Here is a 55431-nt window from a genome sequence, read left to right as displayed (position 1 = left end):
CGCGCTGCCGAAGCGCTGGAGAAGGCCCTGCAGCCGCAGCTGGACCGGATCAGCGAGCAACTGGCGCAGTTGGGCACGCCTGCCGAAGGTGCCACCGAGCCCCCCGAACTGGCCGCGCAACGGCGCACCATCAGCAAGCAGCACGACAGTCTGGCCGCACAGGTGGCACAGGCCAAGACCAGTGCCGTGCGCGCCCAGCAGCTGGCGACCGACATCGACCAGCAGCGCACCGCGCAACGTACCGAGGAACTGGGTCAGAAGGTCGCCTCACCGCTGTCGCCGGCGCTGTGGAGCAAGGTCGCCGAGCGCCTGCCGATCGACTTCGCGCGTGTTGCGCCGTTGGCGGAACAGGGGCGTGACGCGCTCGTCGCCGGCATCCGCGCCCATGGCTGGGGCACGCCGGTGCTGGGCCTGATCGCGGCGCTGGTGATGATGTTCCCACTGCGACTGTGGCTGCGCGCGCTGGGGCGGCGCTTCGCTGCGTCCGAACGTGCGCCGGACGGTCGCCTGCGCCGATCCGGGCTGGCCATGTGGCTGCTGCTGGTTGGCACGCTGCTGCCCGGCTACGCCGTGGTGGTGCTGATGGTGGCACTGGATGCAATCGACGCGATCGCGCCGCGGCTGCAGGTGGTGGCCGATGGGTTGGAGTCCGCTACGTTCCGTGCGGCCTTCATTGCGGCACTCAGTGCCTGCCTGCTGGTGCCCAAGCGCCCGTCATGGCGGCTGTTGAACCTGGACGACACCGCCGCGCTGAAGCTCCGCAAGTACGCCTGGGGCGCGGCGGCGCTGGCCTGGTTGAGCACCGTGCTGGTGGCCCTCGACCAGGCCACGCGTACCAGCGATGTCACCACGGTGGCGTTGGACGGCCTGATTGCCCTGACCTACCTCGGCCTGATCATGGCCATGCTGGTGACCCTGGCGCGCCTGCACCGGCGGCAGACCGCCGAGGCCGAGGCCAAGCTGGAAGCACAGGCCGATGGCCTTGGCGTGAGTACGCCAGTGCGCCGCAGCAGCTGGCTGGTACTGGCCCGGGTAGCAGGCAACATCGCCGTGGTGGCAGCCATCATTGCCACGTTGCTGGGCTACCTGAATTTCGCCAAGTTCGTGAACCAGCAACTGATCGGCGGCAGCATCGTGGTGCTGGCGGCGACCCTGCTGTACAAGTTCGTCGATGACCTGAGCACCTGGATGCTCAACGCCGACAGCAAGATCGGCCAGACCATCCTGCTCAGCACCGGCCTGAGCGTGTCGCGGCTGGAGCAGGCCGGTGTGCTGCTGTCGGCCGCGCTGCGTACCATCGTCGTGCTGATCGCGCTGCTGGCCCTGGTGGCACCGTTCGGCAACATCGGCGCGGTGGTGGAGCGCTTCACTTCGTTGTTCGCCGGGGGTATTCCGATTGGGGGGACCAAGCTGGAGCCGGTGCGGATCGCGCTGGCGGTGCTGGTGCTGCTGGCGGGCCTGGCCGTGACCCAGCTGGTGCAGCGCTGGCTGACCGACACTTACCTGCCCAAGACCGAGCTGGACCTGGGCGCGCGCAATTCAGTGAGCACTGTTGCCCGTTACCTGGGCATCATCATCGCGGTGATCTGGGCGTTGTCGGCCATGGGCCTGCCGCTGAGCAAGCTGGCATTGCTGGTCAGCGCGCTGTCAGTGGGTATCGGTTTCGGCCTGCAGGTGATCACCCAGAACTTCGTTTCTGGCCTGATCCTGCTGGCCGAGCGGCCGGTGAAGATCGGCGACTGGGTGAAACTGGGTGATCAGGAAGGTGACATCCGCCGGATCAGCCTGCGCTCCACCGAAATCCAGGTGGGCGACAAGTCGACATTGATCGTGCCCAATTCCGAACTGGTCACCAAGACCGTGCGCAACATGACAATGGGCAACAACCAGGGCCGCATCCAGATCCAGTTCGCGGTGCCGCCCAGCACCGACGTCGGCAACCTGCGCCAGGCGCTGCTGGATGCGTACACCGCGCACACCAACGTGCTGAAGCAGCCGGCACCGACGGTCTACATCGACAGCATTGCCGGCGGCCAGATCACCATCAACAGCTTCGCCTACGTGGCCAGCCCGCGGCAGGTCTACGCGACCCGCAGCGATCTGTATTTCAGCCTGCTGCAGATCCTGGCCGAGCGTGACATTCCGCTGTCGACCCCGACCGACATCCACATCACCCGAGATCCGCAGTAGATCCACGCCATGCGTGGATGAAGCCTGTCAGATATCGGCATCAATCCAGGGGCAGATCCGTTTTCCGAAGGAGAACGGATCTGACCCCGTGCGGCGAGGGTATCCACGCATGGCGTGGATCTACCCTCGCGGTCTACTGCGCGAGGGCACCAGCGCGAACGTATCCACGGCCAGCTTCTCGGCATGGTTAAGCCACGCACGGATCTCCAGATCATCCACTTCGTGGTCCAGCCCGAAGGACACGTTGATCTTGCCGTTGGCATCGGGTTGCACCCATTGCTGGGCCAGCACCACCTTGCGCTGCGAAGACACCGCCTCGATCCAGAAGCCGCGATCCGGCCGTGTGCTCGCCACCAGCTGTAACATGTACTGCCCGGCGCGGGTGCGGCGTCCCTTCTGGGTGATCATGTGCGCTTGGCGCACGCTCGGGCGCGGGCCCTGGAACGCGTCCAGCGGTGCATCCACGGCGATGCCGCCACGCAGGTCGTCATCGCGGTACAGCTTGATGCCGTTGTCGCGGTTGACGAGCAGGGCACACCAGTCACCATCGGCCGAGCCATCCTCGAACGCGGTGCAGCGATCGACGTAGGCCAGGGTGTTGTCCGGGTCGGCATCATCGAACTGGCGCGAGGTGTTTTCCAGGTACACCGACTTCAGGCCCCAGTCCTTGTCGTACTCCAGCAGCACCGGCGGCTGTACGTGCTGCAGGCCGACCACCACCTGGTCGTCGCCATCGATCTTCAGCTCGCGGGTCGGTTCGCCCAACCACAGCGAACGGGCGAAGGCCAGGTACTGGGGATAGTCACGCCCGCCTTCCCGGCGCGCGGCCACGCTGGCGCTTGGCGCGCGCTTCTCGTCCAGCAGCGAACGGCCGAAGCCCATGGTCTGCAGGTTCGGGTCGAGCAGGCTGAGCAGGGTGGCACCCGAATCCAGCGTCGAGCCGTTCTCCGCCGCCAGCTGGCGTGGTGCCACGCCATCACCGAGGAACAGCAGCAGGTTCTCGCGCTGCTGCTTGGCCAGCACGTGGCTGAGGTCGTTGGGCATCGCCAGGTGGTCGGAGGCGATCACGATCAGGGTGTCCTTGCCGTACGGGCTGGCCTGGATGCGCTGCACCAGCTGCGAGATCAGGCGGTCGCTGCACTTGAGTGCGTTGAGCAGGCCGATGTTGCCGTACGGGCTCTGGTAGCGCTCGCCTTTGCACGACACCGGCAGGTGACCGGCCGGGTGATGGGTATCCATGGTCAGCGTGGTCAGCATGAATGGCGCACCGGCGCGCGAGAGCTGTTCGAAGCGCTGGTAAGCGGTATCCAGCAGCACATCGTCGTGCACGCCCCAGGCCGAGTAGTGGATGCGGCCGATCTTCTTCTGCTGCTTGAACCAGGCCAGGTCATGCACTTCATCGAAGCCGTGGCTGGCCAGGAACTGGCCCTTGCCGGCGAACTGGCCGTTGGCGCCGCCCAGGTAGTGATTGGTATAGCCCTGCTGTTTCAGGTAGTCGCCCAGGCACACCGCCTTGGGCAGGAAGCTGCCCATGCGGTCCATGCTGTTCTCATCGCCCTGCGAGGTGGTCAGTGGCACGCCGCACATCGATGACACCAGGCCGGCGATGGTCCAGCCGCTGCCTTCGGCCGAGGCCAGCCCACGCACGTCCAGCGACTTCGCGGCCAAGCGGTTGAGGTTGGGCATCAGGCCCGGAAACACCGCTTCATCCAGATACGTGCGCTCCAGGCTTTCGCCGTAGATCCACACGATGTTGCGCGGGCGCTGCAGTGGCTGCGTCGGCACCTGGTATTCGGGGGCGATGCGGGCGAAGTCGACCGGACGCAGCTGCTGGTACAGACGCTGCCCATCGTGGGCCAGCGGGCTGATCATGATCGTGGCCACCCACACCGCAGCGAAGCCGGCGAACCAGGCACTGCCGTGGCCGGGCCGGCGCCAGCGCTTCACCCGCGTGGCGAACAGCGGCAGCAGCGAGACCAGCACCAGCACGATGAAACCGGCGATATAGCCCTTGAAGTCGGAGACACCGGCGCCTTCCATGTCTGCGCGCAGGTGGTACAGGGTGGCCGCGTTGAGCCCATCACCGGACAGTTTGTCGATCAACCACCATGCGCTGAGCATGAGCAGCAGCAGCGAGAACGAACCCGCCTTCCACCACACCCATCTATCGGAGGCGAGGAACAGCCAGCACAGCAGCAACAACGACAACAACAGTATCCAGAGCATAGGCAGCTTCGGCAGCGACGGGGTGGTGGTGACGGACGTCGTACCGACGCGTGTCCATCCGACCGACGCTGCCGCAAGCACATTCACGTGACAGGCCGATGACCCGATAGTGCATGCGCGAACCTGACTGAAATGTTTGTTGAAATGACGCGCGCGTAGTTGCGCTCAGAAGGTAAAACGAGCGTGAAAGGCTTCGTTGGATTGCATTAAAAACCGCATGAATGCGCGGCTTTCGGTGGATGCATCAGCGGTGCCCGCGTTCTTCGCGTGCGCGTGCGCGACGGTCGAACAGCAATGCGCTGGTGACGATGCCCAGCCCCAGCACCACGCCGATCAACAGCAGTACCAGTGCGATGAGTGGATAGCCGAACAGGTGCCAGCCGGTATCGATCTTCATCATCATTGCGGCGGCCATGATCAATGCCGCGCTGATGATGCCGGCCGCCACACGGTTGGCGATCTTCTGCAGGTTTTCCATCAAGCGTGATTCCTCCAGCCCGGTCACCTTCATCTGCAGGCGGTTCTCGGCCAGCAGCGCCATGATGTCCGACAGCTTGCGCGGCCCGTCGCGCAGCAGCTGCTGCAGCTCCATCGCTTCGCTGGCGATGTTGGCCGCCGACAGTGATTTCTTCAGCCGTGCACGCATCACGTGCTGCAGCTGGCGTTCGACGATGCGGCGCGTTTCCAGCTCCGGCGCCAGCAGCCGGCAAACCGTTTCCAGGTTGAGCAGGGCCTTGCCGACCAGGCTCAGCTCCGGCGGTGTGCGCAGGCCACAGGCGGTGGCGATGCGTACCATGTCCAGCACCACGCGCCCCTCGGAGAAGCTGCCACTGGCGGCATAGCGCGCGATCAGCTGGCCGGTCTCGCGCAGGTAGCGTTCTTCGTCGAACGCTTCCAGCCGCGTGCTGATGCTGATCAGGTCATCGGCTACTTCCTCGCCGCGGCCATCGACGGCCGCGAACAGGATCTTCAGCAGGCGCTCGCGCAGGCGCGGCGGCATGTGCGCGACCATCCCCAGGTCGAAGATCGCCAGGCGGCCATCGGGCATCACCCGCAGGTTGCCGGGATGCGGATCGGCATGGATCTCGCCGTGCACGAAGATCTGATCGAGATAGCCGCGGATCAGCGCGGCCGCCAGCGGGTCCATCGATTGTTCGGTACGGCGCACGCCGGGAATCGCATCCACGCGCACGCCGGTGGCCAGTTCCATGGTCAGCACGCGCTGGCTGCTGTAATCCCAGATCGGCTGCGGTACCCACAGCCGACGGAACGGCTTGAGGTGGCGGCCGAAGCGGGACAGATTCTCGGCTTCGGCGTGGTAATCCAGCTCCTGCATCAGGGTTTTGGCGAATTCGTTGAGCCAGTCGCGCAGGCGCACGCGGCGGCCGACCTGGGTCAGGTGGTCGGCAGCCAGCGCGAAGCTGCGCAGGGCTTCAAGGTCCGAGCGCACCTGCGCAGCCACCTCGGGCTTCTGTACCTTCACCGCCACCTGGCGACCATCGTGCAGCACCGCGCGATGCACCTGCGCGAGCGATGCGCATCCCAGCGGCTCGGGATCGAACGCGGCAAACAGCTTGTTCACCGGTGCGCCCAGTTCCTGCTCGACGATGGCATGGATGCGCTCGACCGGGATCTCGGCGACCTTTTCCTGCATGCGCTCAAGCGCTGTGGCGAATTCCACCGGCACCATGTCCGGGCGCGTGGACAGCATCTGGCCCAGCTTGACGAAGGTTGGCCCGAGTGCCTCCAGGTCGCTGACGAACTGTTCCGGGTTGCCGTCGGCGGGCACCTCGACCTGGTTTCTGGCGGCATCCAGGTTCATGCCGGAGAACACGCCCGAGTGGCGGTAGCGCATCAGCAGGCGCAGGATCTGGCTGCGCCGGTTCATGCCTTTGACCAGCGGAGGATTGCCAGCGGCGGTAGGCGGATTGCTCAAGCGACACTCCTTGCAGGCATTGGCCGGTAGCGCCGGGCCATGGCCGGCGGAACGGGATCACCGCCCCAGTCTGGCCGGGGCACGGTAGGCGCACAGTGAACCCCACGGCTACCGCAGAGACCGGCGGATCGGTCAGAATCCGCCCATTCCCTCTCTTGGACGCCCCATGGCCGGTGCCAGCCTGTTCGCCCTGCTCGACGATATCGCCTCCCTGCTCGATGACGTTTCGGTGCTGACCAAGGTCGCAGCGAAGAAGACGGCAGGTGTGCTGGGTGACGACCTGGCGCTGAACGCGCAGCAGGTGACCGGGGTCAACGCCAGCCGCGAACTACCGGTGGTGTGGGCAGTGGCCAAGGGCTCGCTGGTGAACAAGGTGATCCTGGTACCGGCGGCACTGGCGATCAGCGCGCTGGAGGCGTGGCTGCACAGCCGCGGCTGGAACGTGCCGCTGATCGTGCCGCTGATGATGATCGGTGGTGCCTTCCTGTGCTTTGAGGGCGTGGAGAAGCTTGCACACCGGTTCCTGCATTCATCCGACAATGATGCCGAGCGCCAGGCCGAACGCCGCAAGGCGCTGGCCGATGCACAGGTGGACATGGTGGCGTGGGAGAAGGACAAGGTGAAGGGCGCCATCCGCACCGACTTCATCCTCTCGGCCGAGATCATCGTGCTGACCCTGGGCGTGGTGGCGACGGCGTCGTTCACCAACCAGGTGATCACCCTGGCGGTGGTGGCGCTGGCGATGACGGTCTTCGTCTATGGGCTGGTGGCGGGCATCGTCAAGCTCGACGACGTCGGCCTGTACCTGTCGCGCAAGGGCGGCGCCATTGCAGCCTTCGGTCGCGGCCTGGTCGCGTCTGCGCCGTGGCTGATGAAGTTCCTGTCGGTGGCCGGCACCATTGCCATGTTCCTGGTCGGCGGCGGCATCCTGGTCCACAACATACCGGCGCTGCACCACGGGGTGCAGGCGCTGGGCGGCGAGGGGTCATGGGGCTGGCTGATCAGCGCCGCCGCCAACATGGTGGTGGGCATCATCGCCGGTGCCATCGTGCTGGCAGCGGTGACCGGGTTCCAGAAGTTGCGCGGGAAGTAAGCGCTGGCGGGTTGCCCCGTAGAGGCCGACCTTGGTCGGCGCTTTGTTTCCTGCGCGTGCCAACCAAGGTTGGCACCTACTGAAGCTGTTTCCGGTGTACGGGGGAACTACCCCGCCTGCACCCGGTTCTTGCCCTGCCGCTTGGCCGCATACAGTGCATCGTCCGCCCGCCGCAGCAGGGCCTCGGTGTCATCGCCAGGCTGCCATTGCGCCAACCCGGCACTGAAGTGGACCGGCACGCGTCTGTCCTGCACGGTCAGCACGCGGTGCGCCAGTGATCGCTGCAGGCGCTGCACAGTGGCCATGCTGTCGGCGGCCTGGGTTTCCGGCAGCACCAGCACGAATTCGTCACCGCCCAGCCGCGCGATGCCATCGGTGGCGCGCAGCAGCAGCTTGCAGACGGCCACCAGGTGCTGCAACAACGCGTCGCCGCCGGCATGGCCATGCGCATCATTGGTCTGGTGGAAATCATCCAGGTCGATGACCGCCAGGGCCAACGGTGAATGGTTGCGCGCCGCACGCGCCAGCTCGCGCTGAAGCAGTTCATCCAGGCCACGGCGGTTCAGGGCCTGGGTCAGCGGGTCGATGCGGGCCAGGTCACCGGCGGCACGCAGCTCCTGCTCCAGTTCGGAAATGCGCTGTTCGGCCCGCTCCACCTCCTGGCGCGCGTTGGCCAGATGGTCGCGCGCCTGCGCGGCCTGCTGTTGCACCTTGCCGGTGTCGCGCATCACGTCCTGCAGCAGCTGATTGAGGTCGGCGATGCTGCGCGCCTCGCGCAGCTGCAGGGCGTAGCTACCGATGCGGTCGTGGTACTCGCCGGTGCTGGTGGCCATGCCATCCATGCGCTCGATGAATTCGCCCATCAACCCGCGCATCGCGGCCTTCGAATCGTCGATGCCCTGGCGCAGCAGGCCCTGCTTGTAGATCACCTCACGCAGTTCGGCGCGGGTACGCTCGACCGCTTCGGCTTCCAGCGGCCCATCCAGCAGATGGCGCACCGCAGCGATCTGGCCCTGCAGCCAGCTGCGGTCGTCCAGCAGCTCGCTCACGTTCTCCAGCAGCAATGCGAACAACTCCAGCAGCAGCGCCTGCTGTTCCTGCCAGCTCTCGGCGCGCACGCCGACCTGGTGGCCGAGTTCGCGCACGCCTTGTTCGATCGGTTCCAATGCGGTGCCCGGCTGCCACTGGCGCAGGTTCATAGCCAGCGCCTGCGCCTGCTCACGCAGGTCTGGATCGTGCTGCAGCAGCGCGACCACCGCGCCGCCCAGCAGCAGTCGCAGCTGCTCGGACAGGCGCAGGCTCTCCGGTTGGCCGTCGGGCGAGTGCTGCTCGATGGTGCGGATGTACTTGTCGATCAACTGCCGCATCGCGCGCCCGTAGCGCGGCCAGTCGGCACTGGCCTGCGCCGATTGCAGGCGGTCGCCCATGTCGCCCAGCTCGCCGGGCAGGGTCGCCATGCCGTTGGCGAATGCAGCCAGCAGCGGCTCCGGTGCGTCGGCCGCGGCGAACAGCTGCTGCAGGGCCACCCCGCCGCCGCCTTGCAGGACCACGCGATCGCCCAGGCCATCGCCGACCACCGCACGCACACGTGCCTGCGGCCCAAGGGCAGTACCGGGGGCAGGGCGGTGGTCGGGCTGGTCCGTCATGGAGCAAATCCTGGAAGCTGGCAGGGACTGGTTCCAGCATATCGGCGCGGCCGCCGACGGCTTGAACGGCTAGGATGGGCGACAGGATGCCGCAGTGGAGGTGGTGATGCGCGTGATGTTGCTGGGGGCGACTGGGCTGGTCGGCGGGCAGGTTCTGCCCAGACTGCTGGACGACCCGCGCTGCAGTGCCGTGGTTGCCCCGACCCGCCGCCCGCTGGCGTTGACCCACGGGAAACTGGAGAACCCGGTGCTGGCCTTTGATGCACTGCCGGCCGCAGCCGAGTGGGCGCGCGTGGACGCGGTCATCTGCGCGCTCGGCAGCACCATTGCCCAGGCTGGCAGCCGCGAGGCCTTCCATCGCATCGATCATGACTACCCGCTGGCGTTCGCCCGCCTGGCGCAGGCGCAGGGTGCGCAGACCTATGTGCTGAACTCCGCGGCGGGCGCCAACCCGCAGTCGTCGATTTTCTACAGCCGGGTGAAGGGCGAGCTGGAGCGTGACCTGGTTGCGCTGGGTTTCGATTCGCTGACGCTGGTGCGCCCGGGCCTGATCGGAGGAAAGCGTACCGAGGTCCGCCGTGGCGAGCGTCTTGCGCTGACAGTGCTGGGCGTACTGGGTCCGGTGCTGCCGCGGGCGTGGCGGATCAATCCTGCGGGCGAGATTGCCAAGGCGCTGGTCGAGGCCGCATTGGCGCCGCAACCGGGCCAGCATGTAGTGGCGTCCAGCGCGCTGGTCGGCTGATGTCGCGTGCGCTGCGCCTGACCCAGCTGCTGCAGCTGCTGCGCCGTCATCGACGGCCGGTGGCCGGGCAGGCGCTGGCCGAAGCTCTGGGCATCAGCCTGCGCACGCTGTACCGCGATATCGAGACCCTGCGCGAGCAGGGCGCTGACCTGCGCGGTGAGGCCGGTGTCGGCTACCAGCTGGCGCCGAGCGATACCCTGCCGCCGATGACCCTGCCACCGGCCGAGATCGACGCGTTGGTGCTGGGCCTGCGCTGGGTCGCGGCCCGCACCGAACCGGCGTTGGCCGAGGCCGCGCGTGATGCTTTGGCGCGTATCGCGCACGTGCTACCGGCTGCACGCCGCGCGTCATTGCGCGACAGTGGACTGCGGGTTGGTCCTTCGCGCGTGGCGGCCAGGGTGCCGGCGGCGCGCCTGCAGGCGGTGCGTGAGGCTGTGGGGGCGCAGCAACGGCTGCAGTTCGGCTACCAGGACGCGCAGGGCCAACGCACGGAACGCATTGTCTGGCCGTTCGCGCTGGCCTACTTCGATGAAGTGCCGATGCTGGCGGCGTGGTGCGAAGGCCGCGAGGACTTCCGCCATTTCCGCCTGGACCGTATCCGCCAGGTACGCGCACTGCAGGATCACTACCTTGTGCCGCGCGCCACCCTGCTGCGGCGCTGGCAGAAGGCGCAGGGCATCGCACCGGACTGGCTGGACCGTTCGTAGCGTCGAGCTTGCTCGACTGCCTTTGATTTTCGCGGACAACCGTCGAGCAAGCTCGACCTCTACCCAAGCCAAAGCAACAGCCGTCGAGCGATCTCGACGCTACTGACAGAAACTGTCAGCAGGGCCGTACCACCATGGGTGCTCACAACAACGGAGCCCACCCATGTTCAAGCCCAGTACCCTGCTGCAGTACGTGCGCGACGTCGCCGCCAGCGCCACCTTCTACAGCGGCATCCTCGGCAAACCGCCGGTCGAGCAGTCACCCGGCTTCGCGCTGTTCCTGCTCGGCGATGGCGCCGCACTGGGTCTGTGGCAGCGCGACGACGTGCAACCGCCGGTGTCCGCGCAGGCCGGCGCCGCCGAACTTGCGATGGTCGTCGCCGGCCCTGACACCGTGCAGCAGATGCACGATGCGTGGCGCGCGCTGGGCGTACAGATCCTGCAGGCGCCGGTGACGCTGGAATTCGGCCACACCTTTGTCGGTGCTGATCCTGATGGCCACCGCCTGCGTGTCTACAGCCGCGCCGAAGGCATGGTTGCGCGCGATTGATCAGCGCGCATTGTGTAGATCCACGCCAGGCGTGGATGCGGGCACAAAAAAACGCCGGGCAATGCCCGGCGCTTTTCCAGTTCATGTGCCAACCAACGGTTGGCACCCACCCAATCAGCTGGATCAGCTGGCCAACGCCAGGTCGTCCATCATCGCGCGCAGGAAGCGTGCGGCTTCGCCGCCAGTGGCGGCGCGGTGGTCGAAGGTGACCGACAGCGGGATCACCTTGTGCGCTTCCACGCCGCCCATTACCGGGGTCATCTGGTGGCGGGCACGGCCGGCACCGACGATGGCCACACACGGCGGCACCACGACCGGAGTCGCGTAGCGGCCGGCGAACATGCCGAAGTTGGACAGCGAGATGGTGTAGCCGCTCAGTTCCGAGGCGGCGATCGAACGCGATTCAACCTGCTCGCGCAGGCGGTTGACGCCCTCGCGGATGCCACGTGCATCGAGCATGTCGGCATTGCGCAGGGCCGGCACGAACAGGCCGTCGTCGGTGTCCACCGCGATGCCGATGTCGACCTGCGCATGCAGGGTACGGGTCAGCGCTTCGCCGTCGAACCAGGCATTCATCGCCGGCACCTTCTGTGCGGCGACCACGATCGAACGCACCAGGCGCGCGGTGACGTCGTTACCCGGCAGCCAGGCATGGATGTCGGCGTCGTCGTTCAGCGTGGTCGGCACGACCTTGCTGTGCGCATCGGCCATCACCCGTGCCATGTTGCGGCGCACGCCCTTCAGCGGTTCCGGCTGGCCCTTGGCGACCACGCCCGGCGGCTGGGTGCGCATCGGCTTGCCGGCGGCGGACAGCGGGGTGCGGGCTTCGCTCTGCACCGGCGCGGAGACCTGTGCGGGGGCGGGTGCGGCATAGGCGGCAGCGGCAGCCGGGGCAGGCGCCGCGCCGAGCTTGGCGGTGCCGTTCGCGGCGGCCTGCTTGACGTCCGCCATGGTCACTGCGCCATCGGTGCCGGTGGCACGCACGCGGCTCAGGTCCACGCCCAGCTTGCGGGCGGTGGCACGCACGGCCGGTACGGCCTTGACGCCACCGACGGCCAGCGCCTGTTCGGCGTGCACGGCGTTGGAGCTCTGCATCGCGCCGACCACGGTACCGGCGTCATCTCGCTCGGCAGCTGCCGGCTTGGCTTCTTCGGCGGCAACCGGAGCGGCCGCGGTGGGCAGCGGCGGCGGCGTCGGTGCTGCCGCCGGTGCGGCGTGGCCGTGGCTGTGGCCGGTGTCCTGGCCATCGGCACGCTGCGGCAGGTTCGGGTCCAGCGCAAAGCTGGCCAGCACCGAGCCGGTCGGGATGATGTCGCCGGCCGCGCCGGACAGCTTCAGCACCGTGCCGGAGAACGGCGAGGGCACTTCCACGACGGCCTTGGCGGTCTCCATCGAGACCAGCGGCTCGTCCAGCTTGATCACATCGCCTTCCTTGACGAACCACTCGACGATGGTCGCGTCCGGCAGGCCTTCACCCAGGTCGGGCAGGTTGAAGTTCTTGGTCTGGCTCATTTGCAGTTCTCTTCCAGCAGTTCCAGTTCGCGGGCCGGCAGCCAACCCGTCGCGCCATTGGCGCGCTCGGACCACCACCACCCACCGTGTTCGTGATGAAGCTTCACCATCTCGCCGCTTTCCACATCCAGCTCGCGGGCGTCGTAGTCGCACAGGGCTTCGGCGCGACCCTCGTCCAGCAGCTGCAACCAGGCGACGGGCGCCCATCCAGCGCGCCCATCGTTGGTGCGTACCCAGGCAAACGCCGGCCATTCCTCGTCACGAACACCTACTTCGACGATCTGGCCGGTGTGGAACCGGAGCGGGTTGGGATATTGGCTGCGGTAAGCCCCGAGAAGGCGGGCCCGCATGTCAGCCCGCCGCCACCGCGCGCTTGGCCGCGGTCACGATCCGGTCCACGCTGGGCAGGTACTTCATTTCCAGGCGGAACAGCGGAATGTGGGTGTCGTAGCCGGTGACGCGCTCGACCGGTGCCAGCAGGTCGTAGATCGATTCCTCGGCCAGGCGCGCGGCGATCTCGGCGCCGAAGCCGGCAGTCTTCGGAGCCTCCTGCACGATCACGCAGCGGCCGGTCTTGGCCACCGATTCGGCGATGGTGGCGAAATCCAGCGGACGCAGCGTGGCCACGTCGATGACTTCGGCACTGATGCCTTCGCCGGCCAGCTTGTCGGCCGCTTCCAGTGCTTCCTTCACCTGTGCGCCCCAGGTCACCAGGGTCACGTCGGTGCCGTCGCGCAGCACGAAGCACACGTCCAGCGGCAAGGCTTCGCCGTCATTGACGACGACTTCCTTGTACTGGCGGTAGATGCGCTTGGGCTCCATGTAGATCACCGGATCCGGTTCACGGATGGCGGCCAGCAGCAGGCCATAGGCACGCTGCGGCGAGGACGGCAGCACCACGCGCAGGCCCGGCACGTTGGTGAAGATCGCTTCGTTGGCTTCGCTGTGGTGTTCCGGCGCACGGATGCCACCGCCCCACGGCACGCGCAGCACCATCGGGCAGTGCAGGCGGCCACGGGTGCGGTAACGCAGGCGCGCGGCGTGGCAGATGATGTGGTCCACCATCGGGTACATGAAGCCGTCGAACTGGGCTTCGGCCACCGGCTTCATGCCCTGCGCGGCCAGGCCGATGGTGAGGCCGGCGATGGTGGTTTCATCCAGCGGGGTGTCCAGGATGCGGTCGGCGCCGAAGCGCTGCTGCAGGCCTGCGGTGGCGCGGAACACGCCGCCGTTGACGCCCACGTCTTCGCCCAGCACCAGCACCGACTTGTCGTGCTCCAGCTCCCAGGCCAAGGCCTGGGTGATGGCTTCGATGAGGGTGATCGGGGTGTCGGTCATGTTCTGTTCTCCGCGCGCGACGGCAGCGCTGTCGGCGGCGTTGGTGTGCGCGCTGGACGCGCCGTTCTTGATCTCATCCATGGCGCTGCTCCAGGGCGATCGCCTGGGCACGCTGCGCCAGCAGGTCCTGCGGCGGGTCGGCATAGAGGAAATCGAACATCGCCTCGACCGGCTGCACCGGCGTGTTGAGGTACAGGTTCACTTCCTCGTCCACGCGCTTGCCGCACTCGGCGGTCCAGGCCGCTTCTTCTTCCTCGCTCCACACACCGGCGTTGGTCAGGTACTTGCGCAGGCGCAGCATCGGCTCGCGCTGCCAGGCATCCTTCACTTCGGCGTCGTCGCGGTAGCGGCGTGCGTCATCGGCGGTGGTGTGGTCGGACAGGCGATAGGTCATCAGTTCCAGCACGGTGCCACCGTCGCCGGCCAGCGCACGCTCGCGCGCCTGCAGCATGGCGGCCATCACGGCGATCAGATCGTTGCCGTCCACCTGCAGGCAATGCAGGCCACCGGCCAGACCCTTCTGCGCCAGCGTCTCGGCACCGGTCTGCGCCGAACGCGGGACCGAGATGGCCCAGCCGTTGTTGACGATGCACAGGATCAGCGGCAGCTTGTAGGCACCGGCCGAATTCAGGGCAGCGTAGAAGTCGGTTTTCGAACTGCCGCCATCGCCGCACACGGCCACCGCGATCTGCGGTTCCTTGTTGAGCTTGAACTTCAGCGCGGCGCCTGCAGCGTGCAGGCACTGGGTGGAAATCGGCACGCAGAAGGGGAAGTCCTTGGCCGCATTGCCACCGTAGTCGTTGCCGCGCTCGTCGCCGCCCCAGTACATCAGCACGTCGTGCGGGCGCACGCCACGCATGAACATCGCGCCGTACTCGCGGTAGGACGGTGCGAACACGTCGTCCTTCTGCATCGAGGCGCCGATGCCCACATGCGCGGCTTCGTGGCCAAGGCAGGCCGCATAGGTGCCGAGCTTGCCGGTGCGCTGCAGCGCGATCGACTTGCCGTCGAACACGCGCACGAACAGCATCTGCTTGAACATCGGCAGCAGTGCGCGCGGGTCGCGCAGGGCTTCGGGCAGGTCATCGCGGACGAGCGTGCCGTCCGTGTCCAGATACTGCAGGTATTCGATCTTGAACTCAGCGGCAACCGTCATTGCGTACTGCACCTTCGACAGAGAAGTTACAAATGATATGAATCGCCATGTTAAGGAATGCGTACGAAATACCCTTCCTGCGGCGCAGCACGTTCCTCCCCTGTTGTACCCCGTTCCGGGGTCCGGATGCCAATAACAACAACGTATTCAGTCGTTGCTGCAAAGCATCAACGGAGGCCGCTGGCTGAGCGCCGGTGGAACGACGCAATCGGTTCCACGCGCAACGCCGGTTCCACAGGCCTGCCGCACGCCCCGGTATGGACGCAGCGGCTGCCAGCACGGCGGCAACGCGCTACCCTTGCCGCCCCCGATCTGGCCGCACCCATGTCCGTCGACAACAACCAACGCGATCTCGAAGCCGGCATCCACACCGATCTGCAGGGGCGCCTGACCTACGGCGGTTACCTGCGGCTGGACCAGCTGCTCAGCGCGCAGCAGCCGCTGTCCAGCCCGCCGCATCACGACGAGATGCTCTTCATCATCCAGCACCAGACCTCGGAGCTGTGGCTGAAGCTGCTCGGGCATGAACTGCGCGCGGCGATCGGCTTCCTGCAGCGCGATGAAGTCTGGCAGTGCCGCAAGGTGCTGGCGCGCAGCAAGCAGGTGCTGCGACAGCTCACCGAGCAGTGGTCGGTGCTGGAAACACTGACCCCGTCCGAGTACATGGGCTTCCGCGACGTGCTGGGCCCGTCTTCGGGCTTCCAGTCGCTGCAGTACCGCTACATCGAATTCCTGCTGGGCAACAAGAACGCGCAGATGCTGCAGGTGTTCGAGCACGACGTCGCCGGCCAGGCGCAGCTGCGCACCGTACTGGAGGCGCCGAGCCTATACGAGGAATTCCTGAAGTACCTGGCCCGCTTCGGCCATGCCGTCCCGGCGGTGTATGAGGCCCACGACTGGACCCAGCCGCATGTGGCTGACGACGCACTGCAGCCGGTCTTTGAACGTATCTACCAGGACACCGACCGCTACTGGCGCGAGTATTCGCTGTGCGAGGACCTGGTCGACCTGGAGACCGCCTTCCAGCTGTGGCGGTTCCGCCACATGCGCACGGTGATGCGGGTGATCGGCTTCAAGCGCGGCACCGGCGGCTCTTCCGGCGTGGGCTTCCTGGCCAAGGCACTGGAACTGACCTTCTTCCCCGAGCTGTTCCAGGTGCGCACCAGCCTGCAGGCCGCGCCCCCCGCCGATCAAGGCTGAGCCCCATTCAGCTTTCACCCCGGCCCGCGGCTGGATCGTTTCAGATGCAAGTTCAGCGAGCAGGCGGTCACCTGCCTCAAACGGCGTGTATTTGACGTGAACGCCACAAGTCGGTGATCCTCGCGCGTTGCTCCAACTGCACAGCGGACGTGCTCGTCATCCACCGAACCAGGAAACCCGCATGAGCGTAAACGCCACTGCGAACACCCCAGAGCCGGCGCTGCCGGACTTCAAGACCACGCTGGGCCATCCGCGCCCGTTGTGGATGCTGTTCATGACCGAGTTCTGGGAGCGCTTTGCGTTCTACGGCATCCGCTGGGCCTTGGTGCTGTACATCGTCTCCCAGTTCTACAGCGGCAACGCCGCCGGTGAAGGCGACGCCAGCCGCATCTACGGTGCCTACCTGGCCCTGGTGTACGCCGCGGCGATCTTCGGCGGCTACGTGGCCGACCGGGTGCTGGGGTATCAGCGTTCGATCCTGACCGGCGCGATCATCATGGCCGCCGGCCTGTTCATGATCTCGCTGCCGCAGGAGCACATCTTCAAGCTCGGCTTGGCCACGATCATCGTCGGCAACGGCCTGTTCAAGCCCAACATCTCGACCATGGTCGGCAAGTTGTACGGCCTGAAGGACGAGCGCCGCGATTCGGGCTTCACCATCTTCTACATGGGCATCAACATCGGCGCGATGATCGCCCCGGTGCTGACCGAATACCTGGCCCGCAAGGTGTTCGGCACCTCGGAAATGCCGTCGTACAAGGTCGTGTTCATCGCCTCGGGCGTGGGCATGCTGGTCTCGCTGGTGTGGTTCTACGTCGGTCGTGCAGGCCTGAAGGGCATTGGTGCACCGCCGGCCGGCGCCGAAGGTTTCGGCCGCATCATCATGGTGCTGGTCGGTGCCGTGGTCGCTATTCCGGTGGCTTACTTCCTGCTGGCCACCGGCGCCACCGCGCTGGCCTGGATCCTGGGTGCGATGTTCACCGCGCTGGCCGTGCTGCTGCTGGTCGAGGGCATCCGCGAGGGCAAGGTACAGCGCGACCGCGTGATCGCCATGCTGATCATCTTCGCGTTCAACGTGATGTTCTGGATGTTCTTCGAACAGGCCGGCAGCTCGTTCACCTTCCTGGCCGAGAACATCGTCAACCGCCAGATGGGTGACTGGACCTTCCCGACCGCGTGGTTCCAGTCGGTCAACTCGGTGGCGATCATCACCTTGGCGCCGATCATCGCCTGGATCTGGGTGGCCCTGGGCCGCGCCAATCCGTCCATCCCGCGCAAGTTCGGCTTGGGCCTGCTGTTCAACGGCGCCGCCTTCGCCCTGCTGATGTATGCGCTGTCGCAGATGGTCGTGGACGGCAAGATCCCGTTCTGGACCCTGTTCATGGTCTACGTCATCCAGTCCGTCGGCGAGCTGTGCCTGTCGCCGATCGGCCTGTCGATGGTGACCAAGCTGGCTCCGGTGCGCCTGGTCGGCTTCGGCATGGGTGGCTGGTTCCTTTCCACCGGCATCGGCAACAACCTGTCGGGCATCTTCGCCGGCGTGGTCAGTGGTGAAGGTGGCATGACGGTCGAGTCGGCCCTGAAGGGGTATACCTTCGGGTTCTGGGCCCTGATCGGTTCCGGCGTGGTGCTGTTCCTGGTCGCCCCGCTGATCAACAAGCTGATGCACGGCGTCAAGTAAATGATGAGAGGGTAGAAGGCATGCGCATGAAGCTCGGTAGTGCAGTGGTGGTGGTCTGTGCGGCGCTGGTCGGCGCCTGTTCCCAACCGCAACCGCCTGCCGTCGCCGAGCCCACGCAGCCCTTGGATACCCGACCCACCGAGCCACCGGTCGCTGACCCCAGCGAGCCGGTGGCCTCGGGCAACACCCCGGTGGCGGCGGACATCGCCGCCATCGCCGGGCTCGGCGCGCAGTTCGACCCGGCCCGCGATCCCGCCGACGATCTGGCCACCGCCAAGGTGGAAGCCCAGCGCGGCAAGAAACGCATCCTGCTCGAGGTCGGCAACGCCGCCTGCGAGCGCTGCCATGCGCTGGACGAAATCGTTGAAGGCGACGGCGATCTGCGCCGCTTCCGCGATGCCAACTATGTGTGGGTGAAGGTCAATGCCAGCGACGACCAGCCCAACAGCGCCTTCTTCGCCCAGTTCCCGGTGATGGAGCGCGATCACCCGTACCTGCTGGTGCTCGACGCCGATGGTGGCCTGCTGGTGTCCCAGCCGACTGCCGAGCTGCGCCGCGGCGAAGCATTCCAGCCCGCACGTATCAACGGCTTCCTCAAGCAATGGGCGCCCACCCGGTAGCGCCGGGCCATGCCCGGCGGATCGCTTCGCGGGGCTGCTGAGCTGGTGGCTGCCGACCGTTGGTCGGCATCGAAGCCGGGTCGCATCCACGCATCGCGCGGCTCTACTGTGGGTGCGGTCACATTCCCTGACTCGGTGACTCAACTTCACCGCGCGTTCGCCGTTACCGGCAAGGACTTCAGTCGACGCCCCGTCGATGCACCTTACCGGAACGCCCATGCACAGCGACCATGCCGAACGATTGCCCGAACCTGCCAGCGACCTGGTCGAGGCCGAGGCAGGCGAGGGCGTGACCCTGCCGCCGCAGGACGCCTTGCTGGATGACGCCGGCACCGGCAGCGATGGCATTGAACTGGCACCGCCGCGTCACCGCCTGCCGCAGATCGCGTTGCCCGACAACGTAGTGCTGAAGGGCGCGGTACAGAAGCTGGTCGAGCAGAAGTCCCGGCTCGATGCATTGGCCGCCGAGGGACAGCTGGCCGGGCTGTTGCCGCCGGAATGGCAGGGTCACGGCGTGCGTGCGATCGATCTGTCCACCTTCATCCAGGGCGTGCTGCCGTTCCTGCAGCCGGGCGAGCGTGGCGAGACCGCTCCGGCGCGCCTGCCGGTGCGTCATGTGCTCGGCGACGACAGTCGCTGGGGCCTGGAGGATGTCGCCGAACCGAAGTCGTTGGCCTGGTACCTGGCCAGTGACGAGCGCGCCACCGCCGGCAGCAAGGACGTCGCCGAGGCGTATCTGGTTGGTGCGCTGGGCCTGGCGTGGATGCAGGAAGGGCGCAGCCGTCCGGGCTTCCTGCGTGCGATGGGCCAGGACAGCCTGGCCGCACGCGTGACCATGCTCGGCTATCCGCCGGCCAACGAACTGGCGCTGTACAGCGTCACCGCGCACGGACAACCGCAGATCTGGTGCGTGCACGGCCGTCGCCGCATGCGCCCGTTGGTGGCGCCGTGGCTGAGCGTGCCGCTGCTGACGGCCTACGGCGTGCCGGCGCCGGTGCCGTGGCCGTCCAGCTTCCCGCCGGTGGAAGCCGTGGCCGAACTGCTGGCGGCAGCACGTCAGGGTCGCGCGCTGCCGGAGGTGGACCTCGGCAAGGCGGTGGCGAAGATCGCTGAAGACGCCGCGTCTGAAGCCTGGCAGCCGGTCAGCCTGCTGCAGCTCAACACCTGGTCGCCGCGCTGGCACTTCTTCCTGGGCACCTTCGTCGGCCTGCCGTCGTTGTTGCTGGTGGCTGCGGCACTGGCGCTGCCAGGGGCGGTCGAAGCCGCCACCGTCGCCGCCTCGCTCGGCTTCGCCGGAGGCGCCATCGCAGCGCTGGCAGTGCCGTGGATCCATGCACGGCGCAAGCACCTGAGCTGAAAAAGGGGACGGAGGGGATTAAGCCGCAATCAGCACGGGTGTGCTTGAAACGACTTAATCCCCTCCGTCCCCTTTTGCTTAGACGCCTTCGCCCATCCGTTCCAGGCCGTCACCGGCCAGACGCAGGATCAGCTTTTCCAGCAGTTGCTCCTCGTCCTCGCTCAGCACCGACATCAGCTTGCGGGTGATCTCGATCACCATCGGCGCGATGGTCTCGTACACCTCGAAGCCGGCGGCCGACAGCGCCAGTACCGAGCGGCGGCGGTCGTCGCCGTGGGTCTCGCGCTTGATGAAGCCGCGCTCCAGCAGGCGGGCCACGGCGCGGCTGACCGCCACCTTGTCCATCGCCGTGCGGTCGGACACCTCGCTGGCCGAAGAGCCCGGGTACAGCGCCAGGATGGTGATGACCCGCCATTCGGGAATCGCCAGACCGTAACGGTCGCCGTATAGCTTGGCGATGTTGCCGCTGACCCGGTTGGACAGCACGCTCAGCCGATAGGGCAGGAACTGTTCCAGGTCGAGCAGGACGTGCGAGGCACGCAGGCGGGTCGAGGCAGGATCGGCGGGGCTCATGTTGCGGTGCACCTTGCTGGTGGTTTCAAGTGTAACTATAAGGGGTAGGTCCAGACCCTGCATTCTCGCCGGGTCCCTACCTGCCCGCACCTGGTTTGTACCGATGCGGTACCGATTCGGAGCCACGCCATGAATACCGCAGTCCCGACCGCCTCGCACCCCAACCCCGGCATGCAGGTCACCACCTTCGAGAACCCGATGGGCATCGACGGCTTCGAGTTCGTCGAATTCGCCGCTCCGGCCGGCCGTGGCCAGGAGCTGCACGAGTACTTCCGGAAGATGGGCTTCAGCGCGGTGCTCAAGCACAAACAGCGTCCGATTACCGTCTATCGCCAGGGCGACGTCAACTTCCTGGTCAATGAAGACCCCGATTCGTTCGCTGCCGACTTCGCCGAAAAGCACGGTCCGTGCGCCTGCGGCTTCGCCATCCGCTTCAAGAAGCCGGGCCAGGAGGTCTACCAGACCGCGCTGGGCAACGGCGCCGAGGCCATCGCCTTCAAGCCGGACAGCAAGGCGGTCGGTGCGCCGGTCATCAAGGGCATCGGCGACTGCATGCTGTACCTGGTGGACCGCTACGGCGACGCCGGCAGCATCTTCGATGGCGATTACGAACTGATCGCCGGCGCAGAGCTGCGCCCGTTCGGCTTCGGCCTGACCTTCATCGACCACCTGACCCACAACCTGTATTTCGGCAACATGCAGCAGTGGTCGGATTACTACGAGCGCCTGTTCAACTTCCGCGAGATCCGTTACTTCGACATCAAGGGCCTGAAGACCGGCCTGGTGTCCAAGGCGATGACCGCCCCGGACGGCATCGTGCGCATCCCGTTGAACGAATCGTCCGATCCGAAGAGCCAGATCAACGAGTACCTGGACGCCTACAAGGGCGAGGGTATCCAGCACATCGCCTGCTTCACCGACAACATCTACGAGACCGTTGAAGCGATGCGCGCGCAGGGCGTGGACTTCCTCGACACGCCGGAGACCTACTTCGACGTGATTGACCAGCGCGTGCCGAACCACGGTGAAGACGTCGCCCGTCTGGCGAAGAACAAGATCCTGATCGACGCCGACCCGGAAACCCATCAGCGCAAGCTGCTGCAGATCTTCACCCAGAACTGCATCGGCCCGATCTTCTTCGAGATCATCCAGCGCAAGGGCAATGAAGGCTTCGGCGAAGGCAACTTCACCGCGCTGTTCGAGAGCATCGAGCGCGACCAGATCCGCCGCGGCGTGCTGTAAGGTCGTCGGTAGCGCCGGGCCAGCCCCGGCGCCTGCTCATCTGTAGAGCCGAGCCATGCTCGGCGGCTTCCCACCAGTAGAGCCGAGCCATGCTCGGCTGCCTCCCGTTCCAGCCCTGCCGTTCCCAGGAGCCCCCATGTCCAGCGCCATCACCGCCCGCGGCTACCAGTCCGGCTTCGGCAACGAATTCGCCACCGAGGCCGTTGCCGGCGCGCTGCCGGTCGGGCAGAACTCACCGCAGAAGGTGGCCCACGGCCTGTACGCCGAACAGTTGACCGGCACCGCCTTCACCGCGCCGCGTGGCAGCAATCGCCGCAGCTGGCTGTATCGGATCCGCCCGGCAGTGACCCACGGCGAGTTCACCCCGTTCGCGCAATCGCAGCTGCAGTGCGATTTCGGCGCTCAGCCGGCCTCGCCGAACCAGCTGCGCTGGAGCCCGCTGCCGCTACCGGAACTGCCGACCGACTTCGTCGAAGGCCTGTACACGATGGGCGGCAACGGTTCGCCCGATGCGCACGCCGGCGTCGGCATCCATCTCTATGCTGCCAACCGCGACATGGTCGGCCGCTACTTCTACAACGCCGATGGCGAGCTGCTGATCGTGCCGCAGCTGGGCGCGCTGCGCCTGCTGACCGAGCTGGGCGTGATCGAGATCGAGCCGCAGCAGATCGCCGTGATCCCGCGCGGCGTGCGTTTCCGCGTCGAACTGCCCGATGGCCCGAGCCGTGGTTACATCTGCGAGAACTACGGCGCGCTGCTGAAGCTGCCCGACCTGGGCCCGATCGGTTCCAACGGACTGGCCAATCCACGCGACTTCGAGACCCCGCACGCAGCGTTCGAGGACATCGACGGTGACTTCGAGCTGATCGCCAAGTTCGAGGGCCGCCTGTGGCGCGCACCGATCGATCATTCGCCGCTGGACGTGGTGGCCTGGCACGGCAACTACGCGCCGTACCGCTATGACCTGCGCCGGTTCAACACCATCGGCTCGATCAGCTACGACCATCCCGACCCGTCGATCTTCCTGGTACTGCATTCGCCGAGTGATACGCCGGGTACCAGCAACATGGACTTCGCCATCTTCCCGCCGCGCTGGCTGGTGGCGCAGAACACGTTCCGGCCGCCGTGGTTCCACCGCAACATCGCCAGCGAGTTCATGGGTCTGGTGCACGGCGCCTATGACGCCAAGGCCGAAGGCTTCGTGCCGGGTGGTGCATCGCTGCACAACTGCATGAGCGGCCACGGCCCGGACGCGCCGACCTTCGACAAGGCATCCAATGCCGATCTGTCCAAGCCGGACGTGATCAAGGACACGATGGCCTTCATGTTCGAGACCCGCGCGGTGATCCGCCCGAGCGCACAGGCATTGGCCGCCGGCCACCGTCAGGGCGACTACCAGCAGTGCTGGAACGGCCTGCGCAACAACTTCCGGTCAACCCGTTAGGTCCACGTGCACGGCATCCACGCATGGCGTGGATCTACCGCAAGGCGGTCGGGATGTGAAGCAGTAGATCCACGCCATGCGTGGATGATTGCCACGGAACCCGCGCTTACGCCACCTCGGCGAACGCGTCGCAATGTTCCAGCGGCAGCGCCTCCAGCAGGCGTTGCCGCACGCGCTGGCAATAGCCTTCCGAGGTCAGCCCGGGCAGCAGCTGCAGCGCTGACTGCAGCCTTTGCAGTACCTCTTCCTCCGCACGCGCCTGTTGCAGGTCGCGGAACAGGGCCGCCGCCTGTGGGTGGCGTTGCATCTCCAGGATGCCCAGCACGTAGATCCGTGCGGCCACCAGCGAGCGGCGACGTTCGACCGGCGTGGCTGGCGCGGCAACCGGCTCAGGTGCAGCCGGGACGGCCGTGGGTTCGGCGCCGGTGGTGGGGGAGGGGGCTGGGGCCGCAGTGACCTTGCCCGTGCTCAGATAGCCGGCCTGCACCAGCTGGATGACCATGGCCGGCGCCTCCTGACCCAGCAGGCCGGTCAGGTCGGCAATGGTGCGCTGGCCGTCGCACAGGATCAGCAGCCGGCGCTGGCGCATGTCCAGCGGCGCGCGGTGGGCCTGCAGCGCGGTTCGTGCGAGATCGGTCTTGCGCGGTTGCATGGAAGGGACAGCCAAGTCGGTGCACGCCGAGCCTGAACGAGGGCGATGAAAGGGCGATGACAATGCAGCGCCTGCACGCGCGCTGCGCTAGCGTGCAGCCACCTTCGTGCCAGGGAACCGCACCGATGAAGCATCTCCCGATTGCCGGTCTGCTGCTGTTGTCGCTCACTGCCTGCAACCGCAGTGCCGAAGCGCCGGCCGCAGCCGATGCGCCCCCACCGCCCACTGCCGCCGCCGCCGCACCGACCTCCCCCCAGGCTGATCCGGCCGCGCCAGCCGAGCCTGCTGCGGCACAGGGCCCGGCGCGATTGGACGGTTACGCCGGCGCGAAGCTGGGTGCCGGCATCGCCGAGGTCCGCAATGGCTTCGGTTCACCGCTGCAGGGGCTGGGTACCGACGCCGCCGGCAAACCGCTGCCTGCCGATGACAGCAACGAAGGGTGCTATTTCCTGCGTCCGCAAGGTGCCGAAGATCCGCGCCTGATGATCGAAGCCCGCAAGCTGGTGCGCTACGACGTGCGCAGCGCCGCCTTCACCGCACCGGGTGGCGGCAAGGTCGGCATGACCCTGGGCGAGCTGCAGCTGCTGTACCCCGAACGCGCCGACGTCGGTCCCGACAAGTACGACGAGAAGGCCCAGCACCTGCGCGTGCGCCCGGCGCGGGAGGGTGATGCGGTGATCGACTTCGCGCTCGGAGCTGACGGCCGGGTCGGTGCCTGGCGGGTCGGCCGGACCCCGCAGGTCGATTACGTGGAAGGTTGTGGCTGATCCTTGATCCACGGCCCAGCCGCGCGCGCGGGCCACGCGTAGAATCGCGCGACGACCGCTGGGGGAGTGCTCGATGATTGCTATTGCCATTGCCTGGTTCCTGCTTGGCCTGCTGCTGCTGGCGCTGGGCGGGGACTCCATCGTCAAGGCCGTGTCCGGCCTGGCCCAGCGCTTCGGCGCCAGCCCGTTCACCGCCGGGTTGCTGCTGCTTGGGGTGACCACTTCGTTGCCGGAGCTGGCGGTCAACGCGCGCGCGTTGGCGATGGGGCAACCGGAGCTGGCACTGGGCAACGCGGTGGGCAGCAGCGTGGTCAACCTGGGATTGACCCTGGCCGTGGCGGCGATCGCCGCACCGCTGCTGCTGCGTGCGCGACTGCAGACGGTGCTGTGGTGGTCGCTGCTGGCGGCCGGCGTGTTGCTGATCCTGTTCGGCCTCGATGGGCGGCTGGTGCGCTGGGAAGGCGGCGTGCTGGTGGCCGGCTTCATCGTCATGCAGGGGGTGCTGCTGCGCCGCGGCCGCAGCGAGAGCCCAGAGGTGCAGGCGGCCATCGCCGAATCCGCATTGAGCCGCACCAGCCTGCCGTTGAACGTACTGCGTGTGCTGATCGCTGCGCTGTCCCTGTACTGGGGCGCGCGCCTGGTGGTTGGCGCCGCAGCCGATTTCGGTTCCGCGCTGGGCTGGACGCCGCTGCTGGTCGGCCTGTTGCCGGTGGCGATCGGTACCGCGCTGCCGGAAGTGGCCGCCGCCATCGCTGCCGCGCGTCGCGGTTACGGCGACATGGTGCTGGGCCACGTGCTGGGCTCCAGCGCGGTCAACCTGCTGCTGGTGATCGGTGCGATGGCGGTGCTGCAGCCGCTGGCGCTACCGGCCTCGTTCGTTCGCCTGGAATTGCCGGCGCTGCTGGCCTTCGCGCTGGTGCTGTACCCGATGCTGCGCGGCGACCTGAAGATCAGCCGGGGCGAAGGTGTGATCCTGTTGGTCGCGTTCCTGGGCTGGTTGGTACTGGAACTGCTGCTGGTGGGCGCACCATCCCTGTAGCGCCTAGCGCATGCTCGGCTGCTTTCGCGCGGACAACCCCGTGCCGACCAAGGTCGGCAGCTACCTGGCGTTGCGCGCCGATGCCGGCGCAGCCGAGCGTGGGCTGGGCTCTACAGTAGATCCACGCCATGCGTGGATGCGGGGAATTCCACGCCGACCAAGGTCGGCAGCTACCGGGCGTTGCGCGCCGATGCCGGCGCAGCCGAGCGTGGGCTGGGCTCTACAGTAGATCCACGCCACGCGTGGATGCGGGGAACTCCACGCCGACCAAGGTCGGCAGCTACCGGGCGTTGCGCGCCGATGCCGGCGCAGCCGAGCGTGGGCTGGGCTCTACAGTAGATCCACGCCATGCGTGGATGCGGGGAATTCCAAGCCGGCCAAGGTCGGCAGCTACCGGGCGTTGCCCGTCGCGCTTTCCTCTTCCTCGCGTGCCGGTTCCGGCGGCGGCAGCTGCTCTTCGGCGGCCGGCTCGTTGCCCGGCAGGCTGGGGCGGGTTTCCATCAGCAGCGACAGCGCGGCCTTGGCCATCATGTGCGCGCTGATCGGCGCGGTGATGAACAGGAACACGGTGATCAGCAGCTCACGCGGCTGCGGGTCCTGGCCCAGGAAGATGTGGTAGCAGACCGAACACACCAGCACACAGCCCACGCCCAGTGTGCTGGCCTTGGTCGGTGCGTGCAGGCGCTTGAAGAAGGTGGACAGCTTCACCAGGCCCAGTGCGCCGACCAGGATGAAGAAGCAGCCGAACAGCAGCAGGATCGACAGGCCGATCTGGATCGCGGTGATCATTCGACGATGTCCCGGCGCAGCACGAACTTGCTCAGCACCACGGTGCTGCCGAAGCCGAGCATGGCGATGATCAGCGCGGCCTCGAAATAGATCGGCGAGTTGAGGTACATGCCGAACAACATCAACTCGGCGATCGCGGTCACCGACAGGGTATCCAGTGCGAGGATGCGGTCAGGCACGGTCGGCCCGCGCAGCAGGCGCCAGGTGGCCAGCAGCATGGCCAGGCCGACCACGTGCATGCACACCACCAGGGTGGTCTGGATGACTTCAAAACCGGTCATGGGAAGATCTCCATCAACGGCGCCTCGTAACGGCGCTTGATCGTATCGATCAGGTCCTGTGGGTCCTCCAGGTGCAGCACGTGCACCAGCAGGAACTTGCGGTCGTCGCTGAGCGCGGCCGAGACCGTGCCCGGGGTCAGCGTGATCATGCTGGTCAGCGCCGCGATGCCATGGATGTTGGCGATATCCAGCGGCAGCCAGATGAAACCCGGATGGATGTTCTTTTCCGGGCCGAGCACCTGCAGGGCGACGCGGATGTTGGACATCAGGATGTCCCACAGCGTCACGCACAGTAGCTTGGGCAGCGGGCGCAGGGTACCGATGCGGGCGAACTCGCGGTCCAGGCGTGCGGCGAACAGCGGCACCACCACGCCCAGCACCAGCCCCAGCACGATCTGGCCGAGGGTGAAGCTGTCGGACATCAGCAGCCAGAACGCCACCACCATGATGCTGAGCATCGGCGAGGGGATCAGGCGACGGAACAGGGAGCGCTGGGCGGTCATGGCTGGCGGATCTCCGGCGTGGTCGCCCGCAGCTGCTGCACATACTCGCTGGGCTGCAGCAGCTGGGCGGCGGTGGCGTCGGTGTAGCGCATCAGCGGCGCGGCGCCCAGGGTCATGCCGATGCCGTAGCCCAGCAGGATGCAGGCGGCGTACAGCTCGACCCGGCGCAGGCGCGCCTTGCGCGGCTTCGGTGCATCCGACTCGACCGGTGGCACGCGCCAGAACAGCCGGATGCCACCACGGGTCAGGCCCATGATCACCAGCAGGCTGCTGAGCAGCACGGCGGCCCAGACCGGGGCGGTGTACGGCGCCGGCATGCCGGCCAGCAGGGCGGCCTTGGCCAGGAAGCCGGACAGCGGCGGCAGGCCGGCCACCGATACCGCAGCGATCAGGAACAGCACCGCAGGCGTTTCCTTGCCCGGCATCGGCGCGACCACTTCCTTGCGGTCGCTGGCACCGCCACGGCGGCGGCGGATCAGGTCGGCGATGAGGAACAGCGCAGCGGCCACGAAGCTGCTGTGCGGCAGGTAGTACAGGCCGGCTGACAGCACCTGCGGCGTACCCACCGAGAAGGCGATGAACAGCGTGGCCGCCGACACGATGACCAGGTAGGAGATCAGCACGCGCAGTCGGGTCGCGGCCAGCGCACCGAGACCGCCGAGCACCAGCGTCGCCACACCGGCCCACAGCAGCCAGTCACGGCCGTAGCCGGCCATCGCACCGGCGTCGTCGCCGAACCACAGCATCTGGATGCGCAGCACCGAATACAGGCCGACCTTGGTCATGATCGCGAACAGCGCGGCCACCGCCGCCGGTGCGCGCGAATAGGCTTCCGGCAGCCACAGGTACAGTGGCATCAGTGCGGCCTTGGCGCAGAACACCAGCAGCAACAGGCCCATCGTTGCCTTCACCAGGGTCAGCTGTGCGGGCGGCACCTGCGCGATGCGCTGCGACAGCTCGGCCATGTTCAACGAACCCAGCGAGGCGTACAGCAGACCCAGCGCGATCAGGAACAGGGTCGAGGCGGTGACATTGAACACCACGTAGTGCAGACCGATGCGCATGCGCAGGCCACGGCCACCGCTGAGCAGCAGGCCGTAGGAGGCGATCAGCATCACCTCGAAGAACACGAACAGGTTGAAGATGTCGCCCGTCAGGAATGCGCCGTTCAGGCCCACCAGCTGGAACTGGAACAGCGCGTGGAAGTGCGGTGCGCGCCGGTCCCAACCCGAGCAGGCATGCAGCAGGCACGGAATGGCCAGCAGCAGGGTGGTCAGCAGCATCCACGCCGACAACCGGTCGGCCACCAGCGCAATGCCCAGCCGTGAGGGCCAATCGCCGAGCAGATAGACATTGATGTCGCCGGCGGCAGTCGTGGCGAACAGCAGGCCCACGGCCAGCGCCAGTGCCGACAGCGAGGTCCAGGCGACCGCACGCTGCACCCTGGGGCCGTAGCGGCGGTGTTCAACGAACAATGACAGGGCAGCGCCGAGCAGCGGAATCAGGATCGGCAGGATCACCAGATGGTTCATGCGCGGTCCTCGCCCTGGCGCGGCGGCACGCTCTCGCCCTGCAGGTCGTCATCCGGCTCGTGGGCGTCCACATGGTCGCTGTGGTTATCGCTGCGGCTGCGCATGGCCAGCACGATGCTCACTGCGGTCATGGCGAAGGCGATCACGATCGCGGTCAGCACCAGCGCCTGTGGCAGTGGGTCGGTGTAGTTGCCCAGGTGGCTGTCCACGCCTTCCTGCAGCACCGGTGCCTTGCCCAGCACTACGCGGCCACCGGCGAAGATCAGCAGGTTGGTGGCGTAGGACAGGAAGGTCATGCCGAGGATCACATCGAAGCTGCGCGCGCGCAGCAGCAGGTACACGCCGATGGCGGTCAGCACGCCGATCGCGGAGGCCAGGGCCAGTTCCATCAGTGCATCTCCCCGGTGCGTGCCGAACGGCGTTGCAGGTCGATCTCACCCTTGCGGGCGGTGCGGGTACGCGAGGGCTTGATCGTGCCCATCATCGACAGCATCAGCATGGCGCCGCCGAACACCACCAGATAGACGCCGATGTCGAAACCAATCGCGCTGGCCAGCGGTACCTCGCCGATCAGCGGCAGGTGCAGGTCGAGATGGCCGCTGGTCAGGAACGGCACGCCGAACAGCATCGACGCACTGCCGCTGAGCAGGGCGATCAACAGGCCCATGCCGATGCAGCGGATGTAGTCGAAGCCGAAGCGCGATTCGACCGATGCGGTGCCCTGGATCACGTACTGGATCAGCAGCGGCACTGCCAGCACCAGGCCGGCGATGAAGCCGCCGCCCGGTGCGTTGTGGCCGCGCAGGAACAGGAAGATCGACACCGTCATGGTCAGCGGGAACATGATCTGCGCCAGGTCGGCCGGCACCGGCAACTTGATCGGCGGGCCGGGCATGATCTGCTCCGGTGCCATCCGCGTGCGTCGCAGCAGGGCGTGCACCACCAGCGCGGCGATGCCGAACACGGTGATCTCGCCGAAGGTATCGAAGCCGCGGAAGTCGACCAGGATCACGTTGACCACGTTCTGGCCGTACGCCTCGGGCAGGGCACGGGCGAGCAGTTCACCGGCCATGGTGTTCGGCGGCAGGGTCATCGCGGAGTAGGCCAGTGCGCCGAGGCCGGCGCCGGCGATGATCGCGATCACCGCGTCGCGGCGCTTGCGCCAGCGCGGCCGCTCCGGACCGGACTGCGCGGGCAGGTAGTTCATGCCCAGCAGCATCAGCACCAGGGTCACCATCTCCACCAGAAGCTGGGTCAGTGCCAGGTCGGGCGCGGACAGGAACACGAAAGTCAGCGCCACCATCAGGCCGACGCCGCCGACCAGCAGCACCGCCAGCAGGCGCTGCTTGTAGACGCGCAGGGTGGCGACCGCGCAGGCCATCATCACCAGCCACAGCGCCCAGCCCAGCAGTGGGATCGGCTGCGGTCTGGTCCAGTTCGGTGAGGCCGGATTGGCCACGAACGGCGCGGCGGCGACCACGATCGCCACCAGTACCAGGCCCAGCAGCATGCGCTGCAGGCTGCCGTTGGCAATGCCGTTGGTCAGGCGCATGGCCAGCGCGGAGATCGCATCCAGCTGCGCATGGAACAGGTTGCGGCCGGTGGTGCGGGTTTCCACGCCATGCAGGTTGATCACCTTGCGCAGGCCGAAGTACAGCGCCACGCCGCCGACCACGCCGATCGCGCTCATCGCCAGCGGCAGGTTGAAGCCGTGCCACACCGCCAGGCTGTAGTCGGGCATGGCGTTGCCGAGGATCGAAGCCGCAGCCGCATGCAGCACCGGCGCCACGGTCAGTGCCGGAGCCACGCCCACCGCAATGCAGATCACCACCAGCAGTTCCACCGGCACCTTCATCCAGCGCGGCGGCTCGTGCGGCACGCGATCCAGGTCATGCGGGCCCGGACCGAAGAAGGTGTCATGCACGAAACGCAGGCTGTAGGCCACGCCGAATACGCCGGCCAGCAGTGCGGCGATCGACACCGCCGTGCGCATCGCGCCTGGGCCGCCGCCGGCGGTCAGGGCCTCGGCGAACAGCATTTCCTTGGACAGGAAGCCGTTGAGCAACGGGATCCCGGCCATCGCCAGCGAGGCGATGATCGCCAGCGCGCTGGTGAATGGCATCAGCCTGCGCAACCCACCCAGCTTGCGCATGTCACGGGTGCCGGTCTCGTGGTCGATGATGCCGGCGGCCATGAACAGCGAGGCCTTGAACGTGGCGTGGTTGAGGATGTGGAACACGCCGGCCACTACCGCCATTGGCGTGGACAGGCCGAACAGCAGGGTGATCAGGCCCAGGTGCGAGATCGTCGAGTAGGCCAGCAGGCCCTTCAGGTCGTGCTGGAAGATCGCGTTCCAGGCACCGATCAGCAGGGTCAGCGCACCGATGCCGGTGACCGTGTAGAAGAACAGGTCGCTGCCGGCCAATGCCGGATGCAGACGCGCCAGCAGGAACACGCCGGCTTTCACCATGGTGGCCGAGTGCAGGTAGGCCGAGACCGGGGTGGGCGCGGCCATCGCGTGCGGCAGCCAGAAGTGGAACGGGAACTGCGCGCTCTTGGTGAAGATGCCGGCCAGCACCAGGAACAGCGCGTACGGATACAGCGCGCTGGCGCGGATCTGCTCGCCCGCGGCCAGCACCACGTCCAGGTCGAAGCTGCCGACGATGCGGCCGATCAGCAGCACGCCAGCGAGCAGGGCCAGGCCGCCGCCGCCGGTGATCACCAGCGCCATGCGCGCGCCTTCGCGGGCGTCCTGGCGATGGGACCAGAAGCCGATCAGCAGGAACGAGCTGATGCTGGTCATTTCCCAGAAAATCATCAGCAACAGCAGGTTGCCCGACAGCACCATGCCCAGCATGGCGCCCATGAAAAGCAGCAGGTAGCAGTAGAAGCGGTGCGCGTTGTCCTGCTGGCTCAGGTAGTAGCGCGCGTACAGCACCACCAGCGCGCCGATGCCCAGCACCAGCCCGGCGAACATCCAGGCCAGTCCGTCCAGGCGCAGGGTGAAGTCCAGGCCGATCTGCGGCAGCCAGGGCACCAGCGTGCGCACCACCTGGCCATCGAGCACGGCCGGGGTCAGCCAGCCGAGGATGGCCAGCCCGCCCAACGGCGCCAGCGCCGCCAGCCAGGCAGCAGTCGAGCGCGAACTACGGGGGAAGGCCGCAACAGCCACTGCCAACAGGAATGGCAGGGCGAGCAGCAGGGGCAGGCTGGAGAGCATGCAGGGAATCCATGATTCACGAGCAGGTCAGGGAGGATAACAGGCTGCCAAATGTCGCCGAAACCCATTGAACAGCGATCAATTGCATGTAACGTGCGCTGATTCATTTTTTCCGCGATGCAGCATGCCATGCGCAGGGGCCGCCACCGCCCGGTTCTGCGGCTCACCCTACGCCCACGCAGGGAGACCGCAGCCCCTGTCGCACAGGGACCGCCGTGGTTACGCGGAGCAGGGAGGGCGGCTCATCGCAGCAGGCTGGCAGCCGCGCCGTGCAGTGTGGGTGAGGGCATCCGCCCGTTCAGGAAACTACCGGCGCGGAGCCGGCGGCGTCGGTCAGTAGCGCCAGTCAAGCTTGCGATAGAACTTGGCCATCACCCAGGCCGGGCCGATCAGCAGGTAGGTCAGGTCGGTCAGGAAGCTGGGCTTGCGACCCTCGAACTTGTGACCGATGAACTGCGCGATCCAGGCCACCACGAACACGCCCACCGCCAGCCAGCGCAGGTCGTGCAGTCCGATCTCGGCCTCCAGCAACCTGCACAGGCAGCCGAATACGAAGAACTGGATGAGCATGCCGATGCCCAGCGGGCGCGACAGCTTGTTGTAGAAGCACCAGGCGCTGAACATCGCGAACGCCGACCAGATGCCGTACTGGAACCACGTGATCAGCGGCGGCACGCACCACAGCAGGGCCACCACCGACCATAGGATCGCCGGTACGGCCACCACGTGGATGCGCTGGTTGATCACATTGCGGTGGTCGTCGGAGTAGCTGGCGAAATAGCGGTCGATCGGCCGCGCAAGCTCGGTGGATGTCTGCATGCGGCCAGCATACTCCCGCCGCGCTCGTAGTAGAGCCAGGCCATGCCTGGCTGCAGGTTCACGGGGCTGCCGGCCAGCGGCCGGCACTACCTCACGCATCCCGTAGTAGAGCCAGGCCATGCCTGGCTGCGAACGCGGGGCGGACCGCAGAACGCCCCCAGCCACGTAGGCCGGGGGCGCAGGCGGATCAGTCGACGCTGATCCCGGCCAGGCGCTGCAGCGCCTCGGCATACTTGGCGCGGGTGCGCTCGATGATCTCGGGCGGGATGGTCGGGCCCGGGGCGGTCTTGCCCCAGTCCAGCGTCTCCAGGTAATCACGCACGAACTGCTTGTCGTAGCTCGGCGGGCTGGTGCCCACTTCGTACTCGTCGGCCGGCCAGTAACGCGACGAATCCGGCGTCAGCATCTCGTCCATGATGTACAGGCGGCCATCAGCGTCGGTACCGAACTCGAACTTGGTGTCGGCCAGGATGATGCCGCGCTCGCGGGCGTAGTCAGCGGCGAACTTGTAGATGCGCAGGGTGGCGTCGCGCACGCGTTCGGCCAGGTCGGCACCGACCTGCTTCACCATCGCATCGAAATCGATGTTCTCGTCATGGTCGCCGACGGCGGCCTTGGTCGAGGGGGTGAAGATCGGCTCGGGCAGCTGTTCGGCCTGGCGCAGGCCATCGGGAAGGTCGATGCCGCTGACCTTGCCGGTGCGCTGGTAGTCCTTCCAGCCGCTGCCGATCAGGTAGCCGCGGGCGATCGCTTCCACCGGCACCGGCTTCAGCTTGCGGGTGACCACCGCACGCTTGGCGTACAGGGCCGGGTCAACGCCTTCGGGCAGCACGCTGGCCACGTCGATGCCGGTCAGGTGGTTGGGCATCAGGTGCGCGGTCTTGGCGAACCAGAAGTTGGACACCTGGCAGAGCATCTCGCCCTTGCCCGGGATCGGGTCGGGCAGGACCACATCGAACGCCGACAGGCGATCGGTGGCCACCATCAGCAGGTAATCGCCCGGCGGGGTCCCTGCAGGCAGCCGCTCGCGCGGGATATCGAACACATCACGCACCTTGCCGCGGTGGCGCAAGGGCAGGCCGGGGAGATCGGATTGCAACAGCGTGGTTGGCACGGGCACTCCTGGGGCGTTGTCGATACGGCTGCCCAACGGACCCGGCGGGCCCGCTGACCAGCGGGCGGCCTAGTGTAAAGCCGTCCGGGCCCGCTGTGACGTAAAATGAGCGTCCATTTCGTCGGTCACCCCCGGGGCGCCATGCGCTGGTACGGAAAACTGCTCGGATTCATCGCTGGCGCCCTGCTGTTCCGGCCCAATCCGCTGTTCGGCGCGGTGGTCGGCCTGCTGATCGGCCATGCCTTCGATTCGGACTGGTTCCGCCTGAACAAGGAGAACCCGTACCGCGAGCTGGGGCTGACCTCCGAGGCCACCGATGCCGAGGTCGAGCGCGCCTACCGCAAGCTGATCTCCCAGTACCACCCCGACAAGCTGGGTGGCGCCGCGCCCGAGCTGCAGCAGCAGGCCGAACAGAAGTCGCGGCGCATCAACGCCGCCTACGACCGCATCAAGACCCTGCGCAAGCGCTGACCCCAGAGTCCCGCCTGCGGGCGGGAGAACCTTTTCCCCGTTCCGAAGGCCCCGGCCATGTCCCACTGCCTCATCGCCCCGTCCATCCTGTCCGCCAATTTCGCCCGCCTTGGCGAGGAAGTCGACAACGTCCTCGCCGCCGGCGCCGACTGGGTCCACTTCGACGTGATGGACAACCATTACGTACCCAATCTGACCATCGGGCCGATGGTCTGCCAGGCTCTGCGCAAGCACGGCGTGACCGCGCCGATCGATGTGCACCTGATGGTTGAGCCGGTGGACCGCATCATCCCGGATTTCGCAGAGGCCGGTGCCACCTATATCAGCTTCCACCCGGAGGCCAGCCGCCACGTGCATCGCACCATCCAGCTGATCCGCTCGCTGGGCTGCAAGCCGGGCATCGTGCTCAATCCGGCCACCCCGGTGGACATCCTCGACTGGGTGCTGGATGACCTCGACCTGGTGCTGCTGATGTCGGTCAACCCGGGCTTCGGCGGCCAGGCCTTCATTCCGTCGGCGCTGGACAAGCTGCGCGTGGTGCGCCAGAAGATCGATGCCAGTGGCCGCGACATCCGTCTGGAGATCGATGGTGGCGTGAAGGCCGACAACATCGGTGAGATCGCTGCTGCCGGCGCCGACACCTTCGTCGCCGGTTCGGCCATTTTCAACGCCAAGACCAGCTACCAGGATGTGATCGCGCAGATGCGCGCCAACGTCGCTGCAGCACGCTGACAAAAAGGGGACGGAGGGGATTAAGCTCGCTTAATCCCCTCCGTCCCCTTTTTTCTGCTCATGGCACTCCTGAACATTCGCGCGGCCACCGTGGCCGATGCTGGCCTGATCCTGCACTTCATCCGCGAACTGGCCATCTACGAGAAGGCCGAGCATTCGGTGCAGACCGATGAGATCGGCATCGCCGAGAGCCTGTTCGGTGCCGACGCCACCGCCCGCGCGCTGATCTGCGAAGCCGACGGCGAGGCCATCGGCTATGCGGTGTATTTCTACAACTATTCCACCTGGCTGGGCCGCAAGGGCATCTACCTGGAAGACCTGTACGTCAGCCAGGAAAAGCGCGGCGCCGGTGCTGGCAAGGCGCTGCTGAAATACATCGCGCGCCAGGCCGTGGCCGAAGGCTGCGGTCGCTTCGAATGGTCGGTGCTGGACTGGAACACCCCGGCCATCGAGTTCTACACCGCTGCCGGTGCGACGCCGCAGGACGAGTGGACCGTGTACCGGCTGCAGGGCCAGGCGCTGCACGACTTCGCCAACGGTTGAAGCGCAAGGCAGCCACGCATGGCGTGGCTCTACTGGGTCCGCGCCTCAACCCGCGGGTGTGGTGGGTGCGAACCGCAACCCGGTGGGTGCGAACCTTGGTTCGCACTCCCTGCGCACCTCAAAAAAAAAGCCACGCCAAACACTGGCGTGGCCTTGCTGCATGCGTGGGAGGCTGATCCTGCCTCCATCCGTCGTCCCTGCTATGGCCTTCCATTCTCCGGCAGCTGAATGACACCTGCGTGACATTCACTGCGGACAAACGGTGCATTGCTAGCCTGAGCCACCCTCCACTGGAAGCACCGCATGACCGCACCGCGCTGGCGCCTGATCCTCAATGGCAAATCCGCAGGCAACGATGGACTGCGCGACGCTGTCGGCCATTGGCGCAGTCGGGGCGTGCAGCTGGAGGTGCGCGTGACCTGGGAGGACGGTGACGCCGAGCGCTACGTGGCCGAGGCGATCGATCATGGTGTGGACGTGATCGTCGCTGCCGGTGGCGATGGCACGCTCAGCGCGGTGGCCGAGACGCTGGCTCACCGCGACGAACCAGCCGAGGCACTGCCATCGCTGGCACTGATCCCGATGGGAACCGCCAACGACTTCGCGACCGCTGCGGGCATTCCGACCGAGCCGAAGGAGGCCTTCGCGTTGATCGGGCAGGCCACGCCGCACGCCATTGACCTGTTGCGTGTGGACGCCGATGGCACGCAATGGTGGTGCGCCAACCTTGCCAGCGGTGGCTTCGGCACGCAGGTGACGGTGGAAACGGATGCCGGCTTGAAGAAGATGCTCGGTGGGCTGGCCTACGTCATCACCGGCATCGCCAAGCTCGGTCGCATCGAACCGATCACCGCGCGTTTGAGTGGGCAGGATTTCCAGTGGGAAGGTGGGTTCATCGCGCTGGGGATCGGCAACGGTCGCCAGGCCGGCGGCGGCCAGCAGCTATGCCCGCAAGCCTTGATCGATGATGGCCTTCTGGACGTCACCGTGGTTCCGGAACTGGACGGTGAAGTCGCCGCCACCCTTGGGCAGATGCTGACCGGCGGCAAGGAAGCGGCGCTGGAGCGCGTGGCGACCCGCGCGCAGTTGCCGTGGCTGCAGATCGACGCCCCGCAGCCACTGACGTTGAACCTGGACGGTGAGCCGGTGCAGGCCCACCGCTTCCGCATCGACTGCGTGCCGGGCCGGTTGCGCATGCACCTGCCGGATGATTGCGTGCTGCTTTCGCGGGGCTGAGAGCGCAGGTTACAGCAGCGGAATGTCTTCTTCCCTGCTCGGGAATTTGAAGGCCTCGCGCTTCCTGCGGATGTGCTCGGGCATCGGCGGCCGCGGGATGTAGCGGTCTGCCAGCCATTGCTGGCACTTCTTCTGCCAGGGCAGGTTGTCGGGTGTGGTGATCTCCCAGTAGATGTCTTCGACCATTTTCTGCCGGCCTGGCTGGCTGGATCCTTCCGGTTTTGCAATCGCGGGATCGGCACCATGTTCCAGCAGCCAATATGCGTAGTCGAAGCCGCCTCGCGTGGTGTACCAGCTCAGGACCGTGTCATCGCCCAGGCTCTTCAGATTGGACTCATTGATGTCCGCGCCGTTTTCCACCAGAACCTGCACATTCTTCCACTGATTTCCGCTGAGGAAGGCCTGCAGGAGCAACGTCTCGTTGTTGACGTTGCGCGTATTGGGACTTCCCCCGTGCTTCAGCAGGAGCTCCAGGTAGCGCGGGTCGTCCATCTTGGCCGCATAGACCATCGCGTTGTCGAACCTGATCAGTTCTCCATTCATCTGCTTTGATTCGCGCGCATTGGGGTCTGCGCCGGCCTTCAGCAATGCCCTGAGTCCTTCAATGTTGCGGGCTCGCAGGGGCCATGCGATCAACGGAATGCCATCCCGATTGGAGAACGTCTTATCCGGATCTATTTTTTCGTCCTTGATAAGGCGCTGGATGGTTTCGACGTCACCGTTCTCGGCGGCAATGGCGAGTCGCAATGCCCCGCCGTCAAAGTAGTCTTCAGCCCCGTGCGCAGAGGAGACAGAGCATCCCGTAGCCAGGAGAAGTGCGATCCACGCCACGCAAATGAGGAGCTTTGTCGTCATGTTGTGAAGAATGACGGGCATGGTCTTCCTGTTGAACCGGCGAAGACGTGACATTAGCAAAGTGTTCTGATAATCCATAAGTGTCGCGGAGCGAGATGCGCGGCATTCACAGTGCAATGGAGTTTGCCATGAGTGGTCCAGACGCTGAGGCGCGCTCGCGCGCCCTCCAGGAACAGAATCGTCTTGTTCAGCAACTGCGTGAACGTGGGAATGACAAGGAGGCGGATCGTCTCCAAGAGACGTATCACGCTCGCGAAATGTCGGGACTGGCGGCTGATGTGTATCGAGCCGCGAATCATGAGGGCCAACCGCCAGTTGGCTGGGCGCGTGCGAGCAGCGATCCAGCCGCACTTCGTGCTGCTGGAATCAACATCTCGAATGACGATCTCAAGGAGCTGCTGCAGCCCAGGTACTCTGGGTTTCGCGCTGAAATCTATCTCCCTGACAAGCGCGTTCTAGGCGAGGATGCGAAGCCCGTCATCGTATACAAGGGCTCTACGGGGCAAATTGTCGATCCGTCTTCGCCCAATGGAAAACGCGAATCCGGCGGCGAGGATTTCCTCAACAACGGCCAGCAGGGCATCGGCATGCGCAGCGATTACTACGATCGCGCTATGCGACTTGCTTCGATCGTCAATCAGGAACGCCCGGGCGGCTTCGAAATTGCCGGTCATTCCCTTGGCGGCGGCATGGCGTCCGCCGCATCCGCAGTCACCGGCGCACGTGCCATCACATTCAACGCCGCCGGCCTGCATCCGGCGACTCCGGGCCGCTTCGCCAAGGACAACGGCCTGCCGACCTTCGACACGCAGCAGTCCGTGCATACCTACCAGACCACCGGTGAAGTGCTGAACGATGTGCAGAACGGCATGCACCGCCTGAGCGAGCAGCAGCGGCGCGGCTATGGTGTGCTTGCCAACGAGCTGGGCATGGTGCTGAAGGATCCGGCCATGCAGAAGGTCGTCGGTGAAAAGCTGCGCGAGATGCTGCCTCCGGGCGCGCAGACCTCCGCTGCACAGTTCATCGAACAGTTGGCGAGCCAGCCGGGCCAGCAGGCGCTGCGCGATATTCCGCTCGCGGCAGGGCGCCTCGAACTGTTGCTTGAGCCCAAGACCCGCGACGCGAACGGGGCACTCATCGATCGCCCGCACGTGGCGCCGCCCAGCCAGGTGGCAGAACTGGCGGGCCCGCTGTCCACCGTGCTGCACGCCACTGCGTACGGCATGCGCGGCGGTCGCCTGGCCGGCGAGCAGGTCGAACGGGCCGGCGCCGCCACTGCCCATGCGCTGGACAAGGTGGGCGATGGCGTCGAGCGCGTGCTGAAGACCGAAGGCATGGTCATCGGCCAGGTGGTGAACATGGGGTCCACCAGCCTGCAGATGAGCACCCGGGCGACCAGTACGGTGATTGCTTCGGGGCGTGAACTGACTGGCAGCATCGAAGCTACGTTGCACCGCGTCGAATCGCAGACCCGCTCCCATGGCCTGTCCGCACTGTCGTGGGTGGCTGACCGGGTGGGTGCGGACAACGTTGCCGGCAGGCTTGCCAAGCAGGCTGAAGTTGTTCGTGACCACGGCGAGCAACAGGCGCAGCACGCGACGAAACAGGCCGTTGCCGACGCCGCGGGCACACGTGCGGCGGGCGAACGCCTGGCCGCCACCATCAGTCACGACGGCCAATGGGTGGCCGGAAAGCTGCAGAACGGGTTTGCCACTGCCGGCGCCCACGTGGATCGTGGCTATGATCTGGCTGCCTCCCATGTGAAGGGCATCACCGCCAAGGCACCGGTCACCCTGGCCACGCTGGGTGGCGCCACGGCGGGCCTCGGGACAGCGGCCGCAACTCATCTGCCCACCGGAAATCTGCCTTTGGATGCAGTGAAACTGCACAACCTGGACCAGTCCGCACGCGTGGTTCGTGGCATCGGGGCGGCTTTCAGCGAGGCGACCGCGCGACATGGCATGGATCCGACTGTCATCCCCAGCCTGGATTCGGCGCTGATCAAGCAGGAGGCCGCCGCCCGCAAGCTGGTCGAGCAGAACCCAGGCATCCAGCCTGCCGCTGACGGCCGGCAGGCCAGCCGGGCCGCAGAATCCACCGCACAGACGATCGGCATCGACCATCCCTCCCATGCCGGCAATCCTCTGTTCGTGGGCGCCCAGGCCGGCGTCCACGCGCTGGACCGCGCCCACAACCGGGTGCCCGACCTGGAGAGCGACCAGCTGGCCGGCGCGCTGGCGGCCCAGGCCAAGCGGGAAGGGCTGGAAACCATCTCCCATGTCGTCCTCAGCGACGACCGCGCTCGGGCCTTTGCGGTCGACACCGCCGACCTCAACGCCCCGCATCGGCGCCATGCCCATGTGGAGGTGGCGCAGGGCATGGCCCAGCCGCTGGCCGTGAGCACCGCCCAGGTCGACGCCCTCAACGCCAGCCGGTCCGCCGCTCTGGAGCAGGGGTTGGCCCAGCAGCAGGTGCAGGAGTCGCAGGAGCAGGCGCGACGGATGGGCTGACGTACGGCAAGGCGGGCAGGGTTCCCCTCCCGCCCAAGCTGCGATACAGTCAAGGGGTGTCCAGCCTGACGACCCCGCATACCCTTTCTTCCGCACGCCGTTGGTGGCGATGGTGGCCTGTTGCCGTCGTCCGTCCCCATAACGCTGTGTCCCGGAAGGAAAGTCGTCTTGATCTCGCACGCTCAGTTTCAGCTGCAGGCCGCTGAAGGCCACACCCACATTCCCGTCGTCCGTGAAGTGCTGTCCGACCTGGACACGCCGCTTTCGGTCTATCTGAAGCTCGCCGACGGCCCCAATACCTACCTGTTTGAATCCGTCGAAGGCGGCGAGCGCTTTGGTCGTTACTCGATCATCGGCCTGCCGGCGCGCCGCGTGTACGCCTTCCACGGCCACACGCTGACCGTGCGCGAAGACGGCCAGGTGGTGGAAACCCGCGAGGTGGCCGACCCGTTCGCCGAGGTCGAGGCGCTGCGCAGCGCCCACTCGGTGCCCAAGCTGGACGGCCTGCCGGGCTTCACCGGTGGCCTGGTCGGCTGGTTCGGTTTCGAGTGCATCGGTTACATCGAACCGCGCCTGGCACCGCCGGCCGGCCGCGATGAGCTGGGCACCCCGGACATCCTGTTGCTGGACTCCAACGAGCTGGCGGTGTTCGACAACCTCAAGGGCCGCCTGTACCTGATCGTGCATGCCGACCCGCGTATCGAAGGCGCTTTCGAGCAGGCGCAGGCGCGCCTGGATGCACTGACCGCCAAGCTGCGTGCGCCGGGCGCGGGCTATCCAGCTCCGCTCAACAGCGACGTGCTGGACGAGTCTGATTTCGTCTCCGGTTTCACCCGCGAAGGCTTCGTTGATGCGGTCCAGCGCAGCAAGGAGTACATCCGCGCCGGCGACATCTTCCAGGTGGTGCTGAGCCAGCGCCTGAGCGTGCCGTTCAAGGCGCGCCCGGTGGACGTGTACCGCGCGCTGCGTGCACTGAATCCGTCGCCGTACATGTATTTCCTCGATGTCGGCGACCTGCAGGTGGTCGGCTCGTCGCCGGAGATCCTGGTGCGGCTGCAGGACGGGGAAGTCACCGTTCGCCCGATCGCCGGCACCCGCCCGCGCGGTGCCACGCCGGAGCTGGACCAGGCGCTGGAAGCCGAGCTGCTGGCCGATCCGAAGGAACGTGCCGAACATCTGATGCTGATCGACCTTGGCCGCAACGACGCCGGTCGCGTGTCGAAGGCCGGCACCGTGGAAGTGGGCGAGCAGTTCGTGATCGAACGCTACAGCCACGTCATGCACATCGTCAGCGAAGTGACCGGGCAGCTGCAGCCGGGCCTGAGCTATGCCGACGTGCTGCGTGCCACCTTCCCGGCCGGCACGGTCAGCGGCGCGCCGAAGATCCGTGCGCTGGAAGTGATCCGCGAGCTGGAACCGATCAAGCGCAATGTCTACGCCGGCAGCATCGGCTACATCGGCTGGCACGGCGATGCCGATACCGCGATCGCAATCCGCACCGCAGTGATCAAGGACGGCCGCCTGTACGTGCAGGCCGGCGCTGGCATCGTCCATGACTCGGACCCGGACAAGGAATGGGACGAGACGATGAACAAGGGCCGCGCGCTGTTCCGTGCCGTCGCCCAGGCCGCCAAGGGCCTGTAGGTTTGCCCGTGCCGTGGCCTGCGCCGCGGCACCTTCCGCTGTTCCCATTCAAGACAAGGAGTACTGCATGAAGCTGCTGAGCGCATTGCTGTGGTCGTCCCTGCTGGCCACGATGGCCCCGTCTGCGTGGGCGCAGGCCAATACCATTCCCTCGCAGCCGCACCTGCTGGTGAAGGGCGAGGGCGCGCGAACGGTGATGCCGGACCGGTTCGCGGTCGAACTGCTCGTCAAGTCCACCGATCTTCAGCCGGATACAGCGCGCTCGCGCGTGCAGGGCAATGTCGATGCGGTGTTGAGTGCGTTCAAGCGAAACCATGCACTGCCGGAAAGCGTGGTAGCCGACAACCTGACCATCCAGCCGGACTACCGCTATAGCGTGCAGGGCAAGCAGGAATACCTGGGCACGCGGGTGAGCCGGCGCCTGAAGGGCAGCTTCGGCACCACCGGTGACCTGCAGGCCTTCCTGCGTGCGGTCGATGCCAGCGATGACCTGCAGATCAGCAGCATGCGGCCTGGCTACTCTAGGGAAGCCGCACTGCGTGGCGAACTCAAGGCCGAAGCGGCAACGCAGACACGCGCCTCCGCCAAGCACCTTGCCACGGCCTATGGCGCACGCATCGCCGGCCTCTACAGCATCTCCGACGTGGCCCCGAACTTCGCCTACGGCGTGCAGGCAGGCAGCTGGCCCCGCGGCGGTGACATGGTCACGCCGCCCAACCCGCCGGCTCCGGCACAGACCAGCATCGAGACAACCGGCGCGCGTGCGCGCGAATCCATCGAAGCCGGCCCCATCACCTACACCGAAAACGTGTACGCCATTTTCCTGATAAGCGACGGAACCTGACCATGTTGTGGATGATCGACAACTACGACAGCTTCACCTACAACCTCGTGCAGTACCTGCAGACGCTGGGTGCCGAGGTGAAGGTGGTGCGCAACGATGCGATGAGCGTGGACGAGATCGCCGCGCAGAAGCCCGAACGCATCGTCATTTCGCCCGGCCCGTGCACGCCCAACGAAGCGGGCGTGTCGCTGGAGCTGATCCAGCGGCTGGGCCCGACCACGCCGATCCTCGGCGTGTGCCTGGGCCACCAGGGCATCGGCCAGGTCTACGGCGGCACGGTCATCCGCGCCGGCAACATCATGCACGGCAAGACCTCGCCGATCCGGCATGAAGGCAAGGGCGTGTTCGCCGGCCTGCCGGACCGTTACCAGGCCACCCGCTACCACTCGCTGGTGGTGGACAAGCACAGCCTGCCGGACTGCCTGGAAGTGACGGCCTGGACCGAAAACGACGACGGCTCGATCGAAGAGATCATGGGCCTGCGCCATCGCCAGTTCCCGGTGGAGGGCGTGCAGTTCCACCCCGAATCCATCCTCACCGAACACGGCCACGCCCTGCTGCGCAATTTCCTGCAGCGCCCGGCGGCCTGATCCAAGGAGCATTCCCATGAGCTTCTCCCCCCAGGAAGCCCTGCAACGCACCATCGAGCACCGCGAAATCTTCTTCGACGAAATGGTCGACCTGATGCGGCAGATCATGCGCGGCGACGTGTCGCCGATGATGACCGCCGCGATCCTCACCGGCCTGCGGGTGAAGAAGGAAACCATCGACGAGATCGCCGCAGCTGCCACCGTGATGCGTGAGTTCGCGCTGGCGGTGCCGGTGGCCGATACCACCCATCTGGTCGACATCGTCGGTACCGGTGGCGATGGCTCGCACACCTTCAACATCTCCACCTGCGCGATGTTCGTCGCGGCGGCCGCGGGCGCGCGCGTGGCCAAGCATGGCAACCGCAGCGTGTCGTCCAAGTCCGGCAGCGCCGATGCGGTCGAGGCGCTGGGCGCGGCGATCGAGCTGCGGCCGGACCAGGTTGCTGCGGCCATCGAACAGACCGGTATCGGCTTCATGTTCGCGCCGATCCACCACCCGTCGATGAAGGTGGTGGCGCCTGTGCGCCGCGAGATGGGCGTGCGCACGATCTTCAACATCCTCGGCCCGCTGACCAACCCGGCCAGCGCGCCGTCGGTGCTGATGGGGGTGTTCCACCCTGATTTAGTGGGTATCCAGGCGCGCGTGCTGCGCGAGCTGGGCACCGAGCGGGCCATGGTGGTCTGGGGCCGTGACAACATGGACGAGATCTCGCTGGGTGCCGGCACCCTGGTCGGTGAGCTGCGTGACGGCAAGGTGCGCGAGTACGAGATCCACCCGGAAGACTTCGGCATCGCCATGTCGGCCAGCCGCAACCTGCGCGTGGATGGCCCGGAGCAGTCCATCGCCATGCTGCGCGCGGTGCTGGACAATCAGCCCGGCCCGGCCCTGGACATCGTCGCCCTGAACGCTGGCGCCGCGCTGTATGTGGCCGGCGTGGCCGGCGACATCGGTGACGGCCTGGCCCGGGCCCGCGCCGCCATCGCCAATGGCAGCGCCCGCCAGCGCCTGCAGCAGTATGTTGAGACCACCCGCGCGCTGGTTGCCTGAGCGCGCGGTTCAGCCTGACCCTCTCGATGGCCGATAATGGCCGTCCTCACCGCCCCAGTACCGAACCGACGACGATGAGCGACATCCTGCAGACGATCCTGGCCCGCAAGGCCGAAGAAGTGGCCCAGCGCCGCGCCCAGCGCCCGCTTGAGGAGCTGCAGGCCGCCTTGGCCAGCGCCCCGCCGGTACGTGGCTTCGTGCGCGCGCTGCAGACGGCGGTGGCCAACGGCGACCCGGCGGTGATCGCCGAGGTGAAGAAGGCCAGCCCGTCCAAGGGCGTGATCCGCCCGGACTTCCGCCCGGCCGACATCGCCGTCAGTTACGAGTTCGGTGGCGCCAGCTGCCTGTCCGTACTGACCGACGTGGATTTCTTCCAGGGCGCCGACGCCTACCTGCAGCAGGCCCGCGAGGCCTGCACGCTGCCGGTGCTGCGCAAGGACTTCGTGATCGATGCCTACCAGGTGTACGAGGCCCGTGTACTGGGCGCCGACTGCATCCTGCTGATCGTCGCCGCGCTGGACGACACCCAGCTGGCCACGCTGTCCGAGCTGGCGCTCTCGCTGGGCATGGACGTGCTGGTGGAAGTGCATGACATCGACGAGCTGGAGCGTGCGCTGCAGGTGCCGGCACCGATGATCGGCATCAACAACCGCAACCTGCGCACCTTCGACGTGTCGCTGCAGACAACGCTGGACATGCAGAAGGCGGTGCCGCGCGATCGCCTGCTGGTCACCGAAAGCGGCATCCTCGGCCCACAGGACGTGGCGCTGATGCGCAATGCCGGCATCCATGCCTTCCTTGTCGGCGAGGCGTTCATGCGTGTGGAAGAGCCGGGTGAGGGCCTGCGTCAGCTATTCTTTGCGGCATGACAACGCACTATCCAACGCCGCGCGGGGATGCGCCGCTGGTGGTCTTCGATTTCGACCACACCCTCTACGACGGTGATTCGGGCACGCACCTGTTCGCCTCGCTGATCAAGCGCAACCCGCTGCGCATGCTGGCGGCACTGCTGGTCACGCCGATTGCCGGGCCGATGGTGGCGCTGCTGCCGACCCGTCGCGCCGGTATCTCGGTCTATGTGTGGATCGGCAGCTTTGGCCTGCACCGTGCACGTGATTTCAACAAGGTGATCGACGCCTACGTGCTGCGCAACGAGGCGCAGATGCGCGCCAAGCTGCTGCCGCAGGCACTGGACGTGTTCGCTGCGCACCGCGCGCAGGGAGACCGCGTGGTGGTCGCCACCGGCGCGCCGCCGGAGCTGGCCCGCGCGATCCTGGCGTTCGTCGCCCATCAGGATGTGCCGGTGATCGGCACCGAAGTCGGCCCGCGGCTGGGCGGCGTCGGCCCGACCCGCCACTGCCACAACGAAGAGAAGCTGCGCATGCTGCGCGAGCGTGGCTACGCCGACATCGACATCGCCTATTCCGACAGCACGGCCGACCTGCCGCTGCTGCTGGCGGCCAAGGCGCCGGTGGTGGTGAACCCGAAACCGGGCAAGGTGGACTTCTTCCGCCGCGTGCTGCCAGCCGGCACCCGCATCCTCAACTGGGGCTGCGTCGATCGCGGCGGCGACAAGGCCTGATCCGCCGCACGGTGATGGATCTGCCGGGCCACGCCCGGCGGGCAGTCACTTGTACAGGTGCCCGTACACCGCATGGCCGATCTGGAACAGGCTGATGCCCAGCACCAGCACGCCAACGGCTACTAGCACCCAGCGCTCCTTCACCCGCTTGACCAGGATCGCCGCGACCGGTGCGGCCATCATGCCGCCGATCAGCAGGCCGGCGACGATCTGCAGGTGCTGCACGCCCATCGACAGCAGGAAGGTGGCCGAGATGGTCAGGGTGACGATGAACTCGGCCGCATTGACCGTGCCAATGGTAGTGCGCGCCTGCCCGCCACGGGCGAGCAGGGTGGAGGTGGCCACTGGCCCCCAGCCGCCGCCGCCGCTGGCGTCGAGCAGGCCGGCGAAGAAGCCCAACACCGGCACCCGGCGGATCTCGCCTTTGGGTACCCAGCGTCCTGCGGCTCGGGCCAGGATGATGATGGCCAGCACCAGCAGGTACAGGTAGATCAGTGGCCGGATGATCTCGCCAGGGACCTGGGTGAGCACATAGGCACCCACGGCCCCCCCCACCGCGCCGGGCAGGGCCAGGCGCAGGAACAGGCGTTTATCGACATTTCCGGCGGCAAGGTGCGACACGCCGGAGGCACCGGTCGTGAACACTTCGGCCGTATGGATGCTGGCACTGACCTGCGCGGGAGGCAGGCCCATGCTCAGCATCACCGACGAGGACACCAGGCCGAATGCCATGCCCAGCGCGCCGTCGACCAGCTGGGCGCCGAGGCCGATGAGGATGAACCACCAGAATTCGCTGCTCAGCTCCATGCAAGGAGCCTAGCGCGCGAAGGAGTGCGGACCAAGGTCCGCACCCACCGGGGCTCAACGGGTGCCGTACAGCACCACGGTCTTGCCGCGGGCATGCAGCAGGCCGTCGGTCTGCAGCTTCTTCAGCACACGGCCGGCCATTTCGCGAGAACAACCGACCAGGCGGGCCAGTTCCTGGCGCGAGACGCGCAGCTGGCTGCCCTGCGGATGGCTCATCGCCTCCGGCTCCTGCGCCAGGTCGTGCAGGGTGCGCACGATTCTGTCCGTAACGTCCAGGAACGCCAGGCGGCTGGCCTTGCGGCTGGTGTCCAGCAGGCGCTTGGAGATCTGCTGGCCCAGCGCGTACAGCAGGCGCGGGGCATCGGCCGACAGCGGGCCGAGGAACAGCTGATGCAGGCGCTCGTAGCTGATTTCAGCCAGCTCGCAGGCGGTACGGGTCCGCAGGATCACCTCGCGGCGGTCCGATTCAACGAACAGGCCCATCTCGCCGACGAACTCGCCGGCACCGAAGTAGCCCAGCACAAGCTCTCGGTCGTCATCTTCCTCGGCCATGATCGAAACCGAGCCGCTGATGACGTAATACAGGGTTCCCGCCGGGTCACCGGGTCGGAAGACGTCGGTACGGGTGGGATATCGCCGCCTGTGGCTGTGCGCCAGGAAACGATCGATGGTGGCGATATCCAGGGCCAGTGGACTGCTAGCTAGGCGCACGGTTGACACGATAGGGGCGCTCCCTCTGCGCATGAACGGATTCACGGGGTCGATAGCGGAGCTTAACCAGCGCAATTGTTAAGGGCAAACAGTGTGCCAGAACTCTTGCGTCTTCACGTTCCCCCCGGGAGCAGTTTGCCCCATAATTCCTCCTTTCCCTTCTTACACAGGAATCGACCGCCGTGGTCAAGCCGTTGCCTCGCCTGAGGCTGCAGGGTTTCAACAACCTCACCAAGGCGCTGAGCTTCAACATCTATGACGTGTGTTACGCGCGCACCGAAGAGGAGCGTCAGCGTTACATTGAATACATCGATGAAGAGTACAACGCCGACAGGCTGACTCAAATCTTGACCGATGTCGCCGAGATCATCGGCGCCAACATCCTGAACGTGGCCCGCCAGGACTACGACCCGCAGGGTGCCTCGGTGACCATCCTGATCTCCGAAGAACCGGTGATCGACAAGAAGCAGGCCGGCAAGGAGCTCATCTCCGATGCCGTGGTCGCGCACATGGACAAGTCGCACATCACCGTGCACACCTATCCGGAAACGCACCCGCAGGAAGGCATCGCCACCTTCCGTGCCGATATCGACGTGGCTACCTGCGGTGTTATTTCGCCGCTGAAGGCGCTGAACTACCTGATCGAGAGTCTGGAATCGGACATCGTGATCATGGATTACCGCGTCCGTGGCTTCACCCGTGACGTGAAGGGCAAGAAGCACTACATCGATCACAAGATCAACTCGATCCAGAACTTCCTGGCCAAGAACATCAAGTCGCGTTACGAGATGTTCGACGTCAACGTCTACCAGGAGAACATCTTCCACACGAAGATGCACCTGAAGGACTTCGACCTGGACCAGTACCTGTTCGAGGAAAAGGCCAAGAACCTGTCGTTCAAGGAACGCATGAAGATCGAAGCGCTGCTCAAGCGCGAGATCGAAGAGCTGTTCCACGGCCGGAACCTGTCCGAGTAAGCCCCATGCGCGATGCCCGCAGGCATCGCCGCCCAGGCGGGACGACCCGCCCCGTGGAACCAGTGCTGCGCACGTGTAATGGTTCCACGGTGATGTACCGACCTACGGCCCGGTGTGAAAACACCGGGCCGTTTCGTTTTCCCAAAAAGGTAAGGAGCCCCCACCCATGCCCTGGATCTACCTGCTGCTGGCCGGCCTGTTCGAGATCGGTTTCGCCCTCGGAATGAAGTACTCCGACGGCTTCAGCAAACCCCTGCCCACCGCAGCCACGGTGGTATCAGCCCTGATCAGTCTGTACCTGATGAGCCAGGCGATGAAGAGCATCCCGGTCGGCACGGCCTACGCGATCTGGACCGGCATCGGTGCCATGGGCGTGGCGGTGCTGGGCATCTACCTGTTCAACGACAGCGCTTCGCCGGCCCGTCTGGCCTGCGTGGGTCTGATCGTGGCCGGTGTGATCGGCCTGAAGCTGGTGTCGCCCAATTAAGCCCGGGTAGTGCCGGCCGCTGGCCGGCAGCCTCATGACCTGCGGCGACCCATGCGGGGTTGCCGGCCAGCGGCCGGCACTACCCTCATGCGACCTTACAGCCGATAGGCAATGGTCTTCATCACTTTGGAGGCCAGCGCCATTACGCCCGGAATCGGGAACGGCAGGTGCCGCGCGCCCGCCTGCTCGGCGTGCTCGGCATGCCGGGCCTCGTCTTCCTTCATCACGGCGATGACCGCACGGCTGCGCAGGTCGCCGGCCGGCAGGTCGACCAGGTGCTCATCCAGGTGGGCCTCGACCTGGCGCTCGGTCTCCACCACGAAACCCAGGTTCCAGCCGTCACCGCGCAGCCCGGCCAGGGTGCCGATGGTGTAGCTGCCGGCGTACCACAGCGGATTGAACAAGCTGGGACGGCTGTCCAGCTCACCCAGCCGGGTGGCGCACCAGGCCAGGTGGTCGGTTTCCTCCTGCGCCGCCTCCAGCAGATGTTCACGCGTAGCCGGGTCGCGGGCCACCGCGGCCTGGCCGAAATACAGTCCCTGCGCGCAGACCTCTCCGACGTGGTTGATCCGCATCAGGCCGGCCGCATGGCGGCGCTGTGCGGCATCCATGCCCGGCTCGTCGGTGTCCGCCGCCGGGTAGGGGCGGGCGGCCGGCGGGTTGCCGAACACCGTGTCCAGGGCGCGCTGCGCCTCGGTCAGCAGATGGTCCAGCGGGGTGGTCTGGCGGAGCACGGTCATGGCGGTAGGCGGTGGGGCGGGAGACCCCTCGATTCTCGCCCGACCCCGGGCCCCTGCCAACCCGCTGCAGGGGCGGCTTGCACCAGGGGCTTGACCTGCGTACAATCCCGCCTCTTACGCTTCACCTTTTCACAACGCGTGGCAGAGTTCCGGTGAGCCTTTCGCCGCAATGAGCCCGACCTAACCTAGAGTTCTTCATGAGCACTTTCACTGCCAAGAACGAGACCGTCCAGCGCGACTGGTACCTCGTCGACGCCGAGGGCAAGACCCTGGGCCGTCTCGCCACCGAGCTGGCCCGCCGTCTGCGCGGCAAGCACAAGCCGGTCTACACCCCGCACGTTGATACCGGCGACTACCTGGTCGTCATCAATGCAGAAAAGATTGTCGTCACCGGCAAGAAGCTGCAGGACAAGATGTATCACCGTTTCACCGGTTACATCGGCAACCTGAAGACCGAGTCCCTGGCTCAGGCGCTGGAGCGCCACCCGGAGCGCGTGATCGAGACCGCCGTCAAGGGCATGCTGCCGAAGGGCCCGCTGGGTCGCCAGATGTACCGCAAGCTCAAGGTCTACGCCGGCACTGAGCATCCGCACGCCGCACAGCAGCCGCAGGTTCTGGATATCTAATCATGGCTATCACTCAAAACTACGGCACTGGCCGCCGCAAGTCCTCCACCGCTCGCGTGTTCCTGCGCAAGGGTTCGGGCAACATCACCGTCAATGGCCGTCCGCTGGACGAGTTCTTCGGTCGTGAGACCGCGCGCATGATCGTGCGCCAGCCGCTCGAGCTGACCAAGAACACCGAAAGCTTCGACATCCTGGTCACCGCCGCTGGCGGCGGCACCACCGGCCAGGCTGGTGCGATCCGTCTGGGCATCGCCCGTGCTCTGGTCGAGTACGACGAAACCCTGAAGTCCGAGCTGCGCAAGGCTGGCTTCATGACCCGTGACGCCCGTGAAGTCGAGCGTAAGAAGGTCGGTCTGCACAAGGCCCGCCGCGCCACCCAGTTCTCCAAGCGCTGATCCACTGCGCCTGGCGGGGCTCCTTCGGGAGCCCGCTGGTTGGAAAAGCAAAAGCCCGGCTTCGGCCGGGCTTTTGTCGTTTCGGGGTATGCATTGGAGGGGGTGGGGTCAGAGCCTTTTCCTGCGGAAAAGGATCCGACCCCGGAGTTCTCTCTGGAGGGGAGTCCCCTTGATGTTCAAGGGGTGCGCGCCGACAGGCGCGGGGATAAGGTGGAATGCGCGACCAAATTAAACGCAAAAGGCCAGATCTTTCGATCTGGCCTTTTGCGTTTAATTTGGCTGCCCCGGATGGATTCGAACCACCGAATGCCTGAGTCAGAGTCAGGTGCCTTACCGCTTGGCGACGGGGCAAAACGTGAAGCTATTTTCTCACTTTTCACGCTGAAAAACAACTTGATTTTCAGTGTGGTGGCTATGGGTGGACTCGAACCACCGACCCCAGCATTATGAGTGCTGTGCTCTAACCGGCTGAGCTACATAGCCTCGGTGAGCCCGCTATTCTGCTGATGTGCATCGCCTCTGTCAACACTTTTGTGCCGTGCTTGTAGGCCGACAGAGGGCATGGGATAGTCCCGGCCAGTAGATTTTTTTAGGAGTCCGCATCGTGATCGATCCGGACGGCTATCGACCGAACGTCGGTATTGTGCTGATGCGGCCGGACGGCCAGGTGTTCTGGGCACGACGCGTGCGCCGGGATGGCTGGCAGTTCCCGCAGGGCGGCATGAATACCGACGAGACGCCTGTCGAGGCCATGTATCGAGAACTGCAGGAAGAGACCGGCCTGCTGCCTGAGCACGTGGAAGTGCTCGGGGCAACGCCCGGCTGGCTGCGCTACAAGCTGCCGGCACGAGCCATCCGCCGCAACGAGCGGCAGGTCTGTATCGGCCAGAAGCAGGTCTGGTTCCTGCTGCGCCTGACCGGCGATGAATCCCACGTGCGCCTGGACCACACCGACTCCCCGGAGTTCGATCACTGGCGCTGGGTGGACTTCTGGTACCCCGTGGAGCACGTGGTGATGTTCAAGCGCGGCGTCTATGCGCGCGCATTGCGGCATCTGGCGCCGCTGGCACGTGGGGTGGCGGGGCAAGGCGTTACCGCGATGCCCAAGAGTGCTGCCGAGGCCTGGATGCCGGGCCACACCGCGGGCCACGACCGTCCCCGCAAGCGTCCGCGGACCAGCGGTTACTGGCCGAAGAAGGCGCAGGGCGACGGCCCACCCGGCTGAGTGGCTGAACGGTATCGAGAATGGTTCAGGTCTCTGATTGACAACCATTCTCGTTTCCATTGGAATAGCCAACAGGCCACTTCTGGCCCGTCAGCCCGGTTCACGCCTGTGTACGTCTGCATCTGCAACGGAGTCACCGACCACCAGATCCGCGAAGCCGCCAGCCATGGCGTCAGCTCGGTGGCCGAACTGACCATGCGTACCGGCTGTGGCGCCACCTGCGGTTCCTGCCTGGACATGGCCGGCGAACTGCTGGCCAAGGCACGCGCCACCCACGATCTGCCGCTTCCGGTGCTGGGCCTGGCGCAGGTTGCTTGACCGTTTTCGCGGTGCGTTGACGCCCCGCTGCCGCTTCCTTCACTGCTGGCCGCACAGGCCAATGCGCACGATTCGCGTTCCTTCACCGGCCTGCGCAAGGCGTTAAAGTGCCTGCGTTTTCAGCGTGCAGGAGCATCCCCATGAAGGGCGACACCAAGGTCATCGAATTCCTCAACAAGGTCCTCTACAACGAGTTGACCGCGATCAACCAGTACTTCCTGCACGCCAAGATGCTGAAGAACTGGGGCATCAAGGAACTGGCCGAACACGAGTACAAGGAATCGATCGACGAGATGAAGCATGCCGACATGCTCGCCGACCGCATCCTGTTCCTCGAAGGCCTGCCGAACTTCCAGGCGCTGGGCAAGCTGCGCATCGGCGAAAACCCGACCGAGATCCTGCAGTGCGACCTGTCGCTGGAACGCGATGGCGTGGTCACCCTGCGCGAGGCCGTGGCCTATTCCGACTCGGTTGGCGACTACGTCAGCCGCCAGCTGTTCGTGAAGATCCTCGATTCCGAGGAAGAGCACATCGACTGGCTGGAAACCCAGCTCGATCTGATCGAGCGTATCGGCGAACCGAAGTACCTGCTGAGCAAGCTCGAAGAGTGACGTAGCGTCGAGCTCGCTCGACTGCCTTGGTGGGTCTGGTCGTCGAGCAAGCTCGACGCTATCGGCGCTGGCCCAGGTAGCCCGTCAGCGCCACGCGCGCACGGGCGAACTCCGCGACCAGCAGCGCAACCGCCACCGCGGGGCGCTGCAGGTTGCCGTTGCGGGCTTGCTGCTCGATGCGCTGCGCGACAGCCGACAGCGACAACGCCCCCACATTTGCACTCGATGACTTCAGGCTGTGCGCAACGGCCTGCAGGCGTGGTTCATCGCCACTCTGCGCGGCCAGCTGCAACTGCTGCACCATCGCCGGCGCATCTTCCAGAAACACCGAGATGATCCGGGTGGCGGCATCGCCAATCACGGCGTGCAGTTCGTCCAGCACTTCACGGTCAAGCACCGGTTGCGGGGACGCGCTTGGCGGCTCGGATTGTAGCGTCGAGCTTGCTCGACTATCGCCATGCTGACCGCAGTCGAGCAAGCTCGACGCTCCGACATCGACCGATCGCGGTCCCCAGCGCCGCAGCAGCGCATGCAGCGCGGCACGTGCGATCGGCTTGGACAGGTAGTCGTCCATGCCGGCCTGCAGGCAGCGCTCACGGTCGCCGGCCATGGCGTTGGCGGTCATCGCGATGATCGGCAGGCGCGCACGTCCACTCTGCGCTTCCTCGACGCGCCACTGGCGGGTGGCGGCGTAGCCATCCAGCACCGGCATCTGGCAATCCATCAGCACCACATCCACGCCGCCTTCGCGCAGGACAAGCAGTGCCTGCTCGCCATCGGCGGCATTGCGCACCTCGCACTGGAACACGCGCAGCAGCTGCTCGGCCACCATCCGGTTGACGGTGTTGTCTTCCACCAGCAGCACGCGCAGATGAAGTGGCGGCAGCGTGGCCACTAGTTGTCCGTCTTCGGCACTGGCCAGCAATGCCGCAGGGCGTGCGGTGCTCACCGGTGCGGCGAGCAGGGCGTGCAGTGCCGCGTCATCGAAGTGGGCGGGCAGCTGGCGTTGGCGTGGCCGTGGCTGAAGCACGTCGTCCTGCAGCCATAGCACCTGGAGTGCGTCGTCCTCACCGCGCTCGGCCAGCGCCTGCTGCAACGTGGCCTCGCCGGTGCGGCGTGCGCGGGCATCGACCAGCAGCCATGCCGGTGCGGGCTGTCCGGGGCGCGGTGCGGCGCGCAGGCGCTCGATCAGTGCATCGCGCTGTGCCAGTACCTGCACCTGCAGGCCGTGGTGAGCGGCGATGCGCTCGATGCGGGCCTGCAGTCCGGCATCGGCACTGAACAGCAGCAGTGGTGCCGGCGCACGCGCCATTGCGGGCAGGTCGCCGGGCACCTTCAACAGCGGGATCTCGAACCAGAACATCGCGCCCTGGCCGGGCGTGGACTGCACGCCGATGCGCCCGTGCATCAGGTCGATGATGCGCTTGCAGATCGCCAGGCCCAGCCCAGTGCCACCATAGATGCGGGTGGTCGAGGCGTCGGCCTGGCTGAAGGACTGGAACAGACGCGCCTGCAGTGTCTCGTCGATGCCGATGCCGGTGTCGATGATCTCGAAGCGTAGCTGATGCTGCGCGGCACCCTCGCCCAGGCGCTGCACGCGCAGCTGCACCTGGCCGCGGGCGGTGAATTTGATCGCGTTGGCCAGCAGGTTGCTCAGCACCTGACGCAGGCGTACCGGATCCCCGCGCACCGGCAGGCGTACCATCGGGTCCAGTTGCAGACCCAAGGCCAGACCCTTGGTGTCGGCGGCACGCTGCATCAACTGCACCACGCCGTCGAGCAGGTCGCGCAGGTTGAAGCTGGTGATTTCCAGTTCCAGCGCCTGCGCTTCCAGCCGTGAGTAGTCGAGGATGTCATCGACGATGCGCAGCAGCTGCTGCGAGCTGGCCGAGGCGGTGGCCAGCATCTGCCGCTGGTCCTCGCCCAGCGGCCCGCGCGCGATCAGCTCCAGCATCGGCAGGATGCCGTTGAGGGGAGTGCGGATCTCGTGACTCATCGTGGCCAGGAACTCGCCCTTGGCCAGCACGGCCGCCTCGGCGGCCTGCTTGGCCTGCAGCAGCTGCTGTTCCAGCTGTCCCTGGCGTTCGGTGGTACGAAGCAGCTGGTCGCGCTCGGCGGCCAGCGCGCTGCGTTCGCGCTGCAACTGCGCCAGCGCACGGTTGCGCTCGCGCAGGCGCAGTCCCAGCAGCAGCGCGATGGTGGCCGCACCAAAGGCAACCAGCAGCACGCCCCACAGCGGCACGTCAGAGCACCGCGTTGTGGAAGTCGAAGTTCAGGTCACTGCCGGCCGACTGCACCATGTTGCCCTGGATGTAGTCGACGCCGCCGACCCACATCGCCGCCGCTGCTTGCGGGTCTTCGATCTGCTGGCCAATGATCTGCAGCCCGGCGGCGTGCGCCTGTTCGATCGCCTTGCGCAGCTCCTCGCGCGTGGCCGGATTGGAATGGCTGCTGGAGAAGCGTGCTGCCATGCGCACGAACGACAACGGCAGCTGGGTCAGCAATGCATCGGCCTCGCCGCTGGGCTCGAACTGGCTCAGGCAGAAGCGC

The 55431-nt window shown here is 66.3% G+C and carries 53 protein-coding genes, 2 tRNA genes and 1 pseudogene (2 of these 56 only partly in view); 31 read left to right on the top strand and 25 right to left on the bottom strand.

Features of this window, described 5'->3' with window-relative positions:
- Nucleotides 1-2190: the 3' portion of a DUF3772 domain-containing protein gene (locus ABH900_RS05020; RefSeq protein ID WP_429621986.1), read on the top strand. It extends 177 nt beyond the left edge of the window; the window shows 2190 of its 2367 coding nt (coding positions 178-2367); the start codon falls outside the window, past its left edge; its stop codon occupies nucleotides 2188-2190.
- Between the two features lie 120 nt (nucleotides 2191-2310).
- Here ABH900_RS05020 and ABH900_RS05015 read toward each other — a convergent pair whose 3' ends face one another.
- Nucleotides 2311-4416 (bottom strand): phosphoglycerol transferase I, encoded by a 2106-nt coding sequence (locus ABH900_RS05015; protein WP_429621804.1) that lies wholly within the window; start codon nucleotides 4414-4416, stop codon nucleotides 2311-2313.
- 244 nt (nucleotides 4417-4660) lie between these two features.
- Nucleotides 4661-6307: pseudogene (locus tag ABH900_RS05010) on the bottom strand (ABC1 kinase family protein); the annotation flags it as partial.
- Between the two features lie 211 nt (nucleotides 6308-6518).
- Between ABH900_RS05010 and ABH900_RS05005 the strand changes: the two are divergent.
- Nucleotides 6519-7445, top strand: coding sequence for a DUF808 domain-containing protein (locus ABH900_RS05005; RefSeq protein ID WP_429621803.1), 927 nt, complete (start codon nucleotides 6519-6521; stop codon nucleotides 7443-7445).
- A gap of 107 nt (nucleotides 7446-7552) precedes the next feature.
- On the opposite strand, the gene ABH900_RS05000 is transcribed toward ABH900_RS05005, so the two are convergent.
- Nucleotides 7553-9091, bottom strand: coding sequence for a diguanylate cyclase domain-containing protein (locus ABH900_RS05000; RefSeq protein WP_429621802.1), 1539 nt, complete (start codon nucleotides 9089-9091; stop codon nucleotides 7553-7555).
- A 106-nt stretch (nucleotides 9092-9197) separates the two neighbouring features.
- On the opposite strand from ABH900_RS05000, the gene ABH900_RS04995 reads away from it, so the two are divergent.
- From ABH900_RS04995 to ABH900_RS04985, 3 genes are all read left to right on the top strand, one after another.
- Nucleotides 9198-9833: an NAD-dependent dehydratase gene (locus tag ABH900_RS04995; protein ID WP_429621801.1), complete on the top strand. Its 636-nt coding sequence runs from the start codon at nucleotides 9198-9200 to the stop codon at nucleotides 9831-9833.
- Nucleotides 9833-10540, top strand: a complete 708-nt coding sequence (locus ABH900_RS04990; protein ID WP_429621800.1) for a helix-turn-helix transcriptional regulator — start codon at nucleotides 9833-9835, stop codon at nucleotides 10538-10540. The genes ABH900_RS04995 and ABH900_RS04990 overlap by 1 nt, the downstream gene beginning before the upstream one ends.
- A 163-nt stretch (nucleotides 10541-10703) precedes the next feature.
- A complete protein-coding gene (locus tag ABH900_RS04985) occupies nucleotides 10704-11090 on the top strand; it encodes a VOC family protein (protein ID WP_429621799.1) in 387 nt (128 codons plus the stop codon).
- A gap of 123 nt (nucleotides 11091-11213) precedes the next feature.
- On the opposite strand, the gene ABH900_RS04980 is transcribed toward ABH900_RS04985, so the two are convergent.
- From ABH900_RS04980 to pdhA, 4 genes are read right to left on the bottom strand one after another with little or no spacing between them, the layout of a single operon-like run.
- Entirely contained in the window at nucleotides 11214-12602 is a 1389-nt protein-coding gene (locus ABH900_RS04980; RefSeq protein ID WP_429621798.1) for a dihydrolipoamide acetyltransferase family protein, read from the bottom strand.
- Complete coding sequence (locus ABH900_RS04975; protein WP_008265756.1) at nucleotides 12599-12952, bottom strand: SH3 domain-containing protein; 354 nt, start codon at nucleotides 12950-12952, stop codon at nucleotides 12599-12601. Before ABH900_RS04975 ends, ABH900_RS04980 begins: the two co-directional genes overlap by 4 nt.
- 1 nt (nucleotide 12953) lies before the next feature.
- Nucleotides 12954-14021, bottom strand: coding sequence for an alpha-ketoacid dehydrogenase subunit beta (locus ABH900_RS04970; RefSeq protein ID WP_429621797.1), 1068 nt, complete (start codon nucleotides 14019-14021; stop codon nucleotides 12954-12956).
- On the bottom strand, nucleotides 14014-15096 hold the full coding sequence (gene pdhA / locus ABH900_RS04965; protein ID WP_032976633.1) for a pyruvate dehydrogenase (acetyl-transferring) E1 component subunit alpha: 1083 nt from the start codon (nucleotides 15094-15096) through the stop codon (nucleotides 14014-14016). The genes ABH900_RS04970 and pdhA overlap by 8 nt, the downstream gene beginning before the upstream one ends.
- A 324-nt stretch (nucleotides 15097-15420) precedes the next feature.
- Here pdhA and ABH900_RS04960 point away from each other — a divergent pair, with 324 nt between their 5' ends.
- The 4 genes from ABH900_RS04960 (at nucleotide 15421) to ABH900_RS04945 (ending at nucleotide 19954) form a co-directional block, all read left to right on the top strand.
- The gene (locus tag ABH900_RS04960) at nucleotides 15421-16296 is read left to right on the top strand and encodes a tryptophan 2,3-dioxygenase (protein WP_429621796.1); all 876 of its coding nucleotides are present in this window, start codon (nucleotides 15421-15423) and stop codon (nucleotides 16294-16296) included.
- Between the two features lie 181 nt (nucleotides 16297-16477).
- On the top strand, nucleotides 16478-17977 hold the full coding sequence (locus tag ABH900_RS04955) for a peptide MFS transporter (protein WP_429621795.1): 1500 nt from the start codon (nucleotides 16478-16480) through the stop codon (nucleotides 17975-17977).
- Between the two features lie 20 nt (nucleotides 17978-17997).
- Entirely contained in the window at nucleotides 17998-18597 is a 600-nt protein-coding gene (locus ABH900_RS04950) for a thioredoxin family protein (protein WP_429621794.1), read from the top strand.
- Between the two features lie 217 nt (nucleotides 18598-18814).
- Nucleotides 18815-19954, top strand: coding sequence for a hypothetical protein (locus ABH900_RS04945; RefSeq protein ID WP_429621793.1), 1140 nt, complete (start codon nucleotides 18815-18817; stop codon nucleotides 19952-19954).
- Between the two features lie 78 nt (nucleotides 19955-20032).
- On the opposite strand, the gene ABH900_RS04940 is transcribed toward ABH900_RS04945, so the two are convergent.
- Nucleotides 20033-20527: a MarR family winged helix-turn-helix transcriptional regulator gene (locus ABH900_RS04940; RefSeq protein WP_164138200.1), complete on the bottom strand. Its 495-nt coding sequence runs from the start codon at nucleotides 20525-20527 to the stop codon at nucleotides 20033-20035.
- Nucleotides 20528-20656: 129 nt separating this feature from the next.
- On the opposite strand from ABH900_RS04940, the gene hppD reads away from it, so the two are divergent.
- Both hppD and hmgA read left to right on the top strand, forming a co-directional pair.
- The gene (hppD, locus tag ABH900_RS04935) at nucleotides 20657-21769 is read left to right on the top strand and encodes a 4-hydroxyphenylpyruvate dioxygenase (protein ID WP_429621792.1); all 1113 of its coding nucleotides are present in this window, start codon (nucleotides 20657-20659) and stop codon (nucleotides 21767-21769) included.
- 136 nt (nucleotides 21770-21905) lie between these two features.
- Nucleotides 21906-23213 carry a homogentisate 1,2-dioxygenase gene (gene hmgA / locus ABH900_RS04930; protein ID WP_429621791.1) on the top strand — a complete coding sequence of 436 codons (1308 nt, stop codon included), beginning with the start codon at nucleotides 21906-21908 and terminating at the stop codon, nucleotides 23211-23213.
- A gap of 106 nt (nucleotides 23214-23319) precedes the next feature.
- On the opposite strand, the gene ABH900_RS04925 is transcribed toward hmgA, so the two are convergent.
- Nucleotides 23320-23865, bottom strand: a complete 546-nt coding sequence (locus tag ABH900_RS04925) for a hypothetical protein (RefSeq protein ID WP_429621790.1) — start codon at nucleotides 23863-23865, stop codon at nucleotides 23320-23322.
- A gap of 125 nt (nucleotides 23866-23990) precedes the next feature.
- Between ABH900_RS04925 and ABH900_RS04920 the strand changes: the two genes are divergently transcribed.
- Nucleotides 23991-24632 (top strand): hypothetical protein, encoded by a 642-nt coding sequence (locus ABH900_RS04920; protein WP_429621789.1) that lies wholly within the window; start codon nucleotides 23991-23993, stop codon nucleotides 24630-24632.
- 73 nt (nucleotides 24633-24705) lie between these two features.
- Complete coding sequence (locus ABH900_RS04915; RefSeq protein ID WP_429621788.1) at nucleotides 24706-25671, top strand: sodium:calcium antiporter; 966 nt, start codon at nucleotides 24706-24708, stop codon at nucleotides 25669-25671.
- Nucleotides 25672-26061: 390 nt separating this feature from the next.
- On the opposite strand, the gene ABH900_RS04910 is transcribed toward ABH900_RS04915, so the two are convergent.
- From ABH900_RS04910 to ABH900_RS04875, 8 genes are all read right to left on the bottom strand, one after another.
- Nucleotides 26062-26460, bottom strand: coding sequence for a Na+/H+ antiporter subunit G (locus ABH900_RS04910; protein ID WP_429621787.1), 399 nt, complete (start codon nucleotides 26458-26460; stop codon nucleotides 26062-26064).
- Nucleotides 26457-26741, bottom strand: coding sequence for a K+/H+ antiporter subunit F (locus ABH900_RS04905; protein WP_005411334.1), 285 nt, complete (start codon nucleotides 26739-26741; stop codon nucleotides 26457-26459). The genes ABH900_RS04910 and ABH900_RS04905 overlap by 4 nt, the downstream gene beginning before the upstream one ends.
- A complete protein-coding gene (locus ABH900_RS04900; protein ID WP_061480225.1) occupies nucleotides 26738-27244 on the bottom strand; it encodes a Na+/H+ antiporter subunit E in 507 nt (168 codons plus the stop codon). The genes ABH900_RS04905 and ABH900_RS04900 overlap by 4 nt, the downstream gene beginning before the upstream one ends.
- Nucleotides 27241-28776, bottom strand: coding sequence for a monovalent cation/H+ antiporter subunit D (locus ABH900_RS04895; RefSeq protein WP_429621786.1), 1536 nt, complete (start codon nucleotides 28774-28776; stop codon nucleotides 27241-27243). Before ABH900_RS04895 ends, ABH900_RS04900 begins: the two co-directional genes overlap by 4 nt.
- Nucleotides 28773-29165 carry a Na+/H+ antiporter subunit C gene (locus ABH900_RS04890; protein ID WP_429621785.1) on the bottom strand — a complete coding sequence of 131 codons (393 nt, stop codon included), beginning with the start codon at nucleotides 29163-29165 and terminating at the stop codon, nucleotides 28773-28775. Before ABH900_RS04890 ends, ABH900_RS04895 begins: the two co-directional genes overlap by 4 nt.
- Complete coding sequence (locus ABH900_RS04885; RefSeq protein WP_429621784.1) at nucleotides 29165-31996, bottom strand: monovalent cation/H+ antiporter subunit A; 2832 nt, start codon at nucleotides 31994-31996, stop codon at nucleotides 29165-29167. The genes ABH900_RS04890 and ABH900_RS04885 overlap by 1 nt, the downstream gene beginning before the upstream one ends.
- A gap of 333 nt (nucleotides 31997-32329) precedes the next feature.
- Nucleotides 32330-32815 (bottom strand): DUF962 domain-containing protein, encoded by a 486-nt coding sequence (locus ABH900_RS04880; protein WP_429621783.1) that lies wholly within the window; start codon nucleotides 32813-32815, stop codon nucleotides 32330-32332.
- Between the two features lie 187 nt (nucleotides 32816-33002).
- Complete coding sequence (locus ABH900_RS04875) at nucleotides 33003-33929, bottom strand: phosphoribosylaminoimidazolesuccinocarboxamide synthase (protein WP_228354868.1); 927 nt, start codon at nucleotides 33927-33929, stop codon at nucleotides 33003-33005.
- A gap of 141 nt (nucleotides 33930-34070) precedes the next feature.
- On the opposite strand from ABH900_RS04875, the gene ABH900_RS04870 reads away from it, so the two are divergent.
- From ABH900_RS04870 to yegS, 4 genes are all read left to right on the top strand, one after another.
- Complete coding sequence (locus ABH900_RS04870; RefSeq protein WP_005411327.1) at nucleotides 34071-34400, top strand: J domain-containing protein; 330 nt, start codon at nucleotides 34071-34073, stop codon at nucleotides 34398-34400.
- Between the two features lie 57 nt (nucleotides 34401-34457).
- Nucleotides 34458-35132: a ribulose-phosphate 3-epimerase gene (gene rpe / locus ABH900_RS04865; RefSeq protein WP_429621782.1), complete on the top strand. Its 675-nt coding sequence runs from the start codon at nucleotides 34458-34460 to the stop codon at nucleotides 35130-35132.
- Nucleotides 35133-35192: 60 nt separating this feature from the next.
- On the top strand, nucleotides 35193-35675 hold the full coding sequence (locus tag ABH900_RS04860) for an N-acetyltransferase family protein (protein WP_429621781.1): 483 nt from the start codon (nucleotides 35193-35195) through the stop codon (nucleotides 35673-35675).
- 303 nt (nucleotides 35676-35978) lie between these two features.
- Nucleotides 35979-36911, top strand: coding sequence for a lipid kinase YegS (gene yegS, locus ABH900_RS04855; protein ID WP_429621780.1), 933 nt, complete (start codon nucleotides 35979-35981; stop codon nucleotides 36909-36911).
- Between the two features lie 9 nt (nucleotides 36912-36920).
- Here the strand turns inward: yegS and ABH900_RS04850 are convergent, their stop codons facing one another.
- Nucleotides 36921-37787, bottom strand: coding sequence for an ankyrin repeat domain-containing protein (locus tag ABH900_RS04850; RefSeq protein ID WP_429621779.1), 867 nt, complete (start codon nucleotides 37785-37787; stop codon nucleotides 36921-36923).
- Nucleotides 37788-37894: 107 nt separating this feature from the next.
- On the opposite strand from ABH900_RS04850, the gene ABH900_RS04845 reads away from it, so the two are divergent.
- The 7 genes from ABH900_RS04845 to ABH900_RS04815 all read left to right on the top strand — a co-directional run bounded on the left by ABH900_RS04845 (nucleotide 37895) and on the right by ABH900_RS04815 (nucleotide 45984).
- Nucleotides 37895-40276 carry an XVIPCD domain-containing protein gene (locus ABH900_RS04845; protein ID WP_429621778.1) on the top strand — a complete coding sequence of 794 codons (2382 nt, stop codon included), beginning with the start codon at nucleotides 37895-37897 and terminating at the stop codon, nucleotides 40274-40276.
- A 168-nt stretch (nucleotides 40277-40444) separates the two neighbouring features.
- Nucleotides 40445-41920, top strand: a complete 1476-nt coding sequence (gene trpE, locus ABH900_RS04840; protein WP_429621777.1) for an anthranilate synthase component I — start codon at nucleotides 40445-40447, stop codon at nucleotides 41918-41920.
- Between the two features lie 67 nt (nucleotides 41921-41987).
- Nucleotides 41988-42764, top strand: a complete 777-nt coding sequence (locus tag ABH900_RS04835) for an SIMPL domain-containing protein (RefSeq protein WP_429621776.1) — start codon at nucleotides 41988-41990, stop codon at nucleotides 42762-42764.
- Between the two features lie 2 nt (nucleotides 42765-42766).
- Nucleotides 42767-43354 (top strand): anthranilate synthase component II, encoded by a 588-nt coding sequence (locus ABH900_RS04830; RefSeq protein ID WP_429621775.1) that lies wholly within the window; start codon nucleotides 42767-42769, stop codon nucleotides 43352-43354.
- Between the two features lie 16 nt (nucleotides 43355-43370).
- Complete coding sequence (gene trpD / locus ABH900_RS04825) at nucleotides 43371-44402, top strand: anthranilate phosphoribosyltransferase (protein WP_429621774.1); 1032 nt, start codon at nucleotides 43371-43373, stop codon at nucleotides 44400-44402.
- A gap of 74 nt (nucleotides 44403-44476) precedes the next feature.
- Nucleotides 44477-45271, top strand: coding sequence for an indole-3-glycerol phosphate synthase TrpC (gene trpC, locus ABH900_RS04820; protein ID WP_429621773.1), 795 nt, complete (start codon nucleotides 44477-44479; stop codon nucleotides 45269-45271).
- Nucleotides 45268-45984, top strand: a complete 717-nt coding sequence (locus tag ABH900_RS04815; RefSeq protein WP_429621772.1) for a haloacid dehalogenase-like hydrolase — start codon at nucleotides 45268-45270, stop codon at nucleotides 45982-45984. The genes trpC and ABH900_RS04815 overlap by 4 nt, the downstream gene beginning before the upstream one ends.
- A gap of 45 nt (nucleotides 45985-46029) precedes the next feature.
- Here ABH900_RS04815 and ABH900_RS04810 read toward each other — a convergent pair whose 3' ends face one another.
- Complete coding sequence (locus ABH900_RS04810) at nucleotides 46030-46791, bottom strand: sulfite exporter TauE/SafE family protein (RefSeq protein WP_429621771.1); 762 nt, start codon at nucleotides 46789-46791, stop codon at nucleotides 46030-46032.
- Between the two features lie 54 nt (nucleotides 46792-46845).
- The gene (crp, locus tag ABH900_RS04805; protein WP_010482649.1) at nucleotides 46846-47535 is read right to left on the bottom strand and encodes a cAMP-activated global transcriptional regulator CRP; all 690 of its coding nucleotides are present in this window, start codon (nucleotides 47533-47535) and stop codon (nucleotides 46846-46848) included.
- 149 nt (nucleotides 47536-47684) lie between these two features.
- Here crp and speD point away from each other — a divergent pair, with 149 nt between their 5' ends.
- Nucleotides 47685-48479 carry an adenosylmethionine decarboxylase gene (speD, locus tag ABH900_RS04800; RefSeq protein WP_006473908.1) on the top strand — a complete coding sequence of 265 codons (795 nt, stop codon included), beginning with the start codon at nucleotides 47685-47687 and terminating at the stop codon, nucleotides 48477-48479.
- A gap of 166 nt (nucleotides 48480-48645) precedes the next feature.
- Nucleotides 48646-48966, top strand: coding sequence for a DMT family transporter (locus ABH900_RS04795; protein ID WP_429621770.1), 321 nt, complete (start codon nucleotides 48646-48648; stop codon nucleotides 48964-48966).
- Nucleotides 48967-49061: 95 nt separating this feature from the next.
- Here ABH900_RS04795 and coq7 read toward each other — a convergent pair whose 3' ends face one another.
- A complete protein-coding gene (gene coq7 / locus ABH900_RS04790; protein ID WP_429621769.1) occupies nucleotides 49062-49706 on the bottom strand; it encodes a 2-polyprenyl-3-methyl-6-methoxy-1,4-benzoquinone monooxygenase in 645 nt (214 codons plus the stop codon).
- Nucleotides 49707-49903: 197 nt separating this feature from the next.
- Between coq7 and rplM the strand changes: the two genes are divergently transcribed.
- Entirely contained in the window at nucleotides 49904-50332 is a 429-nt protein-coding gene (rplM, locus tag ABH900_RS04785; RefSeq protein ID WP_150455520.1) for a 50S ribosomal protein L13, read from the top strand.
- Nucleotides 50333-50334: 2 nt separating this feature from the next.
- Complete coding sequence (gene rpsI / locus ABH900_RS04780) at nucleotides 50335-50727, top strand: 30S ribosomal protein S9 (protein ID WP_005411311.1); 393 nt, start codon at nucleotides 50335-50337, stop codon at nucleotides 50725-50727.
- Nucleotides 50728-51003: 276 nt separating this feature from the next.
- Here the strand turns inward: rpsI and ABH900_RS04775 are convergent.
- Both ABH900_RS04775 and ABH900_RS04770 read right to left on the bottom strand, forming a co-directional pair.
- Nucleotides 51004-51078 (bottom strand) — tRNA-Gln (locus ABH900_RS04775).
- 55 nt (nucleotides 51079-51133) lie between these two features.
- Nucleotides 51134-51210, bottom strand: a tRNA-Met gene (locus ABH900_RS04770).
- 121 nt (nucleotides 51211-51331) lie between these two features.
- Here ABH900_RS04770 and ABH900_RS04765 point away from each other — a divergent pair.
- The 3 genes from ABH900_RS04765 (at nucleotide 51332) to bfr (ending at nucleotide 52881) form a co-directional block, all read left to right on the top strand.
- Nucleotides 51332-51952, top strand: coding sequence for an RNA pyrophosphohydrolase (locus ABH900_RS04765; RefSeq protein ID WP_429621768.1), 621 nt, complete (start codon nucleotides 51332-51334; stop codon nucleotides 51950-51952).
- A 108-nt stretch (nucleotides 51953-52060) separates the two neighbouring features.
- Nucleotides 52061-52270: a (2Fe-2S)-binding protein gene (locus ABH900_RS04760; RefSeq protein WP_294996653.1), complete on the top strand. Its 210-nt coding sequence runs from the start codon at nucleotides 52061-52063 to the stop codon at nucleotides 52268-52270.
- Nucleotides 52271-52410: 140 nt separating this feature from the next.
- On the top strand, nucleotides 52411-52881 hold the full coding sequence (bfr, locus tag ABH900_RS04755) for a bacterioferritin (protein WP_005419804.1): 471 nt from the start codon (nucleotides 52411-52413) through the stop codon (nucleotides 52879-52881).
- Between the two features lie 58 nt (nucleotides 52882-52939).
- On the opposite strand, the gene ABH900_RS04750 is transcribed toward bfr, so the two are convergent.
- Together ABH900_RS04750 and ABH900_RS04745 are read right to left on the bottom strand one after the other, a co-directional pair.
- On the bottom strand, nucleotides 52940-55123 hold the full coding sequence (locus ABH900_RS04750; RefSeq protein WP_429621767.1) for an ATP-binding protein: 2184 nt from the start codon (nucleotides 55121-55123) through the stop codon (nucleotides 52940-52942).
- A gap of 1 nt (nucleotide 55124) precedes the next feature.
- Nucleotides 55125-55431: the final stretch of an EAL domain-containing protein gene (locus ABH900_RS04745; RefSeq protein WP_429621766.1), read on the bottom strand. Its footprint extends 1595 nt past the window's final position; 307 of the gene's 1902 nt are visible here — the last part of the coding sequence; the start codon falls outside the window, past its right edge — the gene reads right to left on this strand; its stop codon occupies nucleotides 55125-55127.

This window comes from Stenotrophomonas sp. AN71, from assembly GCF_050435725.1.
In the GTDB taxonomy this organism is placed as follows: domain Bacteria; phylum Pseudomonadota; class Gammaproteobacteria; order Xanthomonadales; family Xanthomonadaceae; genus Stenotrophomonas.
This window is presented reverse-complemented; position numbering and strand designations above follow the sequence as displayed.

What these genes read in the sequence shown, in the direction of transcription:
- hppD (WP_429621792.1), top strand. Translation starts at nt 20,657, where the DNA reads ATGAATACCGCAGTCCCGACCGCCTCGCACCCCAACCCCGGCATGCAG.
- ABH900_RS04860 (WP_429621781.1), top strand. Translation starts at nt 35,193, where the DNA reads ATGGCACTCCTGAACATTCGCGCGGCCACCGTGGCCGATGCTGGCCTG.
- ABH900_RS04900 (WP_061480225.1), bottom strand. Translation starts at nt 27,244, where the DNA reads ATGACCGCCCAGCGCTCCCTGTTCCGTCGCCTGATCCCCTCGCCGATG.
- ABH900_RS04810 (WP_429621771.1), bottom strand. Translation starts at nt 46,791, where the DNA reads ATGGAGCTGAGCAGCGAATTCTGGTGGTTCATCCTCATCGGCCTCGGC.
- bfr (WP_005419804.1), top strand. Translation starts at nt 52,411, where the DNA reads ATGAAGGGCGACACCAAGGTCATCGAATTCCTCAACAAGGTCCTCTAC.
- ABH900_RS04845 (WP_429621778.1), top strand. Translation starts at nt 37,895, where the DNA reads ATGAGTGGTCCAGACGCTGAGGCGCGCTCGCGCGCCCTCCAGGAACAG.
- ABH900_RS04990 (WP_429621800.1), top strand. Translation starts at nt 9,833, where the DNA reads ATGTCGCGTGCGCTGCGCCTGACCCAGCTGCTGCAGCTGCTGCGCCGT.
- ABH900_RS05005 (WP_429621803.1), top strand. Translation starts at nt 6,519, where the DNA reads ATGGCCGGTGCCAGCCTGTTCGCCCTGCTCGACGATATCGCCTCCCTG.
- ABH900_RS04945 (WP_429621793.1), top strand. Translation starts at nt 18,815, where the DNA reads ATGCACAGCGACCATGCCGAACGATTGCCCGAACCTGCCAGCGACCTG.
- ABH900_RS04870 (WP_005411327.1), top strand. Translation starts at nt 34,071, where the DNA reads ATGCGCTGGTACGGAAAACTGCTCGGATTCATCGCTGGCGCCCTGCTG.
- ABH900_RS04910 (WP_429621787.1), bottom strand. Translation starts at nt 26,460, where the DNA reads ATGATCACCGCGATCCAGATCGGCCTGTCGATCCTGCTGCTGTTCGGC.
- rpsI (WP_005411311.1), top strand. Translation starts at nt 50,335, where the DNA reads ATGGCTATCACTCAAAACTACGGCACTGGCCGCCGCAAGTCCTCCACC.
- ABH900_RS04985 (WP_429621799.1), top strand. Translation starts at nt 10,704, where the DNA reads ATGTTCAAGCCCAGTACCCTGCTGCAGTACGTGCGCGACGTCGCCGCC.
- trpD (WP_429621774.1), top strand. Translation starts at nt 43,371, where the DNA reads ATGAGCTTCTCCCCCCAGGAAGCCCTGCAACGCACCATCGAGCACCGC.
- yegS (WP_429621780.1), top strand. Translation starts at nt 35,979, where the DNA reads ATGACCGCACCGCGCTGGCGCCTGATCCTCAATGGCAAATCCGCAGGC.
- crp (WP_010482649.1), bottom strand. Translation starts at nt 47,535, where the DNA reads ATGCGCAGAGGGAGCGCCCCTATCGTGTCAACCGTGCGCCTAGCTAGC.
- ABH900_RS04835 (WP_429621776.1), top strand. Translation starts at nt 41,988, where the DNA reads ATGAAGCTGCTGAGCGCATTGCTGTGGTCGTCCCTGCTGGCCACGATG.
- ABH900_RS04970 (WP_429621797.1), bottom strand. Translation starts at nt 14,021, where the DNA reads ATGGATGAGATCAAGAACGGCGCGTCCAGCGCGCACACCAACGCCGCC.
- ABH900_RS04960 (WP_429621796.1), top strand. Translation starts at nt 15,421, where the DNA reads ATGTCCGTCGACAACAACCAACGCGATCTCGAAGCCGGCATCCACACC.
- hmgA (WP_429621791.1), top strand. Translation starts at nt 21,906, where the DNA reads ATGTCCAGCGCCATCACCGCCCGCGGCTACCAGTCCGGCTTCGGCAAC.
- trpC (WP_429621773.1), top strand. Translation starts at nt 44,477, where the DNA reads ATGAGCGACATCCTGCAGACGATCCTGGCCCGCAAGGCCGAAGAAGTG.
- ABH900_RS04895 (WP_429621786.1), bottom strand. Translation starts at nt 28,776, where the DNA reads ATGAACCATCTGGTGATCCTGCCGATCCTGATTCCGCTGCTCGGCGCT.
- ABH900_RS05015 (WP_429621804.1), bottom strand. Translation starts at nt 4,416, where the DNA reads ATGCTCTGGATACTGTTGTTGTCGTTGTTGCTGCTGTGCTGGCTGTTC.
- ABH900_RS05000 (WP_429621802.1), bottom strand. Translation starts at nt 9,091, where the DNA reads ATGACGGACCAGCCCGACCACCGCCCTGCCCCCGGTACTGCCCTTGGG.
- ABH900_RS04905 (WP_005411334.1), bottom strand. Translation starts at nt 26,741, where the DNA reads ATGACCGGTTTTGAAGTCATCCAGACCACCCTGGTGGTGTGCATGCAC.
- rpe (WP_429621782.1), top strand. Translation starts at nt 34,458, where the DNA reads ATGTCCCACTGCCTCATCGCCCCGTCCATCCTGTCCGCCAATTTCGCC.
- ABH900_RS04815 (WP_429621772.1), top strand. Translation starts at nt 45,268, where the DNA reads ATGACAACGCACTATCCAACGCCGCGCGGGGATGCGCCGCTGGTGGTC.
- ABH900_RS04830 (WP_429621775.1), top strand. Translation starts at nt 42,767, where the DNA reads ATGTTGTGGATGATCGACAACTACGACAGCTTCACCTACAACCTCGTG.
- ABH900_RS04915 (WP_429621788.1), top strand. Translation starts at nt 24,706, where the DNA reads ATGATTGCTATTGCCATTGCCTGGTTCCTGCTTGGCCTGCTGCTGCTG.
- ABH900_RS04885 (WP_429621784.1), bottom strand. Translation starts at nt 31,996, where the DNA reads ATGCTCTCCAGCCTGCCCCTGCTGCTCGCCCTGCCATTCCTGTTGGCA.
- ABH900_RS04925 (WP_429621790.1), bottom strand. Translation starts at nt 23,865, where the DNA reads ATGCAACCGCGCAAGACCGATCTCGCACGAACCGCGCTGCAGGCCCAC.
- ABH900_RS04940 (WP_164138200.1), bottom strand. Translation starts at nt 20,527, where the DNA reads ATGAGCCCCGCCGATCCTGCCTCGACCCGCCTGCGTGCCTCGCACGTC.
- ABH900_RS04995 (WP_429621801.1), top strand. Translation starts at nt 9,198, where the DNA reads ATGCGCGTGATGTTGCTGGGGGCGACTGGGCTGGTCGGCGGGCAGGTT.
- ABH900_RS04975 (WP_008265756.1), bottom strand. Translation starts at nt 12,952, where the DNA reads ATGCGGGCCCGCCTTCTCGGGGCTTACCGCAGCCAATATCCCAACCCG.
- ABH900_RS04880 (WP_429621783.1), bottom strand. Translation starts at nt 32,815, where the DNA reads ATGCAGACATCCACCGAGCTTGCGCGGCCGATCGACCGCTATTTCGCC.
- ABH900_RS04980 (WP_429621798.1), bottom strand. Translation starts at nt 12,602, where the DNA reads ATGAGCCAGACCAAGAACTTCAACCTGCCCGACCTGGGTGAAGGCCTG.
- ABH900_RS04890 (WP_429621785.1), bottom strand. Translation starts at nt 29,165, where the DNA reads ATGGAACTGGCCCTGGCCTCCGCGATCGGCGTGCTGACCGCCATCGGC.
- ABH900_RS04920 (WP_429621789.1), top strand. Translation starts at nt 23,991, where the DNA reads ATGAAGCATCTCCCGATTGCCGGTCTGCTGCTGTTGTCGCTCACTGCC.
- ABH900_RS04850 (WP_429621779.1), bottom strand. Translation starts at nt 37,787, where the DNA reads ATGCCCGTCATTCTTCACAACATGACGACAAAGCTCCTCATTTGCGTG.
- coq7 (WP_429621769.1), bottom strand. Translation starts at nt 49,706, where the DNA reads ATGACCGTGCTCCGCCAGACCACCCCGCTGGACCATCTGCTGACCGAG.
- ABH900_RS04955 (WP_429621795.1), top strand. Translation starts at nt 16,478, where the DNA reads ATGAGCGTAAACGCCACTGCGAACACCCCAGAGCCGGCGCTGCCGGAC.
- pdhA (WP_032976633.1), bottom strand. Translation starts at nt 15,096, where the DNA reads ATGACGGTTGCCGCTGAGTTCAAGATCGAATACCTGCAGTATCTGGAC.
- ABH900_RS04795 (WP_429621770.1), top strand. Translation starts at nt 48,646, where the DNA reads ATGCCCTGGATCTACCTGCTGCTGGCCGGCCTGTTCGAGATCGGTTTC.
- ABH900_RS04950 (WP_429621794.1), top strand. Translation starts at nt 17,998, where the DNA reads ATGCGCATGAAGCTCGGTAGTGCAGTGGTGGTGGTCTGTGCGGCGCTG.
- rplM (WP_150455520.1), top strand. Translation starts at nt 49,904, where the DNA reads ATGAGCACTTTCACTGCCAAGAACGAGACCGTCCAGCGCGACTGGTAC.